We start from the raw sequence: 48,990 nt of genomic DNA on the forward strand, positions 1-48,990 counted from the left end.
GTTCGGATTAATTTTACAATCTACCATTTATTATAAGTTATTTTAGAAACTACATTTTTCTTAAAGATAACGATCCACCTTTTGTAGTAACTAACTAGAGGCTCTTCACTCGATTTAGCACTGGATAAATTAGGATGCTCAATTTGTATTTGACTGGCAGCTAAAATAGCCTCTGACTTATGTTGAAAGCCGGATTTACGGAGCTTCTTATATTTTCCAAATTGATCTTTATATGATATTTCGTACTGCCAAACGTTTCCTCTTTTGCGATAACTGACCATTATTGTGCCCTCCACACGGAACAGTTGTCACAATTTTGGCACATACGTAACCAGATTCCAATAATTTAGCATCGAATAATTGCTTATCATCAGCGATGTGATTTAGTAGAGGATGTTTTTTAAAATCCCATGAAGTCTCGAAGGAATCCCAATCTAGCTTGGCAATATTTATTAATTGATTTGTTAATTCAAGATTGGTTTCTTCATTATCGAGATCCAATAATGGCAAGTTGGCAAAATCACCAATCTGTGAATTTATTGTTGGATTTAACGTATCAAACAAATATTGTGCAACATTCGTATTTAAAAAAGACAAAACCGCAATTAATCTATCATGATTATTGGTAAAAGCTTCATTTCCCGCAGTATCATGTATTGATCCAAAGATTCTATATCTAGCATTAAATTTTCCAGAAGTGATTTTAGGCCAAGTTATCGCTTCATGAAAGTAATAATTTGTATTTTGCGGTCTAGATCTAACTTTTCCATTCTTATCTTTGAAATTTCTTATTTTATAGCCATTATCTTCCCAATCAACAACGTAATCATAATTTCCATACCATTTTCTATATGAGCCACCTTTGTTGTAAGGAAACCATTTCTTCTTTGATTTTATAGAATCCTCGATTGACTTTGATGTCATACTAATCTTTTTATTACTTATTTCGAACCATAATTTAATAAATAGATTATTATTACCAGTTTGAAGACCAACCTTTGGAGAGACTATTTCGTCCATTCTTTTACCAACAACAAAATCATTAAATAATGTACTACTTGCCCAATAAGCAATAGGACTACCAGGAATCTTAGAAAAGTTCGCTTGATTAGTTCGATAAAGGTATCCACAGTCAGGATTTGAAATGGCCTCAAGCGTTTTTTCTTTCTGTGTCTTCATACCGCCTTTAAAGTCAGATAACTTAATATATGCACCATCAGAATCATTTGACGGTGTATTTTTAATAACAAAAGTATTAATTGGCACAGTTGCCTCTTCAAATGCAGAATACTCCATTTGAATAAGACTAGAGATCTTTTTATTTTGTACTAAATAATTACGCAGCTTTTCATATGTTTTAATAAACATCCATACAAATGGTGTCATATATGCTGAATATCCACTTGGTGCTAACCAAGTAACATTGTTATAGATAAAAACTGAAAACATATCTCCGGAATAATCAGAATAATATTTCTTAACATATTTTTTTAGTTCTTTATCCATTTTATTTAGATAGGGAGGATTAGTGGCAACAACTTCGTATTTTCTACTCATATCCTCAGCTAAATTGATAACTTTTAAAATGGTATCCCTTGATTCTTGAATACCATAAAGATCAATACCTGATATTGAAACATTATTAACATCATTTCTGAGTCTATCAAAATCATAATCTCTATCTATTTTAATAATTGATCCTAATTCTTTAGCATCTTTAAACTGTGCAATTAAGTATTTGAGATCTTCTTTAGAATCATCTGGGATTTTCTCTAATAACTCTGGGGCAATATCATCACTTTCAACGAAAACATGTAGATTGAGCTTTACGTCGGCATTTCTTAAAATTCTTCGATTATATTGTCTTGCTTTCATCATTAAAGAAAACGATGCTAATTGGAAAGCCCGTTGATCAATTTCTAAACCATAGAGATTTTTAGTAATAATTTTTACTGCGGCATCCCTAGCCGAATATCCTTCTTCAAGGTATATTTTCATAAAAACATCAAATGCATAAATTAAAATATGACCAGAGCCCATTGCATTATCCATTAATTTGATATCTTGAATATCTTTACCATTTGGCACAAACGAAAGTTCTTCAGGTAATAAGAATTTCAGATCATTCTTAATTTTACTTTCAGGATGTCTTTCTAACCAGTATTTGCCTAAGGAGTTATCAACCATGTATCGAACAACCCAATCAGTTGTAAATAATTGAGTCGCTGCAGGTATATCACTCTTTTTAACAGCTCCGCCACTTATGTTAACTACTTCGTCGTGTAGTTCTGTATTGTAATACTGATAAATCCAACCAATAATCTCAACCTGACCACCTTGAGAAACATCAAAATCAGCTTCATCAATATTGGTCACAATCTCTTTAATAACGCCACGATTATAGTTTGGAGTGGACGAAAATAAATTATGGTAAAGAAGAGGATTTAATATTGTAATTCAATAATGTATCATTGAATTAATAGTATTTATTGAAAAGAGGCACTGGCATGGCTGATGTCAAAAATAATCAAGTTATCGATAACTTAAAGAGAAAATTTAAAAATGGCAGTCACATTGTTTTCTGGTATGACGACAATGCAGAGTTTGCTGATGAACTAGATAACATTACTGCGGAATTAAAAAATCTTGCGAATGTAGTGATTTTACATAGGGGAGAGCAACTAAAACTTAAACTAAAGTTATTGTCCGCTCCGAGTGATGAAAGCTATTTAGTCTACTCGCCAAATAAGCAACCATCCTTAAACGACAATCATTTACGGGATATTATTTTGTATTCAGATACATTTACAGCAGATTCTCAAGAAATGATTCGCCGTGATTTGGGACTTCCCGAAAATTTAAAATCTTTTGTTAAAACACACGCTAAATTCTTCGCTAACAAGGAACGAAGATTGAAATTTTCAAAGTATGATATAAACAGTTACGAAAAAAATCCTGAAATGGGTATTCTAGCTACTTTAGTTAATTCAAATCTAATTAATGTTAATTTCTTTGATATTCTTCAGATTGTATTGAGCAACGGTATTCATGAAAAAAATACTCTAGATGAATTTGCTAAATATAATGTATTAGATAATTTCTGGGGATATACAAATGAGATGTTTGATTACAATGAGTCAGAACCTAACTTGCTCAATCTTTCTTCAGCATTATTCATCACAGAAGCCTTTCATCAGATGGATGTTCCTATACCGGATCGTATTAGTGATTTTGATCTATCATCGAAATATGCTAATGTCAGTACATTTGTGAGATCATTTAGCAGTAGTAATGTCAATAATGGCGATAAGTTTGGGGATATTGCTGATGAAGTATGGGCCCAGTATGGTGATAAATATGCTTTATTGAAGAATACTAACGTCGATCAATGGTCAAAATCAGGTGTCTTTAGTATTTTTGATCGCAAAATTTTGTTATGGGAACAGGACCGATTGTTACATGAGGATTTTGATAGTCGAACTGATGGACTTACTTTCCCAGAATTGGTCAAAAGACGTCTTGAGATGCATTTTGTATCTGAATATCGGGTACTTTATCAAATGCTTCAAAACGCCTGGAAATTATTATCTTCAATCGGGCGTAAGACATCTAATAGTACCGAGGGTATGATAAGTGATTATGTGAACGAAGGATATTTGATTGATACGTATTACAGACATTTTGTATTGAGTTATCAATCTTTAACAAAAACGGATGCATTCTTTAAGACAAGAGAAGCAGTTGAAACGGCATATACGAATGAATATTTAAATACATATAATTTCTCATGGACGGATAAACTGAATTATCATAATTTAGCGAGCCGTGACTTACAACGTGATTTCTATAAAAATTATATTGAAACTGAGCAAAACCGAATTGTTGTAATAATTTCAGATGCATTTAGATTTGAAGCTGCCAAGGAATTAGAACGAGAGCTCTCTATGGACGATCAAATAACTGAACGAAAAATGAGATATTTAATCTCTGGATTACCATCAGTTACTTACATGGGAATGCCATCTTTGTTGCCAAATGATGATTTGAAGTTAGTAGGTAAGAACTTATTAGTAGATGGCAAAGAGGCCAATAACAGAGAAAAAAGAGCCCAAATTTTAATTTCTAAGAATCCTAATAGTGCAGCTTATGCATTGGATGATTTAAAAGATGCGACTTCCAAAGAAATTAAGGGCTTATTTGCAGGTAAAGAAGTTGTCTATATTTATCATAACCAGATTGATGCAATTGCGGATAACAAGAAGACAGAAGACGATGCTTTTAAAGCAACCGCCGATGCGATTAAGGAGATTAAGGATTTAATTGGTCGATTAAGAACAAATAGTATTAACCATTTTTATGTAACTGCTGATCATGGATACATTTATCGAAATGAGAATTTGAAAGATTCTGACAAAATTTCCGAAGAAGTCGATCAAAATGATTTGAAATCCCAACGGTATATTGTTACAGAGAATCAAATTGCCGAACCAGGAATCGGTAAACAAAAGTTGGCTGATATTTTGAATAATGACGATAATCGATTTGTCTATTATCCTCAATCTGCTAGTGTCTTCAAATCTGCTGGATCGGTTAATTATGTTCACGGTGGAGCTTCATTACAAGAGATGATAGTGCCCTTACTTGAAATAAAAACTACTTCTAAGAGATCTCAGGCCGTGGACGCTGAGTTACAGCTGATTAGTACTAATAGAAATATTACGTCCTTAGAAGTACCAATTCGCTTATTACAAGCTAAACCTATCGGTTCTACATATAGACCTACTGTTTATAATGTTTATTTCCAAGATGTTAAAGGTGAACTGATTTCAGCAAAAACTGCGGTAAATGCCAATCTTACTTCTGCCAAAGTGGAAGATAGAATGATTGATTTGAATCTTAATTTGATAGATAAGCAATATGACAATAGCGATAAGTATTATTTCGTGGTCGAGAATACAAACACTGGTGATGTTGTTAAAAATGAATATAATATGGATATTGCTACTTTTAGGGATTTTGATTTTTAGGGAGTTGTAGGCGAGGATATGAATTATAAAGAATTAAAATTGGGTAAACATGGATTACCAACGTGGGATTCGCTGATACCAATCATTTTAAGATATTTTAGCGATGATTTAGAAAAAGAATCGAAAAAAATAGCAGTACAGGTTTCTGATTCTTTGGATTTACCAGATAGGTTGAGAGAAGCGGTGTATGTAAATAATCCTTCTTCAAATACGATAGAGGATCGGACTAAGTGGTGTATCAGTGAGCTTTATACTGCCGGTGCAATTGAAAGACCATCAAGGGGTGTTTATAAGATTTCTCCTTTGGGGATGAGTTTACTTAAACTGAATGATTCAGAATTGACTAGAAATAAGATTCATTCGTTACCTCAGTATCAAAATCATCAGAAGGAACTAATCAAGAGAAATGAAATTTCAGGTTTAAATAACGAAAAGGTATCTGAGAAGGCAGAAGATAACGATTCCGACGTCAATGTTGTTGATAAGTTGTGTGAAGTAACTGAAAAATACAATAACAAGATTGCTTCTAACCTTCTGAAGATGATTCAAGAATCTGATCCTAATTTTTTTGAACAATTGGTAGTTAAATTGTTAATTAAAATGGGATATAAAGGCCCAAATGGTTCATCCAGAGTTACGCAAAAGACGAATGATGGTGGAATTGATGGAATTATTAATCAAGATCCACTTGGGACAAGTACAGTTTATCTTCAAGCTAAAAGATATAAAGATGATAATGTAGTGCAAAGACCAGCTATTGATGGTTTCTATGGAGCCTTATCCCGTGTACATGCTGACCGTGGTGTTTTTATTACGACTTCACATTTTTCAAGTAGTGCAATGACAACTGCTAAAAATTTTTCGATTGTACTAATAGATGGAATACAACTAACAAATTTAATGCTTCAATATCACGTTGGAGTTCAAGTAAAAAAGCACTTAGATCTCTTTGAGATTGACGAGGATTTCTTTGAAGATTAAAATATACGACCAAGCGTTCGCTTGGTCTTTTTTATTTTCAACAATATTGATACAATATCATAGGTAAAGATTGGGGATAAAAATATAATGAAAATACTCTTCGTGGGCGATGTCGTTGGTTCTGTCGGCATTAAAGCTATAGAAACGTATCTACCTGAAATTAAAAAGAAGGTTAAGCCACAATTAACGATTGTTAATGGTGAGAATGCTGCTGGTGGCAAGGGTACGAAAGAACCTGATTATCAAAAGATCACTCGAGCTGGTGCTGACGTTGTTACGGGAGGAAATCATACTTGGGATAAACGTGAAATTCTTGACTTTATTGATGATCCGAAGAAGAATATTCTCCGTCCCTATAACTTTCCTGGCGACCATGTCCCTGGACGTGGCTACCTCGAAATCAATGTAAATTCAAAAAAAGTTTATGTTATTAATATGATGGGAACTGCTTTAATGCAACCGATCGATAACCCATTCCTTGAAGCTGACAAATTGTTGAAAACTTTGGATAAAGATGCTATAAAATTCGTTGATTTTCACGCGGAAACAACTAGTGAAAAGATTGCTTTTGCCAATTATATGGTAGGTCGTGTTGCGGCAGTTTGTGGAACGCATACGCATGTCCAAACAAATGATGCACAGGTTATCAACAAGCAGACAGCTTACATAACTGATGTAGGAATGACGGGTTCATACGATGGGATTTTGGGCGACAAAAAAGAACCAATTATCAATCGTTTCTTAACGCAGAGACCTAACAAGTTCGATGTCGACGAAGAAGGTCGTATGCAAATTGGCTTTGCTGTCATTGACATTAACGATCAAACAAATAATGCTAGAAGTATTAAAAATTATGTTATTACACCAAACAATCAAAAATTCTTAAACTAAGTGGAGGGTACTAATGCCACAAAAAACTAAAGAGACACCAATGATGGAGCAATATCTGGAGTATAAAAAACAATACCCAGATGCTTTTTTGTTATACCGAGTTGGCGATTTCTACGAAATGTTTTATGACGATGCTGTTAAGGGTTCACAGATTCTCGAATTGACCCTAACTTCTCGTAATAAAAAAGCCGATGAAGGCATTCCGATGTGTGGAGTACCTCATCATGCTGTTGAAGGTTACATTGATACACTTGTGGATAAAGGTTATAAAGTAGCTGTCTGCGATCAATTGGAAAATCCTGCTGATGCTGAAGGCAAAATGGTTAAACGAGGTGTTACTCGAGTAGTTACACCTGGTACAATCATGGATAAGTCGGATCAAGGTAAAGAAAACAACTACATTACCGCTATTTCGGCTCATAAAAATATTTTTAGTTTAGCTTATGCTGACCTATCAACTGGTGAAGTTAAAGTTACAACGGTTGATAATCAATTAGATTTAACTAATGAATTACAGAATTTGGATACTAAAGAAACGGTTGTATCTGGTAGTTTTCCACAGAAATATTTGGACCAATTGCGTAAACTTGGTATCTTAATTTCTAAATTAGAAGATTTAGAGGATAATTACGCTTTTGATTTTTCACAAATATCTTCTGATGATGAGGTAGCAACGGTTAAGTTGTTAATAAGTTATTTAGTCAAAACGCAGATGCGTTCGTTGGATCATTTGAAACCAGCTCAATCATATGAAACTTCTTCTTATTTATTGATGGATCATTCAGCCCAGAGTAATTTGGAACTGTTCAAAAATATCCGGACAAATAAAAAATCAGGGACTTTATTGTGGCTTTTAGATGAAACTAAAACTGCTATGGGAAGTCGTTTACTGAAACAATGGTTAGCTCGTCCACTGATTAGTGTGGATAAATTAAAAGCTCGTCAACATTTGGTGCAAGTCTTTTTGGACAATTATTTCCAAAGATCATCTTTCCAAGATTATCTAACGAAGGTTTATGACTTGGAACGTTTAGCTGGTCGGGTAGCTTATGGAACAGTTAATGGTCGTGATTTAATCCAATTAAAAACTTCTTTGCAACAAGTTCCTGAAATTAAATCTATCTTATTGGATATCGGAGACGATGAATTAACAACCTATGTGGAAAAGATTGATGAAGTAGCCGATATTCGTGATTTGATCGACAAAGCAATTGTTGAAGAAGCTCCAATTTCCATTACTGCTGGTGGCTTGATCAAAGAAGGCTATAACGAGCAACTGGATCAATATCTTGATGCTTCAAAGAATGGTAAACAATGGTTGGCTACTTTGAAGGCTAAAGAACAAGAATTAACTGGTATCAATAATTTGAAAATTGGTTACAATAAGGTATTTGGTTATTATATTGAAGTCAGTCGTGCTAATATCGATAAGGTTCCTGAAGATCGTTATACACGTAAGCAAACTTTGGTTAATGCCGAAAGATATATCACCCCTGAACTCAAGGACAAAGAAAGTTTGATATTAGAAGCTGAGGAAAAATCTAAGAGTTTGGAATATCATTTATTTGATGAAATTCGTAAGAAAATTAAGGATCAGATTCGACGAATTCAAAGTTTAGCTAATATTTTGTCGCGTTTAGATGTTTTACAGAGCTTTGCAGTTGTCAGTGAAGAATATCATTATGTGGCCCCTGAATTTATAGAGAAACACGAGCTAAAGATCACTAATGGTCGTCATCCTGTTGTGGAAAAAGTTTTAAGCAATAACAGTTATATTCCTAATGATGTTACGTTTGATGATAAAACTGATATTTTGTTGATAACCGGACCTAATATGTCTGGTAAAAGTACTTACATGCGCCAAATGGCATTAACAGTTATTATGGCTCAAATAGGTTGTTTTGTACCGGCTGATGGTGCTAAATTGCCGATTTTTGATCACATTTTCACTCGAATTGGTGCTGCCGATGATTTGATTTCTGGTGACAGTACTTTTATGGTAGAAATGCGTGAGGCTAATGATGCTTTGAAGAATGCTACGCCTAACAGTTTGATTATTTTTGATGAAATTGGACGTGGTACAGCAACTTATGATGGGATGGCTTTGGCTCAAGCAATTATCGAGTATATTGATAAAAATGTAAAAGCTATGACGTTATTCTCAACTCACTATCATGAATTGACTGAGTTAGAGTCGCAATTGCCAGGGTTGAAGAATGTTCACGTTGATGCCTCCGAAGAGAATGGCGACTTGGTATTCTTGCACAAAGTTTTGCCAGGACCTGCCGACAAATCTTACGGGATTCACGTAGCTAAATTAGCTGGATTGCCAAATGACGTTTTGATTCGTGCGGATAAAATCTTGAGTAGTTTGGAAGAAACTTCGGTTCATACAACTGCTTCAGAGAGTATTCACGAACCAGCTGTTGAAACGCCAGTGGAAAAAACATCTATTGTGAAAACTTCTGTTAAATCCGAACCAAATGAAATAGATGATGAGGAACAACTATCCCTGTTCCCTGAAATTAATAAAAAAGTTAAAAAACTATCTAATAAAGAAAGCCAAGTTATTAAAGATATAAATGAGCAAGATTTAATGGGAATTACTCCTATTGAAGCAATCAATTTACTTTATAAATGGCAAAAGAAGCTTAAATAAAAGAAGGTGGAAAAATGGGTATTATTCATGAACTACCAGTTGAATTAAGTAACCAGATTGCTGCTGGAGAAGTTATTGAACGCCCAGCATCAGTCGTAAAAGAACTGGTGGAAAATTCCATCGATGCACAAGCAACACAGGTTTTAATTACTGTTAAACAGGCAGGATTAAAATCAATTGAAGTAAATGATAATGGTAAGGGGATTTCAGCTGATGATGTTGAGGTCGCCTTTTTACCGCATACAACTAGTAAAATTTCTACTGACCGCGATTTGTTTAATGTTAGAACTTTAGGATTTCGTGGCGAGGCTTTAGCAAGTATTGCGTCAGTATCCAAATTAACAGTTATTACAAGTGATGATGGCAAGTCTGCTACCAGAGCCCAATTTTCTGGTAATGAATTAGTCAAAAAAGAAACCTTTGCCCGTTCCAAGGGAACAACTATGACGGTAGAAGATTTGTTCTTTAATACTCCAGCACGCTTGAAGTATGTAAAATCGCTTCATACAGAGTTAAATAAAATTGTCGATATCGTTGATCGGTTAGCGATGGGACACCCAGACATTTCCTTTCGTTTGATTCATGAAGGCAAAGATCTAGTCTGGACTTCAGGTAACGACAATCTTCAACAGACTATCGCTGGTATTTACGGTCGTACAATTGCAAGTCACATGTTAGATTTTGAAAATTCCGATCCTGATTATCAAATCAAAGGTTATTTTTCTAAGCCAGATACGACACGCTCGAATCGTTCTTATATTTCGTTAATTCTAAATGGTCGTTATATCAGAAACTTTCAATTAACCAATGCAGTTATCAGAGGCTACGGTTCCAAATTGATGGTAGCTCGTTTTCCAATTGCTGTGATCGATATTGTAATGGACCCAGGTTTAGTTGATATCAACGTTCACCCCACTAAACAGGAAGTACGTTTGTCAAATGAAGGTCATATTGGCGATTTAATTAGTGAAGGAATAAGGCAACGTTTGTCTAATCAAAATTTGATTCCTGACGCGGTCAAAAATCTGGGTAAAAAATCTATCGCACCAAAGATTGATACTTATAAGCCGGAACAAATAAGTTTTAATGACTTAGCAACGATTGATAAGATCAATGAACCTTTGTCGACTGCTACAGCAGAACCAGGACCTGAGTATATAGATGAACCAATGACTCCAGAAAAGAAAGTCGAAACTCCGATGACGGGGATGCCAATTTTTAAAGATCCACAGCACCTACATTCTTGGGACGAAAGACTTAAACAAGAGTCAGCTGAAAAAGTCCGAGTAATTGATTCAGAAGGCAATGAAACTAAGCTATCCGAGAAAACTGATTTTCCTGATTTACGTTATATTGGCCAAATTCATGGAACTTATTTAGTGGCTGAAAGTCAGGATGGCTTTTATCTAGTCGATCAACATGCAGCTCAAGAACGAGTTAACTATGAATATTATCGTAAAGAAATTGGCAAAGTTTCGAATGATCAGCAGAAATTATTAGTACCGATCGTGTTGGATTATCCCAACTCAGAAAGTATTTTAATCAAAGAAAAAAAGCCGATTTTAGAAAGTATTGGTTTATATTTAGATGATTTTGGACAAAATAGTTTCGTTATCAATACTCATCCTACCTGGTTCGTACCGGGACAAGAGGAATCGACTATTAAAGAAATGATTGATTATGTACTCAATGATTCAAAAATCAGCGTGGCTAGTTTTCGAGAAAAAAATGCCATTATGATGAGCTGTAAACGAGCCATTAAAGCCAATCATCATGTCGATGACCGAGAAGCAGTACAATTGCTGCATAATTTGACCAAGGCTGAAAATCCTTATAATTGTCCCCATGGACGTCCAGTTTTGGTAGAATTTAGCAATAAAGACCTTGAAAAAATGTTCAAGAGAATCCAAGATCCACATGATACAAGAGAGAGCAAACAATAGCGGTTAGATTTCGAGCATTGCCTAGGCCTCAAATTTGAACACGAAGTGGGCAAAACTGAGGCTGTAGCAAAGCAGAGAAATTTGCTATTGGCAGTTCATTTACAAGAGAGAGCGAACAATAGTGGTTAGATTTCGAGCATTGCTAATAGCAGCTTGATTAAATGAAAGAGTGAATAATTATGTTTGAATATTTAAATGGTTTAGTATCTGCGGTTACCCCTTCATATATTGTGGTGGACGTGCAAGGCGTTGGTTACAAAGTTCAAGTTGCTAATCCTTATCGTTATGAAGAAAATCAATCAGCAAGAGTATACGTTGAACAAGTTGTACGTGACAATGAGCAAGCTTTATATGGTTTTTATGATTTAAATGAAAAAAATATTTTTTTACATCTAATTAGTGTTTCAGGAATTGGCCCTAAGAGTGCCTTAGCTATTTTAGCGGGGCAAGATCTTCAAGGTTTAATTCATGCAATTGAAAACGATGATGTTAAATATCTAACTAAGTTTCCTAAGATCGGTAAGAAAACTGCTCAACAAATTATTTTGGATCTGTCAGGTAAATTTACGGCTGAAGGTCAAATGACTTTAGGCGAAGCTCCAGTTCAATTCACTACAGGCAATCAAGAATTAGAAGATGGTTTGGCTGCGTTAGATTCATTAGGATATTCAGCTAAAGAGATCAGCAAAATTAAAGCACAGCTTGAAAAAGAAAATCTCAAGAGTGCGGACGAGTACTTACGAGCTGGTTTAAAGCTATTGAGCAAATAAAAAATCACTAGTGTAGAGGGGAGTGTCAAAAATCGAAAATAATGAAAATGACAATGAACGTTTAACTGACGCTGATTCACTCGATAATATTGAAGATATTGTTGAACAAACCCTACGTCCTCAAAGTTTTGACCAGTATTTGGGTCAAGAAAAGGCTAAAAAGGAATTAGATGTTTATATCAAAGCGGCTAAACAACGGCAGCAGACATTGGATCATGTTTTGCTTTATGGACCTCCTGGGTTAGGTAAAACTACATTGGCTATGATCATAGCTAATGAAATGGGTGTTAACATTCATACGACAACAGGTCCTTCAATCGAAAAATCTGGTGATTTAGTAGCTGTTTTAGATGAACTAGAGCCAGGCGATGTTTTGTTTATTGATGAAATTCATCGTATGCCTAGAGCAGTTGAAGAAGTCTTATATTCAGCTATGGAGGATTTTTATATTGATATAATTGTTGGTCAAGGAAGCGAATCACGTTCTTTGCATCATCAATTGGTGCCTTATACACTAATCGGTGCTACAACGGCAGCGGGAAAACTTTCAGCACCGTTGAGAGATCGGTTTGGAATTGTCGAAAGAATGGAGTACTATACCATAGATGAATTATCTAAGATTGTTTTCCGTTCAGCTCGGGTTCTTAACATTAATGTTGATGAAGAAGGGGCACATGAAATCGCTAGACGATCACGTGGAACGCCTAGAATTGCCAATCGTTTGTTAAAACGAGTTCGTGATTTTGCCCAAGTAGCTAATCAAGATACAATTGACTACAAAATGGCTAAGTCAGCTTTGAATCAATTACAAGTCGATGATGCTGGTTTAGATCATTTGGACCGTCGCATTTTGATGATGATCATTGAATTATATAGTGGTGGTCCGGTAGGATTAAAGGTTATTGCTGCTAATATCGGTGAAGATCAGGAAACAATTGAAGAAGTTTATGAGCCATATCTAATGCAGATGGGATTCTTGAAAAGAACTGCCAAGGGTCGTGTTGTAACGAGAAAAGGTTATGAACACATGGGGATACCATACCCTGATAAAAACGAGTAAAGTAATTTACTCGTTTTGGTGTATCTGAAGAATTTTGTTAAAACCATATATTAAAGGAGAATTTTTATATGTCACTATCAACTGAAGATTTTGATTATGATTTACCCGAAGAACTTATTGCCCAAACACCAATCAAAAATCGTGATCAATCAAGACTATTAGTTTTAGATCATGAGACTGGCGAATATCAAGATAAGCATTTTTATGATATTTTGGATTATTTAAATCCTGGGGATGCTTTAGTAATGAATAATTCACGTGTTTTGCCAGCTCGTTTGTACGGGACTAAAGAGGACACTGACGGTCATGAAGAAGTGTTGCTATTAAACAATATCGAAGGCGATAAGTGGGAAGTTTTAATGAAACCAGCTCGCCGAGCTAAAGTTGGTACTAAAGTTCAATTTGGAGAAGACGGTCAATTAGAGGCTGAGGTACTTGAAGATCTTGAACATGGTGGCAAGATTATTGAGTTCCATTATCAAGGTATTTTCATGGAAATTTTGGAACAATTAGGTGAAATGCCATTGCCTCCATATATCAAAGAAAAATTGGATGATCCTGATCGCTATCAAACTGTCTATGCCAAAGAAAATGGCTCAGCAGCTGCACCTACTGCAGGCTTGCATTGGACTAAAGAATTATTGAAGAAAGTTGAAGCCAAGGGCGTAAAATTAGTTTACATAACTTTACACGTTGGCCTAGGAACTTTTAGACCAGTTACTGAAACAGATGTTGACAAGCACGTTATGCATTCTGAATTTTATCGATTAGATGAAGCTTCAGCTAAAACATTGAATGAAGTTAGACAAAATGGTGGCAAGATCGTTGCTACAGGAACAACTTCAATTAGAACTTTGGAAACTATTGGAACTAAATTCAATGGAGAAATTAAAGCCGATAGTGGATGGACTGACATTTTTATCAAACCTGGCTACGAATGGAAAGTTGTTGATGAATTCATTACTAACTTCCATTTACCTAAGTCAACGCTTGTAATGTTAGTTTCAGCATTTACTGGTAGAGAAAATATTTTGAACGCTTATCGTCATGCTGTAGAAGAGAAATATCGCTTCTTTAGTTTTGGCGATGCAATGTTCATTAAGTAGAGGAAATTTATGGAACCAGCTGTTAAATATACATTATTGAAAAAAGAGAAACATACTGGGGCACGTTTAGGTTTATTAGAAACGCCACATGGTACATTTGAAACACCTATTTTTATGCCTGTTGGTACAGAAGCTTCAGTAAAGAATATGGCACCAGAAGATTTGGATAAAATTGGTGCAACAATTATCTTGGCTAATACATATCATCTTTGGTTACGTCCTGGAGAAGATATTGTTAAAGAAGCCGGTGGCTTGCATAAATTTATGAATTGGGACAAGGGAATTTTAACTGATTCCGGTGGTTTCCAAGTCTTTTCATTAGCAAATACTCGAGATATCACTGAAGCTGGTGTTCATTTCCGAAATCATTTAAATGGTCGTCGCGAGTTCTTATCACCTGAAAAGGCAATGAAGATTGAAAATTATTTAGGTCCCGATATCATGATGAGTTTGGATGAATGTCCACCATTTTTTGAAAGCTATGATTATATTAAGAAGTCCGTTGCAAGAACTAGTCGTTGGGCTGAACGTGGTCTTAAAGCTCACCGTAATCCAGATTGGCAAGCTTTGTTTGGAATCGTTCAAGGTGCCGGTTTTGAAGACTTACGAAAGCAAAGTGCTAGAGACTTGGTTAGTATGGATTTTCCGGGTTATTCTATCGGTGGTCTATCTGTTGGAGAATCAAAGAGCGAAATGAATCGTGTGCTTAATTTTACTACACCTATGTTGCCTGAAAACAAGCCACGTTACTTGATGGGCGTGGGAACAGCTGATTCTTTAATTGATGGTGTTATTCGTGGAATCGACATGTTCGATTGCGTCTTGCCAACAAGAATTGCTAGAAATGGTACATGTATGACAAGTCATGGCCGTTTGGTCGTAAAGAATGGTAAATATGCTCGTGATTTTGGTCCTTTAGATGATAATTGTGCCTGCTATGTTTGTCGTAATTATTCCAGAGCTTACATTCGTCATTTGATTAACGCAAATGAATTATTTGGAACACATTTAACTAGTTATCATAATTTGTACTTCTTATTGAATCTAATGAAGGGTGTTCGTCAAGCTATCAGGGATGACAACTTATTAGAATTTAGAGAACACGTTTTTGAAGACTATGGCTTTAATCAAGAAAATGCTAAGAATTTTTAGAGGATTTTGATAAGAAAAATCTTCTAGTGTGGAAAGACATGCGTTTTTTTGTTACTCTATAGTTATGCAAATTATTAAGAGGTGGAAAATTTGAATATTCTTACATTAGGCGCCGCTGGTGCTGGTGGATCAATGGGACTTATGATTTTTGTTGTTATCATGTTCGTTGGTATGTACTTCCTATCTATTCGTCCTCAAAAGAAACAACAACAAAAACGTCAAGAAATGCTCAAGGAAATGAACAAAGGCGACAAGGTTGTAACTCTTGGTGGAATTAAAGGTGTGATTGCTTCAATCGACCGTGATAACAAAGAAGTTGTCGTTGACTGTGATGGAATTTATCTAACATTTGACATTAACTTTATTCGTAAGGCTGTTCCAGCTGATAAAGTTACAACAGATGCTGTTAAGGATAACAAACCTGCAGCTAAGGCAGAAGAAACAAAAGACGATGCTAAAGAAGAAGCAACTGCAACAACTGAGGATGTTAAAGTCGAAGAACCTGAATCAACTGATGATACAAAAGAAACAACAAAATAATTTAACTAAAAAAAGATTGAAACCAATAATTTCAATCTTTTTTATTTTCTTAAATTACATGGTATAACTAATTGTGATTCTTAATGAGGTGACTAAATGACAGACAAAACATCTAAGTCAGAAAAAATCGACGTTTCAACTTTGAGTAAAAAATCTCAAGCTAAATTAGAAGAAATCAGACAGAAGCAAGGTTTAAAGACAATAGAAGAAGCGGCTGATTATTTAACTGGATTTTTTAAACAAAAGTAAGTATTGAATTTGGATAAAAAAAGAGCCGTATTTATTAAGTATTTTCAAGGCAAGCCTGAATTTCTTAGTAAATACGGTTCTTTTTTATTATTTTTTTCCAGTTTTAAAAACTTGGTCTAAATAATGATAATCGACAAAGGGATTGTAGGGTTGATGAGTTTTTTCGATCCATAAGTTGATAGCCTTGATTCGACCGATAAAAAAGAAACGGTCCAGGTCGGTTTTATCTGATTGATCAGCCATCACAGTATCAATAATAAATTGAAAAAAGCCCGTTCGAAAATCAGTATCATTACTTTGAAGTGACAGTAGTGGCAATAATTCCTGGTTATTAATTGTTGCTACGGTAGTAAAAGGATGATCAAAAAAGTCGTCCATTTTAAAATTTGAGTCAGTTCGTTGACTATTCAAATATTGGTTTAGTAAATCATACTTATCGTTGAAGTGAGTGTAAAAAGTAGAACGATGAATCATCGCCTCATCGGCTATTTCATTGATAGTGATCTTACTGAAAGATTCTTTAGTCAACAGATCTCTGAATCCTAAATAAATTAATTTTTTAGTTCTTTCATTTTGTAAATTAGCCAAAAGTGTCTTCCTTTTCTACAATTATTCGACAATGTCTATTGCCACTACATTATCTGATAATTATACATAGTTTAATATTTCTACGGTGTTATTATAAACGAGTTCTAAAGATAAACCAATGAAATTTTAAATTAATAATAAAAGGAAGTATTTTAAATGCGTGTATTTATGACAGGAGCCACAGGCTATATCGGGACATTAGTTGCCCAAGATTTGATCAATAATAGAGTTGAAGTTTTAGGACTAACTCGATCACAGAGAAGTGTTGATAAATTAACTCAAATGGGTGGCATTCCCGTGATGGGAACTTTAGAGGATCTAGATGTTTTGAAGACTTCAGCTCAAAAGTCAGATGCAGTTTTACATTTAGGATTTGTTAATGATTTTGAACATTTTGCTCAAGCTAGTCGAATAGATGCGGAGGCAATTGAAAGTTTTGGCGAAGTTTTGAGAGGAACCGATAAACCTTTAATCGTCACAGCCGGAACTGCAGGACTTAATCCTAATCACGTTTTAACAGAAGAAGATACCGGTTTTGCTGGCGTAGAAAAGGTGATTCCAAGACGTTCAGAATTTTTAGCTCGAGAATTAGTAGAACAAGGTATTAATGCCTACACAGTTCGATTAGCGCCATCAGTTCACGGTGATGGCCGTTATGGAATTGTTTCAATGATCGTCGCCCAGGCACAAAAGACAGGCAAAGTTCCTTATTTTGGTGATGGACAGAATCGTTGGAATGCAGTCAATTATCGTGACGCAGCCAACTTGTTTGTCAAAGCTCTAGAATATGCTTTAGGAGATAATCACTCATTGCATGTATTTAATGCTGTAGATGAGGGACAGACTAAGACGATTGATATTGCAAAAGCCATCAGTCAAAAGTTGAATTTACCAATGGAATCACAACCTAGAATTGATTTTGCTAATTTATCTAATGAAGATGCATTCAATGTAAATAATCTTTTCGGTTTAGACATTCCAGCCGACAGCAAAATGACGCAAAAAGAACTTACTTGGCAACCTAGTAATTTGAGTTTGATAGCTGACTTGGAAAAGAATCTGTAAGTAAGGATAATTTCTATATGATATGAAGATTTTGAATTTTGACTTAATAGGGAACGATATTTGCTAAATATTGAAGGTATGTAAAATATATCCGAATTTTTAGTAAGTATAGTTCCTTATTTTTATTATTTAGACCTTAAAAATAAACACCAAAAAAGGCAATGCATTAGTCCGGAGCAACAAGGAAAATGGGCTCAGTAGTGAAATTCTACTTAGCTCACGAAGTGAGGTTAGTAGAAGGCCGAGCTTGAAGACTGTTGGCGAAGCCAAGAGGCTCCAAGTCGTGCCCACTACGTTCTAGCCCAATTTTCTTTGTTGCGGAGGACGGCAGTTTTAACTCCTTAGAATTATTTCTCATCCATATCACTTGCGTTAAAGTACACTCTAGGGGTTAGTATTTATGTCGTTAAGAACAAGAATGTTATAAAAATAGGCTTGTCAAGGAAACTATTGAAAAAATAATAAGACAATAATGAAGATGTTTAATAAGTCATGATGTAAAATATAAGTACATGATGCTATTCAAAGGAGTTTAAAAATGGTTACAGAAAAGTCAGCAATTTTTATTATTTTTGGGGGTTCTGGTGATTTGGCTCATCGGAAACTTTATCCTTCTTTATTTCGCTTGTATAAATCAGGATTTTTAAAGGATCATTTTGCTGTTATTGGAACAGCCCGCCGTCCTTGGAGTGATGATTATTTCCGTGAAACTGTTATCACTTCTTTGAAAGATTACTTTGATGATGAGGAGGAAGTCATGAAAGAATTTTCCAAACATTTCTTCTATCAATCACACGACGTTAACGATTCAGAACATTATATTGCTTTGAAGAATTTAGCTGCTAAGTTGGATGATCAATTTAAGGCAGGTCACAATCGAGTTTATTACATGGCTATTGCTCCAAGATTCTTTGGTACTGTAGCTGAACACATTAATTCTGAAGGATTGAAAACTGCTGATGGCTATAATCGTTTAGTAATTGAAAAGCCATTTGGACGTGATCTTGATTCAGCCTGTGAATTGAATGGCAACATTTCTAAAGCTTTCCCAGAAGATGATATTTATCGAATCGATCATTATTTAGGCAAGAAAATGGTCCAAGACATTCCAGTTATCAGAGCTCAAAATGATAAGTTTGAAGAAGCTTTGAATAATAAGTATGTTTCCAATATTCAAGTAACTTTGGCAGAATCAATTGGGGTTGAAGATCGTGGTGGCTATTACGAAACTGCTGGCGTTTTACGCGATATGGTTCAAAACCATATTATGCAAATTATCGGTGCGATTGCCAGTATTGATCCTAAGGCTAAGGATGCTAAGGTAATTCACAAAAATAAATGCGATTTGTTTGGCAGTCTAAAGGATTTAACTCCAGAGCAAGTTGATACTAATTTTGTGCGTGGTCAATATGATACTGACAATTTAGACGACGAGAAAGCTTATCGTCAAGAAGATAATGTAGCCGAAGATTCTAATATTGAAACCTTTACTGCTGGTAAAATTGAGTTTGAAAACGATCGTTGGAGTGGGGTACCATTTTATATTCGTTCAGGTAAGAGAATGCCTGATAAATCTTCACGGATTGATATTGTTTTTAATGACAATGTTACTGATCTTGGCATCAAAGCCAATACAGTAGTTACACTCTTAATTGAAAGAACTAATGATCATAGTATTTTAATTAATGGTATTGATTATAAGGAATCTGCTCAAGATTTCATTAAATTCCCAGAAGAGAAAGATTTTGTTGGTGCTCGTGAAGCTTACGAAAGTTTAATCATTGATATTCTTTCAGGTAATCGAGTTAACTTTACGCTTTGGGATGAACTAAGAAGTACTTGGACATATATTGATGCAATTAGAGAACGTTGGGACAGTCAAACACCTGACTTTCCAAATTATGTAAGTGGAACTATGGGACCAGACGCAGCTGAAATGTTACTAGAACGTAATGGTGACTCTTGGGTTTGGGACGACTAAAGGCGGTGTTGATTCATCTTTTTAAAGATACCCATTAAAATTAAAGAAAATCGAAAGATCATCCATGTTGACATGGATGCTTTTTTCGCTTCGGTGGAAGAAAGAGAACATCCAGAGTATAAAAAGAAATGTTTAATTGTCGCTCAAGATCCGAGAAAACATAATCATCACGGAGTTGTAACAACGGCTAATTATAATGCTCGTAAATATGGTGCTCATTCAGCTATGCCGGCACAACAAGCAGTTGAATTGATTCCTAAAGAAAAGTTGGTTATTTCACCACCTAATTTTGAATTGTATCGGAAGGTTTCTGATCAGATTCATGATATTTTTGGTGAGGTGACTGATAACTATCAAACGGTTGCTTTGGATGAAGCGTATTTAGATGTAACGCATAACAAGTTAAACGAAACTAATACTATTAAGATTGCTAATTATATTCAGCAAAGAATTGTGAAGGAAACTAGTCTAACTTGTTCAGTTGGAATTTCTTATAATAAATTTTTGGCAAAGATGGCATCAGATTATCGTAAGCCATTTGGACGGACAATTATTTTAGGAAAGTATGCTAAAGAATTTCTCAAACCTATTCCAATTGAAAAATTTAATGGCATTGGCAAAGCAATGCAACATAAGTTGCACGAAATGGATATTTATACTGGTGCTGATCTTCAAAAAATGGATCAAGATGCGATTTTAGAAAAGTTTGGTAAGATGGGTTACGTAATATATAAAAGAGTTCACGGGATTGATGATTCTCCAGTAGAAGGTCATCGAGCACGTACATCAATTGGTCGGGAAAGAACGTATAATCGTAATTTAGTAACGACTGAACAAATAAATCAGGAATTAATTTATCTGGCTGAAATGGTCAGCCAAGATTTACGCAAGAAACGTCAACATGGTAAAACAGTTGTTTTAAAGCTACGTAATTCAGAGTTTGAAACTATCACTAAACGAATGAGTTTTCAGGATTATGTACAGACAAAAGAAGAAATTTATCGTGTTGCTAAGGATATTTATGATAAATTAAAGGTAACTGATCAAAAGATTCGTTTACTCGGAATTACTGTGACAAATTTGGATCCATTGTCATATGAAGAGGTTTCTTTGAATTTGTCTTACAAGGGGGACAACTATGAATAGCTTTGCTGAAATAATTGCAACAATCAAAAAATATGATAGAATTATCATTCTACGTCATCAAAATCCAGATCCTGATGCATTGGGATCACAAGCTGGTTTGGCAACAAGTATTCGCCAAGCATTTCCAGATAAAAAAGTTTTGATTGGTGGTAACGATACTGAAGGGCTTAAATGGCTTTCAACAGCACAAGAAGTGACTGATGAAGACTATAATGGTGCTTTAGTTATTGTGACTGATACTGCTAATCGACCAAGAATTGACGATCAACGTTTTGATGATGGAGCATTCTTAATCAAGATTGATCATCATCCTAATGATGATGTTTATGGAGATCAATTGTTTGTTAACACTGATGCTAGTTCATGTTCAGAAATTATTGCTGATTTAATTGAAAGCAGCAATGAACTACAATTGACTAAAGAAGTAGCTTACTACCTTTATGCGGGTATTGTTGGTGATACAGGTAGATTTCTTTATCCATCAACGACTCAGCACACAATGGAAGTTGGAGGCAAATTTATTGCCTTAGGTGTTGATACAGCAGCAATTAACAATAAGATGAACGAAATCACTTTAAAACAAGCTCAGCTTCAAGGTGTATTGTTCAATCTTCTTCAAATTGATGAATCAGGTGCTGCATTGGGCATTATTGATCTCGATTTAATGAAGAAATTGGGAATTGATCAAGAACAAGCAAACTCAGTCGTTTCTACGCCAGGACGCTTGAAGGAAGTTACTTCATGGATGGAAGCTGTTCAAAAAGACGATGGTACTTTCAGAATGCATTTACGTTCTCAAGGACCTGTAATCAATGAATTGGCCAAGAACCATGATGGTGGTGGTCACCCCTTAGCTAGTGGTGCAACCGCTCAAAATCTTGATGAAGTTAAACAAATGTTTGAAGAACTGAAGAATATTGTTACTGAATATAACCAGAAGGGTGAATAGATGACTAAATTTTCACAATACAACTTTAATGATGCAATTAATAAATCATTAAAAGAAATCCATTTCGATGAACCAACGCCAGTACAAGAGGCGGTAATTTCTTTAGTTAATAAGAAAAAAGATATTATTGTTCAATCAGAAACGGGTTCAGGAAAAACTCATGCATTCTTATTGCCAGCTATGAATGCTTTAACAAAAGACCAGCATGTTCAATTGTTGATTGCTACGCCAAGTAGAGAATTGGCTTACCAAATTTATAATGATACTCAGGCAATTTTAAAAAATTATCCTGAAGAATATAATGCTTTTATTTTTGTCGGTGGTGCTGATCGTGACCGTCAGAAGAGAAAGCTAGAGGCTCATCAACCTCAAATTGCTATCGGAACACCGGGACGTTTATGGGATTTAATCCGTGAAAACGACTTGCATGTTGAAGATGTTCAACGATACGTTATTGATGAAGCAGATATGACTTTAGATATGGGCTTCTTGAATGAAGTTGATCATATAACAGATAAGTTGCCAGAAGATCGTGAAATGATGGTCTTCTCTGCTACAATTCCTCAAAAGTTAGAACCATTTTTGAAGAAATATATGCATGGTCCTCAACGAGTTGAAATTAAGAATAATAATATTATTCCTAAGAATGTTGATAATTGGCTTATGTTTACGCATGGCCGTGATAAAAAAGAAATTATTTATCAATTGATGACGATTGGTGAACCATACTTAGTGTTAGTCTTTGCTAATACTAAAAAGACAGTTGATGAAATTTATAAATACCTTCGTAATAAAGGCTTGAAAGTGGCTCGTATTCATGGTGGTTTGACACCTAGAGAACGTAAACGAACAATGAAACAAGTCGAAAATATGGAATATCAATTCGTTGTAGCAACTGATTTAGCTGCACGTGGAATTGATATTAATGGTGTTTCGCATGTAATTAATGCAGAGATTCCAACTGATCTTGATTTCTTGATTCATCGTATTGGAAGAACTGGCCGTAATAAGATGTCAGGAACAGCCATTACTTTCTATGAACCAGGCGAAGAGAATAAAGTTGCTGAAATTGAGCACATGGGAATCAAATTCGAGCCTAAAGATATTAAAAATGGTGAAATTGTTGATGCTCAAGAACGTGATCGTCGTGATAATCGTAAGGCTACTCAAGAAAAGCTTGATACTAAGTTAGTTGGTTTTGTTAAGAAACAAAAGACCAAGAGAAAGCCTGGTTACAAGAAAAAGATCAAGAAGGCAATTAACGACGAACGTCGTCAAGAAAGAAAAGTTAGAATTAGACAAGATCGTCGAAGAGAAAGAGAAGCAAGACGTAATAGCTAGTTTTGCAATTATAAATATTGACAATTTTTGAGTTGATGGTTAATATTTTCCTTGGATATATCTTATGTCGATTATTTTCAGAGAAGGCCGCTTGGTGAGAAAGCCTAAATGATTGATATGAAGATGCTGCCAATTTAAATTGTAGATAATAATTGTTGAGAGGCTAACGAAAATCGTTGCAAACAAGGTGGTACCGCGCAGTGGCGTCCTTGAGGTTGCAGCGATTTTTCGTTTTTTACTGGGGAGATAATATGAAAAATTTATCAAGTGCTGAAATAAGAAAAATGTTTTTAGACTTTTTCCAATCAAAAGGTCACATGATTGAACCTAGTGCATCACTGATTCCACATGATGATCCAACACTTTTGTGGATTAATTCTGGTGTTGCTACTTTGAAGAAATATTTTGATGGAACAGTTGTTCCTAAGAATCCACGTATTACTAACGCTCAAAAATGTATCAGAACTAATGATATTGAAAACGTTGGTAAGACGGCTCGTCACCAAACTTTCTTTGAAATGATGGGTAATTTTTCTGTTGGTGATTATTTCAAGAAGGAAGTTATTCCTTGGGCTTTTGAGTTCTTAACAAGTCCTGATTGGATTGGGATGGATGTCAATAATATGTATGTGACAACCTATCCTAAGGATACTGAAACTCAAAAATTATGGGCAGAAGTAGGTATTCCTCAAGATCATATTCTAAAAAATGAAGATAACTTCTGGGATATCGGTGAAGGTCCTTGTGGTCCCGATTCAGAAATTTTCTATGATCGTGGACAATCATTCAACAATCTTTCAGAAGATGATCCTGAAAACTATCCTGGTGGCGAAAATGAACGTTACTTGGAAGTTTGGAATATTGTCTTTTCAGAATTGAATCATTTGCCAAATGGTCAATATGTTGAACAACCACATAAGAATATTGATACGGGTATGGGCTTGGAACGTTTAGTTTCCATTGTTCAAGGAACTAAGACAAACTTCGAAACTGATTTGTTCATGCCTTTGATTGAAGATGTGGGTCAACTTTGTGGTAAAAAGTACGGTGAAAATGATGAGGATGATGTATCATTTAAGATCATTGCTGATCATGCTAGAACTGTATCTTTTGCCATAGGTGATGGAGCCTTGCCTTCAAATGAAGGACGTGGTTACGTTATTAGACGTTTGATCAGACGTGCAGTTTTGAATGGTAAAAAGTTAGGCGTTAATGGACCTTTCTTATACAGATTGACACCAATTGTTGGTAAAATTATGGAAAGCTACTATCCAGAAGTTAGCCAACAACAAGAATTTATTTCTAAGACTATTCAACAAGAAGAAAAACGTTTTTCTGAAACACTTGATGCTGGATTGGCTTTGCTTAACGGTGTTATTGCTGATCTTCGTAAAAAGAATGAAACAGTTATTGATGGAGCTAACGCCTTCAAACTTTATGATACTTATGGTTTCCCTATGGAATTAACTCGTGAATATGCTAATGACGAAGGTTTGTCAGTTGATGAAGCTGGTTTCAAACAAAATATGGAAGAACAAAAACAACGTGCTCGTGATGCTCGTGGAAACTTGCAATCAATGGGTATGCAAGATGAGACCTTGATGGAAATCAAGACACCTAGTGAATTTGTTGGTTATGATCACAATGAAACACAAAGTACATTGAAGAACATCATTATGAATGATAAGGAAGTCAAGTCAGCTACTGAAGGTCAAGCTCAATTGATCTTTGATACAACTCCTTTTTATGCTGAAATGGGTGGACAAGTTGCCGATGCTGGTAACATTTATGATCTTAAAGGCAACCAAGTTGCTGAAGTTGTTGACGTTCAACATGCTCCAAATGGACAAAATATTCATTTGGTAAATATCATGTCAGAGCTTGATGTCGATACAGAATATCAATTGAAGATCGATGTTGACTTCCGTGAAAAAGTTCGTCATAATCACACCGCAACTCACTTGTTAGATCAAGCTTTACGTGATGTAGTTAGTGCTAGAACTCATCAAGCCGGTTCTTTAGTTGAACCAGATTACTTACGTTTTGACTTCAATAGCAATGCTGCTTTGACACCAGAACAAATTTCAGAACTTGAAAAGATCGTTAACGAAAAAATCTGGGCTGCTATTCCTGTTAAGACAGAAGTCTTACCAATTGAAGAAGCTAAAAAGAAGAAGGGTGCTATTGCTATGTTCAGTGAGAAATATGGCGATACAGTCCGTGTTGTTGAAATTGGCGACTACTCAGTTGAATTCTGTGGTGGTACACATGCTCGCAATACTTCTGAATTGGGACTCTTCAAGATCACTTCAGAATCAGCTATTGGTTCTGGTACTAGAAGAATTGAAGCCGTAACTGGTGAAGAAGCTTTCGAATACTTTAATGATCAACTACAAGCATTGCAAGAAACTGCTAAAAATATTAAGGTTAACCAATTAAAGGATGTACCTAGTCGTGCAGCCCAAATGGTTGATGAAATCAAAGCCCTCAAACGTGACAACCAAAACTTGAAGACACAACTTACAAGTCAAAAATCAGCGGAAGTCTTTGACAATGTTGAAGAAATTAACGGATACAAAGTTATTTCTAATATTGTTCCTGCTGATATGGCAGCATTGAGACAATTAGCTGATAATTGGAAAAATGACAATAAATCAGATATTCTGATTTTAGGAGCTAGTGGAGATAACAAGGCTAGTTTAGTCGTTGCTGTAAGTAAGGATGCTCAAGCTAAAGGTGTTAAAGCTGGAGATTTAATTAAGAAAATATCTAAGGAAATTCAAGGTGGCGGCGGTGGCCGTCCTGATATGGCGCAAGCTGGTGGTAAGAATCCTGCTGGTTTAACAAATGCGTTACAATTGGCCAAAGATGTTATTAAATCTTATTAAAGTGGGCTATAATTGAAATGAAGCTTTTCGGTCACTTAAATTTTAGTTATATGGAGGTTTGCCATGAGTTCACTGGATAAAACTATGAGTTTTGATTTTAATGAAAACAAAGGCAAAGATGTCAAAGAAACGCTGCAAAGTGTTTACCAATCACTAGAAGAAAAGGGTTATAATCCAATTAATCAAATTGTTGGATACTTGCTCTCAGGTGATCCGGCTTATATTCCAAGACATAATGATGCCCGTAATTTGATTTTGAAGCATGAAAGAGACGAGATAATTGAAGAACTTGTTAAGAGTTATCTCAATCAAGGTAAATAAATGAGATTATTAGGTTTAGATGTAGGCTCTAGAACTGTGGGGGTTGCATGTAGCGACCTCTTGGGCTGGACGGCTCAGGGAGTAGAGATTATTCGTATCAATGAGGATAAGGAAGAATTTGGCTTGGATCGTTTGGGCGAAATTATAAAAGAGAAAAAGCCAACAGGGATTGTTCTCGGCTTACCTAAGAATATGAATAATACCGAGGGCCCTAGAGTGGAAAAATCTCGTGAGTATGGCAAAATGGTTGAAGATAGATTTAATCTGCCCATTGATTTTATTGATGAACGTTTGACGACAGTTCAAGCTGAAAGAATGTTAATTAATGAAGCCGATGTATCTCGCAAAAAACGTAAGAAAGTTATTGATAAGATTGCTGCTGAAATGATTCTTCAAAATTATCTCGATGCTAAAGGCAAGCTTACTCAAAATTAAGGTGATAAAAATGAGTGAAAAACAACCACCAAAAGATTTAGACGAAGTTATTTTAAGTGATGAACAAGGTAACGAAGAAGTTTACAAAATTCTTTTTACTTTTGATTCAGATGATTATGGTAAATCATACGTGTTCTTGTATCCTAAGGCTGATGAAGATTCAGATGAAATTGAAATTCAAGCATTTTCATTTACACCAGATGCAAATGGTGATGTCGATGCTGGAGATTTGAATCCGATTGAAGATCCAGAAGAATGGGATATGGTTCAAGAAGTTTTGAACACCTTCACAAGTGACGAAGATGAATAAGGCATAGTAAAACAATGAACGATTGGCGGAAGCCAATCGTTTGGTTGTTTCTAGTCTTATCTTAAAATGATTTATAAATTCGCTTTTTAGCATGATTGAAGTAAGGGGAAATAATGCTTAGTCTGTTACTTATTTTACTTTTGATTTATGGTTTTTATATTGGTGCACGACGTGGATTAGCCATGGAGGCATTTTATGCAGTTGGATATGCAATATTCTTTTGTTTAGCACTGGTTTCATTTAGAGGTTTAGGACCAAAATTTGAAATGTTAGTGCCATATCCATCCGCCAATTTAGGCAGTGAATTTGCCTTTTTCTCAACAAAAGTTGGTATGGAACTAGACAATGCATTTTACCGTGCCTTCGCTTTTATATTTGTATGTTTTATTGGTTGGATTGTTATACGTTTTGCTGGACTTTACATGAAGAAATTGACGTACTTTCCAATGTATAATGATGTCAATTTGTTAAGTGGAGGAATAATTGGATTTATTGTTACTTATATCACTATTTTTATGGTGTTGTTACTTTTGGCAATGATTCCAGTTACAGGTATTCAACATGCTTTGGAGCATTCATTTATAGCCTCAACCATGATTAAGAGTACGCCAGTATTGACGGCGTTGCTTAGCAATTTATGGATTGGAGCTGTATAAAACTTTTAGGCTGAGACAATTGTTTCAGCCTTATTTTGTAATCTAGGAGAGATATATGAATAATAAAGCTTTGAAAGTATTAGAATTTGACAAGATCAAAGCTGAGATTGCCAAATATCTGATCACAACGCGTGGGAAAACTCTCTTAAAAAAATTAATGCCGATGTCGGTTGAATCAATCGTTCAAAGATTGATTGATCAAACAAAAGATGGAGCCGATATAATTCGTATTAAGGGTGAAATCCCAGTCAGAAAATTAGCTGATCTGCATGATCAAGCTAATCGTTTAAAAAAAGATGGAAATTTAAATGGAACAGAATTGGCCGCTATTGGTCAAGTTCTGCAAAATACTACAGAGTTAAAGGAATTTTTTGAAGGTTTAAAAGACGATCAGATTGATTTACGTCAGTTATATGATTTAAATGATCGTTTGATTAATAACCCTGAACTAACCAAGACTATTGCTCGTTCACTAGATGATACTGGTCGAGTATTGGATACTGCTTCAGAGGATTTGAAGTATATTCGCGGTCGTATAAGTCGTTTAAATGATCAAATTAGGGAATCAATGGGTCAATTTACCCGTGGTAAAAATACTAAGTATTTGACTGAAGCGATTGTTACATTGCGTGATGATCGGTTCGTAATTCCAGTTAAAACTGAATATAAGGCCAAATTTGGCGGCGTGGTTCATGATCAGAGTGCTAGTGGTCAGACTTTATATATTGAACCTCAAGCAGTTGTAGGGATGAATAATCAGCTACACGAAGCTAAGATATCAGAGAAGTCTGAAGAAATTAGAATTTTGAACCATCTATCAGATATGGTGAGACCTGAAATCGATGAAATTGTTAAAAATAATGAGGTCTTGGCTCAATTTGACTTGATCAATGCTAAAGCTAAATATGCGAAGGAAATAAGAGCCACTGAGCCCATTATTTCTGATAACCATACAGTTGACCTGATTAATGCCAAACACCCTCTAATTGACCCTGACAGGGTTGTAGCCAATGATATTCAAATAGGTGATGGATATAAGACAATGCTTATCACTGGTCCTAATACTGGTGGTAAAACCATTACGATGAAAACTTTGGGCTTGATTCAATTGATGGCTCAAGCTGGTCTATTTATTCCGGCCCATGAAGAAAGTACAATTGCTGTGTTTGACGAAGTATTTGTTGATATTGGTGACGAACAATCAATTGAACAGAACTTGAGTACTTTTTCATCGCATATGGATAATATTATTAATATTATTCATAAAGTTTCAGAACACAGCTTGGTTTTGATTGATGAATTAGGGGCCGGGACTGATCCTCAAGAGGGTGCCGCAATTGCGATTGCTATTTTGGAACGCTTAGCTCAGACTCAATGTTTTATTATGGCAACAACTCACTATCCTGAGTTAAAAGTTTTCGCCTATAATACGCCAGAAACTATCAATGCTAGTATGGAATTTGATGACAAGTCATTGAAACCAACCTATCGATTGTTAATTGGTATTCCAGGAGCAAGTAATGCGTTTAATATTGCAGCTCGTTTAGGTATGGATAAGAGTGTGGTTGATCGTGGACAGTCTTTGATGGACGGTGAAAGCCAAGATCTTAATAATATGATTGCGGATCTTGAAAAACGTCGGAAAGAATTTGAACAAAAAAATGAGCAATTAAAAGTTCAATTAGCTAAAAACAAAAATGTCGAAAAGAATTATGAACAAAAGAGCGATGCATTAGATAAGTCGAAAAATTCTGAATTGCAGGCTGCCAAGGTTCGAGCTAACCAGATTGTGGCTAAAGCTAAGAAAGAATCTGATCGGATTATCGAAGAGCTTCATAAGATGCAGCGTGAAGGTGTTGCAGTTAAGGAAGACCAGATTATTTCGGCTAAAACTAATTTGAAGAACTTGCATCAAGACGAAGCTATCAAGAAGAATAAGGTCTTAAAACGTAATAAACGTAGACAGGCTTTAAAAGTTGGCGATGAAGTTAAAGCTCTTACATATGATCAAGTTGGTACCATTATTCGTAAGGATAAAAATAATCAGTTTGAAGTTCAATTAGGTATTCTAAAAATGAAGTTCGATGCTGATGAATTGGAAAAAGTTCAAAATTCTGAACCAGAGCCAGAGAAGAAACCAACTATTGTTCGTCGTACAAAGAGTTCTGGACTTTCAAGCAAGCTAGATCTTCGTGGCGAACGTTATGAAGAGGCTATGTCTGACTTGGATCAATATATTGATGCGGCCTTGTTAGCTGGCTATAATCAAGTAACCATCGTGCATGGTTTTGGAACTGGTGTTATCCGTAAAGGTGTTACCAAATATTTGCAACGCAATCCACGTGTGAAATCATTTGGCTATGCACCTGCTAGCTCTGGTGGTTCAGGTGCTACAATTGTTGACTTATAATGAGAGCAAATGTTTTTTAAAGAGTGAATATTAATGATAATATGGTTTTGTTAAAAAAGGAGTGAATAAAATGGTTGATGAAGTAACTGATAAAGAATTCGCTGAAGAAACAAAAGACGGTGTTGTATTAGTTGATTTTTGGGCAACTTGGTGTGGTCCCTGTCGTATGCAATCACCTGTAATTGAAGAACTATCTGAGGAAGATGATTCTGTTAAATTTTTGAAGATGGATGTGGATGCAAATCCTAATACACCTAAAGATTTCGGAATTATGGCAATTCCAACTTTACTTGTTAAGAAAAATGACGAAGTTGTTGAAACTTTGACTGGTTTTCACAGTAAAGCACAATTGGCTAAAATTTTGGATGGTTATTCAGATTAAGAGATAAATAAAAAAAGCTCAGTCAGTAATCATTTTAATGATTATCGACTGGGCTTTTTTTGCTTCGTTTTTAACTTTAGAGCGTCCACTTTGATCGTTTTTTGGTGTATACTTTAGTTTCGATCAATTTGTATTTTAATTGAAACGCTTTTGGCTTTGCTGTTGACAGTATATGTTCCTAAACAGTATGCTGCGATTGTTTTTTCAACAGTTTCAGCAATTATTCCAGTTTCTAGTGAAAATTCTGGATCATCATTGTTGGTATCGAAACGTTGGACAACTTCGGGACCGGATAATTTGTAAGTGTAACTGCTAGGCGATTGCTTAGTTATTTCCAAATTTCCAAAGCCAGCCTTACTGAATAGTTCAGGTAAACTTTCCATATCGAGAATTAACTGACGGCTGAGGTTTTTACCAGCCCAGTATAATAATTCAACAGTATCCTTATCAAGTAGGTCAGGAAGGATAAAATCACGGAGTACTGAAACTGCAAAGTAATTTTCAGTTAACGTATCTTCATCTTTTTTTAGGGCATCTGTTAACTCTGGTTTGTTGAGATCATTTGATTTTGCGGCCATTGCTTTAACTCCTTTTTCAGACAAAATTCATTATATCATTAGAATAATTGCTTTTTAAGTCAATGTAAAAGATAGACTATAATTATTTTCATAAAATACAGATAATTCGCTTAAATGAAGGCAGGGATAATATTATGAGTGATCAAAGACCAATAGGAGTATTAGATTCTGGATTGGGCGGATTGACGGTTGTTAAGGAAGTCATTCGCCAATTGCCAAATGAGAATGTTATTTTCATTGGCGACGAAGCGCGTATGCCTTATGGTATCAAGACTCATGAACAAATCATATCTTATACTAGAGAAATGGTACAGTACTTAATTGAACAAAATGTAAAATTAATTATTTTTGGCTGTAATACAGCGACGGCCAATGCGCTTTCTGAATTAAAAACTGAGTTTTCAGTGCCGATGATTGGCGTAATCAAGCCAGGCGCTCAAGAGGCTACAAAAATTACTGAAACTGATCATATTGGTATTATTGGAACGGAGTCAACTATTAATTCAAAGAGTTACGATAAGACGATTGCTGAACTTGATCCTAAAGTAAAGGCTTTAGGTATTGCAGCTCAAAAATTTGTTGCACTGGTTGAAGCTGACAAAGCTGATAGCAATGAGGCTAAAGAGAATATTGCTTCAACATTACGTCCATTTAAAGATAGTGACTATGATACTTTAATCTTAGGTTGTACTCATTTTCCAATGTTAAAAAAGCAAATTAATAATTACTTACCTAACATTAAATTGGTTGATCCAGCTTTGAGTACTGTTGAAATAGCTAAAGAATACTTAACTAAAAATGATTTATTAGCTTCAAATGAAAAAAGAACCTTAAAGTTACATACAACTGCTAGTGTCGATGAATTTTCAAAGCTAGCCCGACGTTGGTTGAATACCTCAATTGATGAAATTAATTTAGTGAATATCGGAGGATAGTTATGAAAGAGATTATCATAGCAACCAAGAATCCAGGAAAAGCTCGAGAATTTAAGAAAATTTTCAATGACCAAGAGTTTTCACTTAAGACTTTATTGGATTTTCCTGATTTTCCAGAAATTAGAGAAACAGGAAAAACTTTTGAAGAAAATGCCACTTTAAAAGCACATGCAGTTATGGAACGTCTTAATTTGCCTACAATAGCCGATGATTCTGGTTTACAAGTGGATGCATTATATGGACGTCCAGGTATTTATTCAGCCCGCTATGCTGGAGATCATAATGATTCGGCTAATAATGCTAAACTGTTAAGTGAATTAGGGGGCGTGCCTCAAGAGAAACGAACAGCTCGTTTTGTTTCTACTTTAGTATTTGCTAATCCTAATAATGATCAAGATTTAGTAGTCGAAGGTGAAGTTAAGGGTCAAATTGCTCTGTTTCCTCGAGGCGAGGATGGCTTTGGCTATGATCCTTTGTTCTATTTACCTGAACTTGATAAGACAATGGCAGAGCTAACTTTGGATGAAAAAAATCAAATCAGCCACCGTGGCAATGCTATTAAAAAGTTGGAACAGAAGTGGCAAAGTTGGATTAATTGGTAATTAATTGCCGATGTTTTGATAAAATGCTAGTATGAAAGTGCTATTAAAATACAGGAGGGAAATATTATGACTGGTGGACAAATTGCAGGATTGATCGCAGCAATTGCTTTTGTAGTGTTGGTAGTTTTCTTAGCTAGAACACTGATTCAAACTGCTAAATTACTTCAGGAATTACAAGAGACAATGAAGGAAACAACTAAGATGGTTGAGGTTCTTTCAAGAAATACTGAACAAATTATGGATCAAAGTACAAAATTAGTCGATAAGACTAATACCTTGATGGATGACGTTAATAGTAAATCAAGCAAGTTGAATCCATTGTTCGATACAGTTGAAAATCTCGGTAAAAAGAGTGCTAAAGCTACTGAAGAAAAACCTAATACTGGTTTTAATTTCCAAAATTTAATGACTGTTGGTAATTTAGCAATGATAGCTAAAACAGCTGCCAAAGTTTGGCCAAGAAAGAAGAATAAATAATTATGAAAAATAATCATTTTCTATTAGGATTAGTTTTAGGCTGTGCATCAGGTTATATTGCTTCTAAGTATTTAACAAGTGAATCAGGACAAAAATTGATTGAAAATGTCAAAACTATTCGTGGTGACTTTAATAATGGCGGTGTTGGTTTGAATACTAATAGTGACCTAATTGATTCATTCAACGAAAAAACAGATGCTTTGAAAGATCAAATGGCATCAACTGTAGATAAGATTAAAGACGATGATGAAGATAATTCAGATATTGTTTTTAACGAAGATGATCTTAATAAAGACTAATAAATTGGACAGAACCATCGAGTGTTATCTTTCACATTAGGGAAAATATCATCTTGGTTCCGTTCCAGACATATCCATATAAAAAAGAGCTAATGACTGTAAATAAAAAGTCATTAGCTCTTTTGGTATTTAAAGTAGAATATATAAATTATTTAATGTAGGTTAATTCCTTCGAAGTATGTGTGAATGGTTCGCAGCCGTCTTCTGTAATGTAGACACAATCTTCAATTCTAACACCAGCAACATTTGGAATGTAGATACCAGGTTCGATTGAGAAACACATACCAGGTTTAAGAACCATATCGTTTCCCTCCATAATTGAAGGAAATTCGTGTTCAGAAGTTCCCATACCATGTCCTAAACGATGAATAAAGTATTCACCATAGCCAGCTTTGTCGATAATGTCACGAGCCACTTTGTCCAATTCAGCAGCTGTGATACCAGGTTTAGCTGCGTCCATGGCAGCATATTGAGCTTCAAGGTCTACTTTATAGATGTCCAATGATTTAGCATCTGGCTGTCCAAATGCAACAGTTCTAGAAGCATCACTAATATAGCCATTATGAACAGTACCTAGATCAAAAAGAACTAATTCATCTTTCTTTAAAGGAATTTTTTCAGGTCCACCATGGGGATTAGCAGCATTGGCACCAGCCTGAACGATTGTATCAAAGCTCATGTGCATAACGCCCTTTTTCATCATTGCATATTCGATTTCAGCAACGACTTCTTGCTCAGTGCGTCCTTCTTGAATAGCCTTAAAAGCAACTGAGAAAGCATAATCAGCTTCCGCACCTGCAGCCTTCAATTGTTCAATTTCTTCATTAGTCTTGATTAACTTAGCATTTTCCATATAACGAGAGAGGTTATTAGGGAATTGTGCATTAGGGAATTGTTCTTTAAGGGCTTCTAGCTTTTGAACAGACATGTCATCTTTTTCAATGGCCCATTTTGTAGGTTCGCCTGCCAAGTCTTTAATATGTCCTGCCATTAAGGCAAAAGGATTTTCGTGATCTAGATAACCAAAGATATCTTGATCCCAGCCAGCGTCTTTAGCGGCCTCTACTTCAAGTTGAGGAGCAAAGATAAAAGGATCCTTATCTGGGAAAACTAGAAGAGCTAGAATACGCTCGACCGGATCACTGTAAAAACCAGTGAAATAGTTGATATCAGTAGGATTAGAGATATAGGCAGCATCCAATCCATTTTGTGCTAAATAGTCTTTTAACGCTAATAATTGTTTCTTCATGAAAATACTCCTTTACGTTAAGATTTATTAGTAGTATATCATTGAAAATGATTTTCTTTTTGAAAAAAAGTGAAAACATATGTTAATAATGTAGAAACCGCTTGCAAAATGTAAAAATCTTTGATAAATTAGAGATAATTAATGAAAATATTGTTTGAGAGAGTGAATATAAATGGAGAAAAAAGTAGTAACAATTTATGACGTAGCCGAGGCTGCCAACGTTTCAATGGCAACTATTTCTCGTGTAGTTAATGGTAACGCCAATGTAAAGGAAGAAACAAGAAAGCGTGTTTTGGAAGTTATTGATCGTTTGAATTATCGTCCTAATGCGGTTGCTCGTGGTCTTGCTAGCAAGAAGAGTACTACAATTGGCGTAATTTTGCCTGATATTACTAATTTATACTATGCTTCTTTAGCTAAAGGTATTGATGATGTTGCTTCAATGTATAAATACAACATTATTTTAACTAGTTTACAGGAATCAGTTGGCGACGAAGAACAAATTTTGAATAATTTATTATCAAAACAAGTTGATGGTTTAATTTACATGGGCAAGCAATTGTCTAAAAAACTAAAACGTATTTTAGCAAACTCTAAGACACCAATCGTTTTAGCCGGTTCAGTCGACAAGAACAATGAAAGTGCTAGTGTAAACATTGATTTTACTGATGCAGTTGCCAGTGTAGTTGGTCAATTAACTCAAAATGGTCACAAGAAGATAGCTTTTGTAGGTGGTAGTCTAGAGAATCCTATTGATGGCAAATACAGACTTGATGGTTATAAGAAGGCTTTGAAGAAAGCTCATTTGAACTTTTCATCTAACTTGGTCTTTGAAGCTGAATATTCAGTAAGAGCTGGAGAAGCAATTTGGGATGCTATTCAAGGCAGCGGTGCTACAGCTGCTTATGTAACTGATGATTTATTAGCATCTGGTATCTTAAACTCAGCTATTAAAGCAGGCGTAAAGGTTCCTGATGACTTTGAATTGGTAACAAGTAACGATACGATTCTTTGTGAAGTTACACGTCCAAAGATGAGTTCAATTGAAGAACCATTATATGATATTGGTGCCGTTGCTATGCGTCTTTTGACTAAGATGATGAATCAAGAGCAAATTGATGATAATACGATCAAGTTGCCATATAGCATTGTTAAACGTGGTTCTACTAAGTAATCAAATTATTAATTGATGTTTTTCATATTAAATAAAAAAGATATCTAATGACTAAAAATATAAAAAGTCATTAGATATCTTTTTGTTTAAAATCAAACGATAAAACTTAAACAAAAAATCCTATTTATTGAGTGCCTTTTTTTGTTTGTAAAAGTCCCAAATGATAACAACGATATAGCCAAATGCAACTAATGACAGACCGCCTGTAACAACGGAACTTAATTCATAGGGGAGATCGAAAAAACCGCCTAGAATAGAATATAAAGTATTTATTAAAACAATTGATGCTAAGGTAAGTGAGCGATCCCAGATTTTAACATTGTGTTTAATTTTATAAATAATGATGGCAATCATAAAGATAATTAAGATGGCAGCAACCACGTAAAGTGAGTTTTGTAAAAAGCTTGGACTAAAATACATAATATTCTCCTTAAATCAAAATCTACTTCATTCTATCATAATAATAAAAAAATTCTTAATTTACTCTGACTGCATTTTTGAATCATTCTGAGAAAAAAAACTAATGACTATTTATACTTAGTCATTAGTTTTTTTTATTAGTAATAATAAATTATTATTCTAGGCTAGGCGAACCAGCGGTATCTGTACTGCTGGAGACAGTATCGCCAGTTGAGCTAGAACCGCCGCCACTAGTTGTATCAGTTGTTTCTGTTTCAGAACTACTCTTACGACTTGAACCAGATCCTGAGCCAGTTCCAGTTTCAGAAGTTCCGTTTGAAGTTGTTGAATCAGTCAAATTAGTATTGGTACTTGAGGTTGAAGAAGCACTATTAGTAACGACTTCGGATGATTCATTGCTGTTAGTACTATTACTGAAACCAGAAGTTCTACCGCTGCCATTTTCATTAGCTAATTCAGAAGTGCTCTTGGAATTTTCACCCAATTGTTTAACCACTGCATAGCCATTGTCACGACCGAAGTAATTATCCCAGAATAGTTTATAATTCTTAGATTTACCACCAATAGCAAAGTCGCTATAAGACATTTCACTAGGACTGCCTTTGTAATAAAGGGAATTGGTTGTGTGTTGGTTAACCTTAGTAGTGATGCCGTTGTAACCAATTGAACCAGTAAGAGTACCAGTCTCTTTATCGACTTTATATGTTTTAACACCGGCAGGTTTAGTAAATGACTCACTAGTGTTAAAGACGCTCTTGTCTTCTTTATAGAGAGCATTGGCCATATTAGCCCAAAGTTCTTGGTTGATATCAGTAGAGTTGCTGGATAAGTTGTAATTATTACCGTAGAAATTATCATAACCGATCCAAGAAGCCAAAGTCATTCCTTGAGTACTACCGATAAACCAATTATCACGATAATCATTTGAAGTACCAGTTTTACCGAAGAGGTTCTTAGTATTGAAGTTAGCTTCATATGATAAGGCTGAAGCAGTACCTTTAGTAACAACGCCGTGAAGCATGTTCTTGATGATATACGACGTTTGTTTAGTGAAGACGCGCTTCTTAGAACCTTTATGATGATAAATCGATTGTCCAGATGGATCAGTTACGTCAGTAACAACGTATGGATCAACGTGGACACCCTTATTAGCAAAGGTAGAGAAGGCACTGGCCTGTTCTAGAACGGTTACACCATTAGCTGTACCACCTAAAGTAATACCAAGTTGATGATATTCTTTATCGCTAAGATGAATTCCCATCTTCGACATATATTTCTTAGAACTGACACCATGTTGTTGAATATAATTATATAAATTAACCGAAGGAATATTGTATGATTCTTCCAAGGTTTCACGAGCCGAAACAAAACGATTTTGAATTGTTTGTCCGTAATCAGTAGGTGAGTACTTATTAAAGCTAGTCTTGAAATCGGCCAGCATCGTTTGTGAACCAATTAAGCCATTTTCAATCGCTGGAGCAAAGGTAATCAAAGGTTTGATTGATGATCCAGGTGATCTTTGAGTGTCAAAGGCATGATTTAATTGAGACTTCTTAAAGTTCAAACCACCGACAAAGGCTAAAACTTGACCAGATTTGTTGTCTAACAGTACAGAACCGTTTTGAACTGGTTCAGAAACTTTAATTGCTTTACCTGTCGTAGGGTCAGTTGCATTGTCAGTATGGGTAGTTCCTAAATTAGCCTTAAATTGCTGAGCTTGTTGGTTCATAGCTACATAAAGATTCTTGTCGATTGTACTGTGAATCTTGTAGTTTTTATTGTGTAATTCTGTGTCAGCTTGAGTTTCATACTTCTCATAGAGATTCTTGTCTTTTTTGACATCGCTATACTTAACGCCATCATTTTTAACTAAACGTTTGATTAAAATAGTTCTAGCTTGTTCAGTTAGAAGGTTGTAAATATAACCGTACTTAATCTTTTTATTGCTTTCTTTAGCAGGTTTAAGGAAATCACTCTTTAAATCAAAATTTCGTGCTTCATTATATTGCTTTTCAGTAATTTGGTTATCACGATACATTCTATATAAAACGATATCTTTACGCTTTAAACCAAGACTGATATTGTCTTTAAATTTACCGCGGGTACCATCTGAAGAGTAATCATACGGTGTATAAATTGAAGGACTTTGAGGCAAGCCGGCAATGAAGGCTGATTCAGCCAAATTTAAATCACTAGCATTTTTCCCAAACAAACCAGTTGCTGCAGCTTGGACACCTTGAATATTTTGACCTTTGTTGTTACGTCCAAAAGTCGCTGCATTCAAGTAATCCTCAAGAATTTCATCCTTAGTAAAGTACTTGTCTACACGCATGGCTAAGAATATTTCAACGGCCTTACGTTTCCAAGTGGTTTCAGATGATAACATTTGCATCTTAACTGTCTGTTGCGTCAAAGTTGATCCACCAGTCTGTGCACCGATTCCGGTTACGTCAGAGATAATAGCTCTAAAAATTGACTTAGGGACGACACCCTTGTGACGATAAAAGTCGCTATCTTCAGTTGAAACGATTGCCTTTTTTAAATAGGGCGACATTTCAGATAGAGAGATTTTACTACCCTCAAGATCTTTTTGAAGATTTTCAACTTTAGACCCATCAGCAAAATAGAGTGTTGCTGAATTGTTTACGTCTTGTAGTTGCGTCTTCATTTCGTGCTTAGTGGGGACATCTACCTGACTTGTTAGAGCTGATACATAACCTGTCCCAAGGCCGATTGCCAAACTCAAAAGAATCAATAACCCCACAATAGAGTAAAGAATGATTCTGCGAATAACTTCAATCGTTAGATTAGCTTTATTAGCAAAATCAGACCAGCTCTTAATACTTTTGAAGCTGTTGACTATGCTATTCCATAAATTTTTCACTTTTAAATAAGCTCCCTTAAAAAGTTACATACCGTAATTATATAATAAAATCGATTTATAAGTGTAAAAACAAAAAAAGTTCTGTAGAAAAGAACCTCTACAGAACTTTTTAATTCATTACTTAATCAAGCGGTAAATGGCGTCTGCGTAGATAGCAGTCGACTTTAATAATTTATCAATATTAATATATTCATTAGGTTGATGCATGACATTTTCATCGCCAGGGAACATAGCACCGTAGGCAATACCGTGTTTCAGAATACGACCGTAAGTACCACCACCAACGGTAAATGGTTCTGTATCATCCCCCGTATGGTCGCGATAAGCGCCAACTAAAGCCTGGACCAAAGGATCATTGACAGAGACAAAGTGTGGCAATTGATTATGTCCTTCAATTACGGCAGAAACATTTTCAGGTAATGCTTGATTTATTTTAGTAGTTAAACTATTGCCATCATCACCCTTAGGATAACGGATGTTTAATAGAATATTAGCCTGAGCATCGTCATATTCGTACATATTAGGTGAAACGGTTAAGGAGCCCATTACATCATCTTTATTGGCGATACTTAAGTTTTTACCAGCAAAGTCTAAATGAAGTTTATCGGCAATGAATGAGAAGTAAAGTGCTTCACTGTCATTCAAATTGATTAAGAACTTAGCAAGGTAAGTTGCAGCATTGATACCATTGAATGGCTCCATAGCATGAGCACCTTTACCGATAATTTGTACATCAGCAATATCATCATTAATAGTAATGCTACCTTGAACTTCTTTATTATCTGCTAGAAAATCATTTAATTTAGCCTTTAGGTCTTCAGCTTCAACTTTTGTCAAATCAATTTTTACATCAGCATTTTGAGGGACCATGTTTGGTCGAATACCAGCGTTAAATTGTTTGATTAAACCAATCGTAGGTGCAGGGAAGTTAACTTTGAAGGAAACAATTCCCTTTTCGCCGTTGATAGCAGGAAATTCTGCATCTGGAGAGAAACCAGTTTCGGGTAATTGTTCTTTTTCCATATAATGATTGATACCAACCCATTCGCTCTCTTCATCAGTACCCAAAATAAGCTGTACGCTCTTTTTAGTAGGCAAATTCAATTCTTTGATAATTTTCATGGCATAATAAGCAGCCAAACCAGGGCCTTTATCATCAGAGGCACCACGAGCATAAAAATTACCATCTTTGATTACAGGTTCAAATGGATTAGTCTTCCAACCTGGACCTTCTGGAACGACATCAACGTGTGAAAGAATAGCAATAGCGTCATCGCTATCACCGAGTTCAATTCTTCCGGCTAAATTGTCGACATTCTTAGTTTTGAAACCATCACGGTCTGCAAAGTGTAAAAAAGTTTGTAAAGCTTTTGCTGGTCCAGGACCTAGTGGAAAATCGCTAGTCTTGTGTTCTGTATCTCTAGAACTATCAATACTTACTAATTCAGAAAGATCGTTAATCAATTCATCTGAACGATGTGAAACTTCTTTTTCCCAATCTATAGACATATATCTTTGACCTCCACATGAAGTTTTTTATATTTTACCAAACGTTGGCTCTAAAGGCTAATCGAGCTATATTTTATTTATGGAATCGTTGTCATTAGTTAAGGAAAAATCAACATAGAAATTGTTGAAATCCTTGATTAAATCAGCATTTTTGATTGTTTGGTCAGTACTTGGTTTAATAATTGCTAAATTTTGCAATAAATCAATATTCTTTATTCTTTGACCACGAGGTAAATTGTAATAACTTTGTTCAGATTCATTGCCTAAATAATTATTAGGATTCAATTGAATTAAAACGTTGTGGGCATTAACCCAACCATTTTTTAATTTTAGCCAAGTTTGCGTACCGATTTTTTGAATTGTGATAATTCTCTCAGAATGGTTGGTCTCTAAACGATTACAAATGGAGTTTGAATCATTGGGATCAGCGTATAAAAAGTTATTAGGCTGTTGACCACGGTAGATGACTTTTGCTCCAAAATATGGACGTAGATCTCGAAGCGAGAATTCAGAATTGAAACCAGTTGCGTTGGCAAATTCATTTTCACCTAATTGAACGTATTTTTCACCATTAAATTTAATAATATTAGTAATATGATAGCCACCAAGGGGCTCTACATATTTGTCTGTTTTAATGAGCCGATAGGGATTTTCGTAAATTGGTTCCTTTTGACTACTCATATAATAAACGTTTTGATTCAAGGCTTCGCTTTTAGATTGATCCTTTAGTTCTCGATATTCGTTACCAGTTGCGGGATAATTAGTAACGACCCCATCAATTGGCATATTAATTAAAGTATTCCATTTCTTGGGACTTTCATTCATTTCGTCCCAGACATAAACTTTTTTGCCCATAAAATGCATAGTGTCGATTATCTGAGGCGTAACAATATTGGATGAAAGGTTAACGCCATTTACATATTGCAAGATATCAAAATTAATTTGTTTAGTAGTTCCGGCAATAAAAATTCGTGGGATGTCAGGCATTAGTTGTGCCTCATTTTCCAAACTTTTGACGGAGAACGAATGAAACATGACACGATTTTGCATTCCATATTCGTCAACAACTTGTTTTAACAAGGCCTCCATATTTTGCGGATTGCCTTTTTTAGTCTTTTTAGTTTCAATGAGGAACTTAGCTTTGGGGTTATTTTTGTAATGCTCAAAGATTTGGTTCAAACTATGAATTGATTCACCGTTTTTTTGCCGTAGTTGAGCTAAATCAGAAAAATTATGTTCTGAAACAATTTCAGAAGTACCAGTTACTCTTTGCAAGTCACGGTCATGAGAAACGACCAGAACATTGTCTTTAGATACGTGAAGGTCTAGTTCGACGTAATCAGCACCCTCGGAGAAAGCTTTGTCAAAACTTTCAAAGGTTTCTTCAGGGGCGTTGATAGGATCGCCACGATGACCGATTACAGTAAAGCCAGAGGCAAAAATAAATAAAAATAAAGCTAGTGAAATTTTGAAAATATTGAAACTTTTTGAAATCATAATTAACTCCCTAACTTTTTAGATATTATATACTTAAAGTAAGTAGTAAAATGCGAGGTATTTAGATATGAGCGACGAGAAACAAACATTAGATATGATTGAACAGATTACCCGTAACGATGGTACAAAATATTACGAGATGGCCAACATCGTTATGAATGGTAGAGCTGAAAAAGCTGCTGAATTGGGATTGATTAAGGAAGTAAGAATACTAAAGCTTAATATTCCGCATTCTTCAGCAGTGGGCGTTTATGAAGATTACGTCAATCAAAATTATACAGTTCCACCAATGAATTTAACAGAATGGGTTGAATATAAGAAACCAGAAGGCAAGGTTCGTGATGCCTTCAATGAAATATTAAAGGCCAATCGAATAATTTCAAAGGAAGATAAAGAAGAATAATGAATTATTTTATTTCTGATACACATTTCTTTCATTATCAATTATTAGAACCAAATGATTTTGCTCCAAGATATTTTGACAACGTCGACGATATGAACCAAGCAATGATTGACGCTTGGAATGATCGAGTTGACGAAAATGATCGAGTTTATCATTTAGGCGATATTTCTATGCGTCCACAGAATACACCAACAGATGAAGAGTCTTATGATATGTTAAGACAACTTAACGGACATATTACTTTGATCAAGGGCAATCATGATTATCGGTCACTTTTCAAATTCGTTAATAAACATAATGAAACTATGAATGATGGTAAACCTCGTTTTGAATTCGAGGACGTGGGAGCTTTATTGAAGTTCGATCACCATCAATTTTACTGCACCCATTATCCAATGCTATTGGGTAAGGTTGATAAGATTATCAATCTTCATGGTCACATTCATCATTATTCTGTACCAATTCCAGAAAATATCAATGTTGGAGTTGATGCTCCTGAAAGAGACTATTTATCAGAGGATTTGCCTTGGGGTTCTCCATTACGAGGCGAGGAGATTTTAGAGATGTACGATAAGAAGAAACAAGACCTAGCTAAAATGCAAAGAAAGTAGGATATTATGGAAAAAATTCAAATAGTTCATACTAACGATTTACATTCGCATTTTGAAAATTTTCCGCGTGTCAAAAAATTCATTGAACAATCTCGAAAAAATAGTACGGCTGATGATTTTTATTTGTTTGATCTAGGGGATGCGATGGATCGAGCTCATCCTTTAACTGAGGCGACTGATGGTCAAGCTAACATTGAGTGGATGAATCCGTTGCATTATGATGCGGCTACAATTGGAAACAATGAAGGTTTAGGAAATAGTCATGAAATTTTGGAACATCTTTATGATCACGCTAACTTTCCAGTTATTTTAGATAATCTGTACGAAAAAAATTCAACTGAATTAGCAAAGTTTGCTCAGCCTTATAAGATTATAAAAACAAGTCAAGCTACGACAATTGGTGTGATTGGGTTGACGGCTCCATATATTTTGACTTATCCCTTGCTAGATTGGGATATTAAGCTGGTTCAAGATATGCTGCCAAAAGCTTTAAAACAAGTTAAAAACTGTGATGTAATTGTTTTGCTATCACACTTAGGTGTTTCAATGGATCGTTTAATTGCAAGTAAGCATCCTGAAATTGATGTCATTATTGGATCTCATTCGCATCATCTTTTCCCTAAAGGAGAAGTGGATAATAATGTATTATTAGCAGCGGCTGGTAAATATGGTCAACATATTGGAACTATTAATTTACAGTTAGACGATCATAAAAATATTGTTGCTAAATCGGCTTTTACAGTCAAAACAGAAGATCTACCAACGTTAGCTAATGATGAGGCTTGGATAAGAGGGCAATTTGATAAGGGAGAAAAACTACTCGATCAAAAGCAAGTTGCCAAATTGCCGGAGACATTGAGCAACGATTATAAAGCCGAACATTCGATTATTGGGGAAGCTCTAACCGCAGTTCAAGATTTTACCAAGTCCGATGTAGCTGTATTGAGTTCAGGCTTATTCTTAGATGACTTACCTGCTGGAATTGTGACTGAAAAAAATCTTCATGATGTAATGCCCCATGCAATCCATGTAATGAAAACTACGATGACGGGCGATAATGTTTGGCCGTTAATTATGGAAATGGAAAAGAATCGACTCTTTTTACGTAATCATATGCAAAAAGGAATGGGTTTTCGTGGTAAGATATTTGGCGAACTGGTTTATCGAGGTATTGAAATTGATAAGAAACGCAATGTCTATATAAACGGTAAAGAATTGCAAAAGAATCGCGAATATACTTTAGCTTTATTAGATCATTATTTGTTTGTACCGTATTTCCCTTCTATTGAAATAGTTGGTCAAAACGAAATTATGTATCCTAAGTTTTTAAGAAGTGTGTTCGGTGACTATTTAAGTAAAAAATATCCAATTTGAGGTGATTACTTGCAGGATGTTGAAGATAAGACAGCAGTCGTAAAGGTAGCTGATGTAATTAAGTTAGCTGATAATTTAATTACTATTAATAAAACACAATATAGAATTGTGGAAGATCACGACGGTGGTTTTAGCGAAGAACGGATTGAAGAACGTTACAATGATGTTTTAGATAAATATGATTATATTGTTGGCGATTGGGGATACGACCAATTGCGCTTTAAGGGCTTTTATGAGGACAATCGTAAGGAAAGTACTCTAGATAATCGAATTTCCCATTTGGAAGATTACTTATTAGAGTATTGCAACTTTGGATGTGCTTATTTTGTTTTGGAAAAAGTTAAAAAGGCTCCTTTGAAGAGTGGACATCATCGAACTAACCATCGCTTTAGAACGCGCAACAATCATGTTAAACCCGGCAATAAGACTAAAACGGGTGCTAAAACACATAAGAACAATAATAATCAACACAAAAAAAATAGGCTTTCCAAGCGTCATAATACAAAAACGACCGCAAAGAAAACTTTTAAAATTAGAAAAATAGGTGAAAAGAATAAATGAAGTATCAAACATATTTAATTGATTTAGATGGAACAATGTATCGAGGCAAGGATAAGATTCCTGAAGCTAAGATTTTTATTGATAATTTAAAGGATGCAGGAGTCGATTATTATTTTTTGACAAATAATACAACCAAAACGCCCCAACAAGTAGCTGACAATTTAAACAATAATCATCAAATCACTGCGTCAGCTCAACAAGTTGTGACTCCTTCTCTTGCTACAGCTGCATATATTGAGAATATGTTTGAAGATGACCTTGAGAATCATTCAGCATACGTAATCGGCGAATATGGATTGAAAAGTGCCGTTTTTGGTACTGGCATTAAGTTAAATGAAGTAGATCCTGATGTTGTTATTGTAGGCTTGGATTATGATGTGACGTATCACAAATTTGAATTAGCTACATTAGCTATTAAACGTGGAGCTTTCTTTATTGGAACTAATGCAGATACAAACTTGCCTAATGAAAGAGGTTTGGTTCCTGGGGCTGGCTCAGTGATTTCACTGGTAGAGACATCAACTCAACAAAGTGCTCATTATATTGGTAAACCAGAACGTGACATTATTGATTTTGCGGCCAAAGCTAAAGGCTTTGATCCTAAATCTGCCGTTATGGTAGGAGATAACTACAATACTGATATTAAAGCTGGAATCAATGCCGATGTAGATACATTATGGGTTAATACTGGTGTAAGTACGCATGAAGATATTGATAATGCCCCTATTAAGCCAACTCACCAAGTAGAAAGTCTGGATCAATGGGATGTCTAATTCACAAAAAGACTTCTTATATACAATTGCACTAGCTTTTTTTCTTTTAACAACAGCGATAACTGTTACGATTTTTGCTAGTTATTTGTTATTTGCAATTGATATCAAGCCTTATTATTTAGAGCAAGCTGTAGGAATGAAATATGGAACGATTATGAAAAATTATGCTCAGATGATGGATTATTTAATCAATCCCTTTAATTGGCATTTTCATTTGAGTAACTTTGGTTCCTCAGCTGCGGGAAGATTGCACTTCCAGGACTGTAAAAAACTCTTCTTATTAAATTTTGCCGTATTTATTGGAACAGGAATTATTGTGATAAAGTTTCATAAATTTCGGGCTAGATTCAATCGGATGTTTTTGTGGATCGGAATTGTAGGGATCATCGTTGCTATATTGATGTTATTGAATTTTGATGAGTTCTTTGTGGTATTTCATGAAGTACTCTTTAGAAATAGCGATTGGCTGTTTGATCCTAATAAGGATCCAGTTATCAATATTTTGCCAGAGGAATTCTTTACTCAATGTTTTATCTTGTTCTTCGTACTGTTTGAAGGACTAAACTTTTGGAAAGCTCGAACAAAAAAAGCCTAGGAAATTTTCCTAAGCTTTTTTCTTTTTTCTATTTTTAAGAGCGGTGATAAGAACAGGAACCAATGATACTAAAACAATACCGATGATAATCATTGAGAAGTGATCTTGTACAGCAGGAATATTTCCGAAAAGATGTCCTGCTAATGAACAAATCAGTACCCAGAGGAAAGCGCCGATAAAGTTGTATTTTAAGAAGGTTCCATAATGCATTGTTCCACTACCAGCAACGAAAGGTACAAAAGTTCTGATTAATGGAATAAATCTACCAATGGCAATTGTTTTGCCACCATGTTTTTCAAAAAAGATGTGTGCTTCATGTAAATGATCCTTATTGATCAGCTTACCGAGGTATTTATTCCTCGTCGCGTATTCACCAAAGTGTTCACCAATTTCATAATTCAAGGAATCCCCTAAGACCGCAGCGGCTAAGAAAAGTAAGAACATCAACCAAGAGATCAATCCATATTTTGGATTGGCAGCCAACGCCATAGCAGCGAAAATTAAGGAATCACCAGGAAGAAACGGTAGAATGACAACTCCAGTTTCAATAAAGATGATTAGGAACAGTATTAAATATGTCCAAATGCCGAAATTATTAACGATATTAACAAGATGACTGTCAATATGTAATATGAAATCGACTAGACCCATAACGTAACTCAATCAATCAACTCCAGAATTCAAATTAATCTTAATTATACCAGCTTAGCTTAAAATAAATTTAAAATTAATAGAAATTAAGAATTATTTTTCAAAAATAGAGGTACTGTGCTCGAAGAAGTCCTTCTCAGGGTAAAGATTACGTAGAGCTTTAGTAACTGCAATGGGACCTTCAGCAAAGGCTGTGGCTATTAATTGTAACTTGCCAGGGTATGTGACAATATCGCCAATAGCAAAGACGTTGGGGAGATTAGTTTCCATTTCTTGAGTTACTTTAATGAAGGGACCTTCTAAAGCTACGTTCCAATCTTGGAGTATTTTAGAATCAGAAACGAAACCATAGTTAACTAGCAGTTTGTCAGTTGTAATGATTTTAGATTCACCAGTTTTGATCATCTTAAGAGTGACATCAATTTTTTCAGAAGTATTACTATTGAAAGAAACATTTTTAATAATATAAGGATTGATTTGCTCGACGTTGGATTTATTAAGTTTTGCTACACTAGATTCCATTGCCCGATAACGATTTCTTCTATGAATAAGGGATGTATGTTTAGCTACCTTACTTAGGTCAATAGACCAGTCGACAGCTGAATCGCCACCGCCAGCAACTAGAACATCTTTACCTTGGAACTCGTTTAAATCATTTACAAAATAGTCTAAATTGTTTTCTTCCAGCTTAGGATCGTAGTCGAAGGTTAGTTTGCGAGGCTTAAAAGCTCCATTACCGATAGCAATAATAATTGCTTTGGTATGAATAGTCTCCTTATTAGTAATTAGTTCCCAGTAATTGTTTTTACGTACTATAGAAGAAACAGATGTTTTTAAGTATTGATCACAGTTAAGAATACTTAATTGCTCATTAAGTTGCTTAGTGAGGTCAGTACCTGATATCTTAGGTAGAGCAGCAACGTCATAGATATGTTTTTGAGCATAAAGAGTCTCTGGTTGACCACCTAATTTGGGCAAGCTTTCTATTAATGCTACTTTGAGATTGCGAAGTCGGGCAAAGTAAGCAGCAAACATACCAGCTGGGCCCCCACCAATAATTGAAATGTCGTAAATTTTATCATTCATAATTGTTGTCACCATTTTCTGTTATATAATCATAGATACATTGTTACATACTATATTTTACAAAGGGAGGAAAGATAATGCGAATAGGAGATAAGATTACAGGGACTATTTCGGGAATACAGTCATATGGAGTGTTTGTTAAGTTAGATAATGAACATCAAGGATTGATCCATATTTCGGAATTAAAGCATGGCTTTGTATCAGACTTAAAGGAAAAGTATAAAGTGGGAGACAAGGTAGAGGTTATTGTAATGGATATTGATGAATATAATCAAAAGATTAGTTTATCAATGAGAGCTTTGCAGCCTGAGAATATTGGAAGACCGATTTTACATAAACACTTTTGGACTGATTATCGGAATAAGATAGGCTATAAGACTGTTGCACAGCACATAGAAGCCTGGAAAAAGGAGGCTATAGAGCGTATTTTAGAAAAAAATGAAAAAAATACAACTTTTTTGT

General features: G+C 35.1%; 44 protein-coding genes and 1 pseudogene. 34 read left to right on the forward strand and 11 right to left on the reverse strand.

Annotated features, from left to right (window positions below; genetic code table 11):
• Nucleotides 1–20 precede the first annotated feature (20 nt).
• Nucleotides 21–281, reverse strand: coding sequence for an Arm DNA-binding domain-containing protein (locus tag FD26_RS05790; RefSeq protein WP_057867485.1), 261 nt, complete (start codon nt 279–281; stop codon nt 21–23).
• Complete coding sequence (gene pglX, locus FD26_RS05795; protein ID WP_103429312.1) at nt 229–2,457, reverse strand: BREX-1 system adenine-specific DNA-methyltransferase PglX; 2,229 nt, start codon at nt 2,455–2,457, stop codon at nt 229–231. Before pglX ends, FD26_RS05790 begins: the two co-directional genes overlap by 53 nt.
• 50 nt (nt 2,458–2,507) lie before the next feature.
• Between pglX and pglZ the strand changes: the two genes are divergently transcribed.
• The 11 genes from pglZ to FD26_RS11050 all read left to right on the forward strand — a co-directional run bounded on the left by pglZ (nt 2,508) and on the right by FD26_RS11050 (nt 16,378).
• Nucleotides 2,508–5,027 carry a BREX-1 system phosphatase PglZ type A gene (gene pglZ, locus FD26_RS05800; RefSeq protein WP_057867487.1) on the forward strand — a complete coding sequence of 840 codons (2,520 nt, stop codon included), beginning with the start codon at nt 2,508–2,510 and terminating at the stop codon, nt 5,025–5,027.
• An 18-nt stretch (nt 5,028–5,045) separates the two neighbouring features.
• Nucleotides 5,046–6,008: a restriction endonuclease gene (locus tag FD26_RS05805; protein ID WP_057867488.1), complete on the forward strand. Its 963-nt coding sequence runs from the start codon at nt 5,046–5,048 to the stop codon at nt 6,006–6,008.
• A gap of 87 nt (nt 6,009–6,095) precedes the next feature.
• Entirely contained in the window at nt 6,096–6,899 is an 804-nt protein-coding gene (locus FD26_RS05810; RefSeq protein WP_057867489.1) for a TIGR00282 family metallophosphoesterase, read from the forward strand.
• Between the two features lie 13 nt (nt 6,900–6,912).
• Nucleotides 6,913–9,558 carry a DNA mismatch repair protein MutS gene (mutS, locus tag FD26_RS05815; RefSeq protein ID WP_057867490.1) on the forward strand — a complete coding sequence of 882 codons (2,646 nt, stop codon included), beginning with the start codon at nt 6,913–6,915 and terminating at the stop codon, nt 9,556–9,558.
• Between the two features lie 14 nt (nt 9,559–9,572).
• Complete coding sequence (gene mutL / locus FD26_RS05820; RefSeq protein WP_057867491.1) at nt 9,573–11,501, forward strand: DNA mismatch repair endonuclease MutL; 1,929 nt, start codon at nt 9,573–9,575, stop codon at nt 11,499–11,501.
• Between the two features lie 179 nt (nt 11,502–11,680).
• Entirely contained in the window at nt 11,681–12,271 is a 591-nt protein-coding gene (ruvA, locus tag FD26_RS05825) for a Holliday junction branch migration protein RuvA (RefSeq protein WP_057867492.1), read from the forward strand.
• Nucleotides 12,272–12,302: 31 nt separating this feature from the next.
• Nucleotides 12,303–13,331, forward strand: a complete 1,029-nt coding sequence (gene ruvB, locus FD26_RS05830; RefSeq protein ID WP_057867525.1) for a Holliday junction branch migration DNA helicase RuvB — start codon at nt 12,303–12,305, stop codon at nt 13,329–13,331.
• Between the two features lie 68 nt (nt 13,332–13,399).
• Nucleotides 13,400–14,437, forward strand: coding sequence for a tRNA preQ1(34) S-adenosylmethionine ribosyltransferase-isomerase QueA (gene queA / locus FD26_RS05835; RefSeq protein ID WP_057867493.1), 1,038 nt, complete (start codon nt 13,400–13,402; stop codon nt 14,435–14,437).
• A 9-nt stretch (nt 14,438–14,446) separates the two neighbouring features.
• Nucleotides 14,447–15,589, forward strand: coding sequence for a tRNA guanosine(34) transglycosylase Tgt (gene tgt / locus FD26_RS05840; RefSeq protein ID WP_057867494.1), 1,143 nt, complete (start codon nt 14,447–14,449; stop codon nt 15,587–15,589).
• Between the two features lie 90 nt (nt 15,590–15,679).
• A complete protein-coding gene (yajC, locus tag FD26_RS05845) occupies nt 15,680–16,129 on the forward strand; it encodes a preprotein translocase subunit YajC (RefSeq protein WP_235525338.1) in 450 nt (149 codons plus the stop codon).
• Between the two features lie 96 nt (nt 16,130–16,225).
• The gene (locus tag FD26_RS11050) at nt 16,226–16,378 is read left to right on the forward strand and encodes a hypothetical protein (RefSeq protein WP_156401775.1); all 153 of its coding nucleotides are present in this window, start codon (nt 16,226–16,228) and stop codon (nt 16,376–16,378) included.
• Nucleotides 16,379–16,465: 87 nt separating this feature from the next.
• Here the strand turns inward: FD26_RS11050 and FD26_RS05850 are convergent, their stop codons facing one another.
• Nucleotides 16,466–16,966, reverse strand: a complete 501-nt coding sequence (locus tag FD26_RS05850; protein WP_057867495.1) for a TetR/AcrR family transcriptional regulator — start codon at nt 16,964–16,966, stop codon at nt 16,466–16,468.
• Between the two features lie 156 nt (nt 16,967–17,122).
• Between FD26_RS05850 and FD26_RS05855 the strand changes: the two genes are divergently transcribed.
• The 12 genes from FD26_RS05855 (at nt 17,123) to trxA (ending at nt 30,850) form a co-directional block, all read left to right on the forward strand.
• Nucleotides 17,123–18,031: an SDR family oxidoreductase gene (locus FD26_RS05855; RefSeq protein ID WP_057867496.1), complete on the forward strand. Its 909-nt coding sequence runs from the start codon at nt 17,123–17,125 to the stop codon at nt 18,029–18,031.
• Between the two features lie 538 nt (nt 18,032–18,569).
• Nucleotides 18,570–20,012 carry a glucose-6-phosphate dehydrogenase gene (gene zwf / locus FD26_RS05860; RefSeq protein ID WP_057867497.1) on the forward strand — a complete coding sequence of 481 codons (1,443 nt, stop codon included), beginning with the start codon at nt 18,570–18,572 and terminating at the stop codon, nt 20,010–20,012.
• A gap of 15 nt (nt 20,013–20,027) precedes the next feature.
• Entirely contained in the window at nt 20,028–21,158 is a 1,131-nt protein-coding gene (gene dinB / locus FD26_RS05865; RefSeq protein ID WP_057867498.1) for a DNA polymerase IV, read from the forward strand.
• Complete coding sequence (locus FD26_RS05870; protein WP_057867499.1) at nt 21,151–22,107, forward strand: DHH family phosphoesterase; 957 nt, start codon at nt 21,151–21,153, stop codon at nt 22,105–22,107. Before dinB ends, FD26_RS05870 begins: the two co-directional genes overlap by 8 nt.
• On the forward strand, nt 22,108–23,448 hold the full coding sequence (locus tag FD26_RS05875) for a DEAD/DEAH box helicase (RefSeq protein WP_057867500.1): 1,341 nt from the start codon (nt 22,108–22,110) through the stop codon (nt 23,446–23,448).
• A gap of 251 nt (nt 23,449–23,699) precedes the next feature.
• A complete protein-coding gene (alaS, locus tag FD26_RS05880) occupies nt 23,700–26,336 on the forward strand; it encodes an alanine--tRNA ligase (RefSeq protein ID WP_057867501.1) in 2,637 nt (878 codons plus the stop codon).
• A gap of 63 nt (nt 26,337–26,399) precedes the next feature.
• Nucleotides 26,400–26,657 carry an IreB family regulatory phosphoprotein gene (locus FD26_RS05885; protein ID WP_010018752.1) on the forward strand — a complete coding sequence of 86 codons (258 nt, stop codon included), beginning with the start codon at nt 26,400–26,402 and terminating at the stop codon, nt 26,655–26,657.
• Nucleotides 26,658–27,092, forward strand: a complete 435-nt coding sequence (ruvX, locus tag FD26_RS05890) for a Holliday junction resolvase RuvX (RefSeq protein ID WP_057867502.1) — start codon at nt 26,658–26,660, stop codon at nt 27,090–27,092.
• A gap of 10 nt (nt 27,093–27,102) precedes the next feature.
• Entirely contained in the window at nt 27,103–27,402 is a 300-nt protein-coding gene (locus tag FD26_RS05895; RefSeq protein ID WP_057867503.1) for a DUF1292 domain-containing protein, read from the forward strand.
• A 113-nt stretch (nt 27,403–27,515) separates the two neighbouring features.
• Nucleotides 27,516–28,058 carry a CvpA family protein gene (locus FD26_RS05900; RefSeq protein ID WP_075887458.1) on the forward strand — a complete coding sequence of 181 codons (543 nt, stop codon included), beginning with the start codon at nt 27,516–27,518 and terminating at the stop codon, nt 28,056–28,058.
• Between the two features lie 55 nt (nt 28,059–28,113).
• Nucleotides 28,114–30,468, forward strand: a complete 2,355-nt coding sequence (locus FD26_RS05905) for an endonuclease MutS2 (protein ID WP_057867504.1) — start codon at nt 28,114–28,116, stop codon at nt 30,466–30,468.
• A gap of 70 nt (nt 30,469–30,538) precedes the next feature.
• Nucleotides 30,539–30,850, forward strand: a complete 312-nt coding sequence (trxA, locus tag FD26_RS05910; protein WP_057867505.1) for a thioredoxin — start codon at nt 30,539–30,541, stop codon at nt 30,848–30,850.
• Nucleotides 30,851–30,963: 113 nt separating this feature from the next.
• Here the strand turns inward: trxA and FD26_RS05915 are convergent, their stop codons facing one another.
• Nucleotides 30,964–31,428: a DUF2507 domain-containing protein gene (locus FD26_RS05915; protein ID WP_057867506.1), complete on the reverse strand. Its 465-nt coding sequence runs from the start codon at nt 31,426–31,428 to the stop codon at nt 30,964–30,966.
• A gap of 134 nt (nt 31,429–31,562) precedes the next feature.
• Between FD26_RS05915 and FD26_RS11410 the strand changes: the two are divergent.
• The 3 genes and pseudogenes from FD26_RS11410 to FD26_RS05935 all read left to right on the forward strand — a co-directional run bounded on the left by FD26_RS11410 (nt 31,563) and on the right by FD26_RS05935 (nt 33,741).
• A pseudogene (locus tag FD26_RS11410) lies at nt 31,563–32,965 on the forward strand (XTP/dITP diphosphatase).
• 66 nt (nt 32,966–33,031) lie between these two features.
• Nucleotides 33,032–33,442 (forward strand): DUF948 domain-containing protein, encoded by a 411-nt coding sequence (locus FD26_RS05930; RefSeq protein ID WP_057867509.1) that lies wholly within the window; start codon nt 33,032–33,034, stop codon nt 33,440–33,442.
• Between the two features lie 2 nt (nt 33,443–33,444).
• The gene (locus FD26_RS05935; RefSeq protein WP_057867510.1) at nt 33,445–33,741 is read left to right on the forward strand and encodes a YtxH domain-containing protein; all 297 of its coding nucleotides are present in this window, start codon (nt 33,445–33,447) and stop codon (nt 33,739–33,741) included.
• A gap of 148 nt (nt 33,742–33,889) precedes the next feature.
• On the opposite strand, the gene FD26_RS05940 is transcribed toward FD26_RS05935, so the two are convergent.
• Nucleotides 33,890–34,990 (reverse strand): M24 family metallopeptidase, encoded by a 1,101-nt coding sequence (locus FD26_RS05940; RefSeq protein WP_057867511.1) that lies wholly within the window; start codon nt 34,988–34,990, stop codon nt 33,890–33,892.
• A 172-nt stretch (nt 34,991–35,162) separates the two neighbouring features.
• Here FD26_RS05940 and ccpA point away from each other — a divergent pair, with 172 nt between their 5' ends.
• The gene (ccpA, locus tag FD26_RS05945) at nt 35,163–36,164 is read left to right on the forward strand and encodes a catabolite control protein A (protein ID WP_057867512.1); all 1,002 of its coding nucleotides are present in this window, start codon (nt 35,163–35,165) and stop codon (nt 36,162–36,164) included.
• A gap of 120 nt (nt 36,165–36,284) precedes the next feature.
• Here the strand turns inward: ccpA and FD26_RS05950 are convergent, their stop codons facing one another.
• From FD26_RS05950 to FD26_RS05965, 4 genes are all read right to left on the reverse strand, one after another.
• Nucleotides 36,285–36,584, reverse strand: a complete 300-nt coding sequence (locus FD26_RS05950; RefSeq protein WP_057867513.1) for a hypothetical protein — start codon at nt 36,582–36,584, stop codon at nt 36,285–36,287.
• Nucleotides 36,585–36,738: 154 nt separating this feature from the next.
• Nucleotides 36,739–39,468, reverse strand: coding sequence for a transglycosylase domain-containing protein (locus FD26_RS05955; RefSeq protein ID WP_057867514.1), 2,730 nt, complete (start codon nt 39,466–39,468; stop codon nt 36,739–36,741).
• Between the two features lie 117 nt (nt 39,469–39,585).
• Nucleotides 39,586–40,977 (reverse strand): dipeptidase PepV, encoded by a 1,392-nt coding sequence (gene pepV, locus FD26_RS05960; RefSeq protein WP_057867515.1) that lies wholly within the window; start codon nt 40,975–40,977, stop codon nt 39,586–39,588.
• A gap of 66 nt (nt 40,978–41,043) precedes the next feature.
• Nucleotides 41,044–42,474 (reverse strand): glycerophosphodiester phosphodiesterase, encoded by a 1,431-nt coding sequence (locus FD26_RS05965; RefSeq protein WP_057867516.1) that lies wholly within the window; start codon nt 42,472–42,474, stop codon nt 41,044–41,046.
• A gap of 67 nt (nt 42,475–42,541) precedes the next feature.
• Here FD26_RS05965 and FD26_RS05970 point away from each other — a divergent pair, with 67 nt between their 5' ends.
• From FD26_RS05970 to FD26_RS05995, 6 genes are read left to right on the forward strand one after another with little or no spacing between them, the layout of a single operon-like run.
• Nucleotides 42,542–42,877 (forward strand): hypothetical protein, encoded by a 336-nt coding sequence (locus FD26_RS05970; protein WP_057867517.1) that lies wholly within the window; start codon nt 42,542–42,544, stop codon nt 42,875–42,877.
• A complete protein-coding gene (locus FD26_RS05975; protein ID WP_057867518.1) occupies nt 42,877–43,488 on the forward strand; it encodes a metallophosphoesterase family protein in 612 nt (203 codons plus the stop codon). Before FD26_RS05970 ends, FD26_RS05975 begins: the two co-directional genes overlap by 1 nt.
• Nucleotides 43,489–43,494: 6 nt before the next feature.
• Nucleotides 43,495–44,862: a bifunctional metallophosphatase/5'-nucleotidase gene (locus FD26_RS05980; RefSeq protein WP_057867519.1), complete on the forward strand. Its 1,368-nt coding sequence runs from the start codon at nt 43,495–43,497 to the stop codon at nt 44,860–44,862.
• Nucleotides 44,863–44,871: 9 nt separating this feature from the next.
• Nucleotides 44,872–45,423, forward strand: coding sequence for a YutD family protein (locus tag FD26_RS05985; RefSeq protein ID WP_057867520.1), 552 nt, complete (start codon nt 44,872–44,874; stop codon nt 45,421–45,423).
• Entirely contained in the window at nt 45,420–46,196 is a 777-nt protein-coding gene (locus FD26_RS05990; RefSeq protein WP_057867521.1) for a TIGR01457 family HAD-type hydrolase, read from the forward strand. The genes FD26_RS05985 and FD26_RS05990 overlap by 4 nt, the downstream gene beginning before the upstream one ends.
• On the forward strand, nt 46,189–46,791 hold the full coding sequence (locus FD26_RS05995; RefSeq protein WP_057867522.1) for a TIGR01906 family membrane protein: 603 nt from the start codon (nt 46,189–46,191) through the stop codon (nt 46,789–46,791). The genes FD26_RS05990 and FD26_RS05995 overlap by 8 nt, the downstream gene beginning before the upstream one ends.
• Before the next feature lie 9 nt (nt 46,792–46,800).
• Here FD26_RS05995 and FD26_RS06000 read toward each other — a convergent pair whose 3' ends face one another.
• Nucleotides 46,801–47,442 carry a DedA family protein gene (locus FD26_RS06000; protein WP_057867528.1) on the reverse strand — a complete coding sequence of 214 codons (642 nt, stop codon included), beginning with the start codon at nt 47,440–47,442 and terminating at the stop codon, nt 46,801–46,803.
• A gap of 93 nt (nt 47,443–47,535) precedes the next feature.
• Entirely contained in the window at nt 47,536–48,528 is a 993-nt protein-coding gene (locus tag FD26_RS06005; protein WP_057867523.1) for an NAD(P)/FAD-dependent oxidoreductase, read from the reverse strand.
• 77 nt (nt 48,529–48,605) lie between these two features.
• On the opposite strand from FD26_RS06005, the gene FD26_RS06010 reads away from it, so the two are divergent.
• Nucleotides 48,606–48,990: CvfD/Ygs/GSP13 family RNA-binding post-transcriptional regulator (locus FD26_RS06010; protein WP_057867524.1), on the forward strand; the 385-nt coding region annotated here is incomplete at its 3' end.

The sequence above is a fragment of the Companilactobacillus crustorum JCM 15951 genome, assembly GCF_001434585.1.
Taxonomy (GTDB): domain Bacteria; phylum Bacillota; class Bacilli; order Lactobacillales; family Lactobacillaceae; genus Companilactobacillus; species Companilactobacillus crustorum.

Excerpts from the sequence above, each read along its gene's own strand:
- FD26_RS05790 (WP_057867485.1), bottom strand. The coding sequence starts at position 281 with ATGGTCAGTTATCGCAAAAGAGGAAACGTTTGGCAGTACGAAATATCA.
- pglZ (WP_057867487.1), top strand. The coding sequence starts at position 2,508 with ATGGCTGATGTCAAAAATAATCAAGTTATCGATAACTTAAAGAGAAAA.
- FD26_RS05805 (WP_057867488.1), top strand. The coding sequence starts at position 5,046 with ATGAATTATAAAGAATTAAAATTGGGTAAACATGGATTACCAACGTGG.
- FD26_RS05810 (WP_057867489.1), top strand. The coding sequence starts at position 6,096 with ATGAAAATACTCTTCGTGGGCGATGTCGTTGGTTCTGTCGGCATTAAA.
- mutS (WP_057867490.1), top strand. The coding sequence starts at position 6,913 with ATGCCACAAAAAACTAAAGAGACACCAATGATGGAGCAATATCTGGAG.
- mutL (WP_057867491.1), top strand. The coding sequence starts at position 9,573 with ATGGGTATTATTCATGAACTACCAGTTGAATTAAGTAACCAGATTGCT.
- ruvA (WP_057867492.1), top strand. The coding sequence starts at position 11,681 with ATGTTTGAATATTTAAATGGTTTAGTATCTGCGGTTACCCCTTCATAT.
- queA (WP_057867493.1), top strand. The coding sequence starts at position 13,400 with ATGTCACTATCAACTGAAGATTTTGATTATGATTTACCCGAAGAACTT.
- tgt (WP_057867494.1), top strand. The coding sequence starts at position 14,447 with ATGGAACCAGCTGTTAAATATACATTATTGAAAAAAGAGAAACATACT.
- FD26_RS11050 (WP_156401775.1), top strand. The coding sequence starts at position 16,226 with ATGACAGACAAAACATCTAAGTCAGAAAAAATCGACGTTTCAACTTTG.
- FD26_RS05855 (WP_057867496.1), top strand. The coding sequence starts at position 17,123 with ATGCGTGTATTTATGACAGGAGCCACAGGCTATATCGGGACATTAGTT.
- zwf (WP_057867497.1), top strand. The coding sequence starts at position 18,570 with ATGGTTACAGAAAAGTCAGCAATTTTTATTATTTTTGGGGGTTCTGGT.
- FD26_RS05870 (WP_057867499.1), top strand. The coding sequence starts at position 21,151 with ATGAATAGCTTTGCTGAAATAATTGCAACAATCAAAAAATATGATAGA.
- FD26_RS05875 (WP_057867500.1), top strand. The coding sequence starts at position 22,108 with ATGACTAAATTTTCACAATACAACTTTAATGATGCAATTAATAAATCA.
- alaS (WP_057867501.1), top strand. The coding sequence starts at position 23,700 with ATGAAAAATTTATCAAGTGCTGAAATAAGAAAAATGTTTTTAGACTTT.
- FD26_RS05885 (WP_010018752.1), top strand. The coding sequence starts at position 26,400 with ATGAGTTCACTGGATAAAACTATGAGTTTTGATTTTAATGAAAACAAA.
- ruvX (WP_057867502.1), top strand. The coding sequence starts at position 26,658 with ATGAGATTATTAGGTTTAGATGTAGGCTCTAGAACTGTGGGGGTTGCA.
- FD26_RS05895 (WP_057867503.1), top strand. The coding sequence starts at position 27,103 with ATGAGTGAAAAACAACCACCAAAAGATTTAGACGAAGTTATTTTAAGT.
- FD26_RS05900 (WP_075887458.1), top strand. The coding sequence starts at position 27,516 with ATGCTTAGTCTGTTACTTATTTTACTTTTGATTTATGGTTTTTATATT.
- FD26_RS05905 (WP_057867504.1), top strand. The coding sequence starts at position 28,114 with ATGAATAATAAAGCTTTGAAAGTATTAGAATTTGACAAGATCAAAGCT.
- trxA (WP_057867505.1), top strand. The coding sequence starts at position 30,539 with ATGGTTGATGAAGTAACTGATAAAGAATTCGCTGAAGAAACAAAAGAC.
- FD26_RS05915 (WP_057867506.1), bottom strand. The coding sequence starts at position 31,428 with ATGGCCGCAAAATCAAATGATCTCAACAAACCAGAGTTAACAGATGCC.
- FD26_RS05930 (WP_057867509.1), top strand. The coding sequence starts at position 33,032 with ATGACTGGTGGACAAATTGCAGGATTGATCGCAGCAATTGCTTTTGTA.
- FD26_RS05935 (WP_057867510.1), top strand. The coding sequence starts at position 33,445 with ATGAAAAATAATCATTTTCTATTAGGATTAGTTTTAGGCTGTGCATCA.
- FD26_RS05940 (WP_057867511.1), bottom strand. The coding sequence starts at position 34,990 with ATGAAGAAACAATTATTAGCGTTAAAAGACTATTTAGCACAAAATGGA.
- ccpA (WP_057867512.1), top strand. The coding sequence starts at position 35,163 with ATGGAGAAAAAAGTAGTAACAATTTATGACGTAGCCGAGGCTGCCAAC.
- FD26_RS05950 (WP_057867513.1), bottom strand. The coding sequence starts at position 36,584 with ATGTATTTTAGTCCAAGCTTTTTACAAAACTCACTTTACGTGGTTGCT.
- pepV (WP_057867515.1), bottom strand. The coding sequence starts at position 40,977 with ATGTCTATAGATTGGGAAAAAGAAGTTTCACATCGTTCAGATGAATTG.
- FD26_RS05965 (WP_057867516.1), bottom strand. The coding sequence starts at position 42,474 with ATGATTTCAAAAAGTTTCAATATTTTCAAAATTTCACTAGCTTTATTT.
- FD26_RS05970 (WP_057867517.1), top strand. The coding sequence starts at position 42,542 with ATGAGCGACGAGAAACAAACATTAGATATGATTGAACAGATTACCCGT.
- FD26_RS05975 (WP_057867518.1), top strand. The coding sequence starts at position 42,877 with ATGAATTATTTTATTTCTGATACACATTTCTTTCATTATCAATTATTA.
- FD26_RS05980 (WP_057867519.1), top strand. The coding sequence starts at position 43,495 with ATGGAAAAAATTCAAATAGTTCATACTAACGATTTACATTCGCATTTT.
- FD26_RS05990 (WP_057867521.1), top strand. The coding sequence starts at position 45,420 with ATGAAGTATCAAACATATTTAATTGATTTAGATGGAACAATGTATCGA.
- FD26_RS05995 (WP_057867522.1), top strand. The coding sequence starts at position 46,189 with ATGTCTAATTCACAAAAAGACTTCTTATATACAATTGCACTAGCTTTT.
- FD26_RS06000 (WP_057867528.1), bottom strand. The coding sequence starts at position 47,442 with ATGGGTCTAGTCGATTTCATATTACATATTGACAGTCATCTTGTTAAT.
- FD26_RS06005 (WP_057867523.1), bottom strand. The coding sequence starts at position 48,528 with ATGAATGATAAAATTTACGACATTTCAATTATTGGTGGGGGCCCAGCT.